Source organism: Paramesorhizobium endophyticum (assembly GCF_014640615.1).
Classification (GTDB): Bacteria; Pseudomonadota; Alphaproteobacteria; order Rhizobiales; family Rhizobiaceae; genus Paramesorhizobium; species Paramesorhizobium endophyticum.
In genome coordinates this window covers 1-56,617 of sequence record NZ_BMHH01000008.1, presented here as the reverse complement: position 1 = coordinate 56,617, position 56,617 = coordinate 1, and the positions used below count along the sequence as shown (strand labels likewise).

The following is a 56,617-nucleotide window of genomic DNA, read 5'->3' as shown; positions in this document are numbered from 1 at the left end:
GAGCCCGACCTCGCGCATTTCCTGCGCCACCACAGGCGGAAGATCTTCCACCCGGCCGATAGGCCCGCCCTCCTGTTCAAGCTGTTCAAGGATATCGGCCTGCCAGGCGGTGCCTGTCTCGGCCTGCTCGACGACGACGCGCTTGGGTGCAAACATCCGGGAACACACGGCTCCGCTGACGACCGAGCCTACAATGCCGGCAAGCATTGCCAACGCCTTGCCGACCGCTGGCGTGGCTGCCAGCGGCGAGATCGTCGCAAGCGTGACGTAGTAGACAACGACGCTCAATATGGCGCCAATAATCATTGCTTTCGCGAGTTGAGGGCGAGACACCACGTCTCCCCAAACCTCGGCAAGCTGACCGTGCGGGCCGGTGGCGCGCACAACATTCTGATCTATCATCTAACCCTCCCAGGTGCCGGCCACTCGACCGGAAAAAATGGCCAGCAAGTGGCCGGGTAGTCGGGCGAAGCTCCTCCTTTGCGCGACTGCCGGTTTCAGTTTACTTTCGCAGTTCGTCGAGGATTTCCTCTGCGCGGGTGGAGCGAACGTCATGATCGGCGGCCAGCCTGCGTGCAACCGCATCGATCTCTTCGCCCACGGCGCCGGCGCCGATCGCGATGTTGCGCGCATGCAGCGCCATATGGCCACGTTGTATGCCTTCGGTGGCGAGTGCGCGAAGGGCTGCCATGTTCTGTGCAAGACCAACCGCGACCGTCACTTCAGCAAGTTCCACGGCCGAACCGACGTTCAGGATCTGCAACGCCGCCTGTGCTGTCGGATGTGTCTTTGTTGCTCCGCCGACCAGGCCCAGCGCCATTGGCATCTCGATAGTGCCGACAAGCGTCCCCTTGGCGCTGATTTCCCAAGTCGTCAGCGAGGTATAGCGACCCAAGCGTGCGGCATATGCATGGGCGCCGGCCTCGATCGCCCGCCAATCGTTTCCGGTCGCGACGACCACCGGGTCGACACCGTTCATGATGCCTTTGTTGTGCGTCGCGGCGCGGTAGGGATCGACGGCCGCGAATTCATACGCGTCTACGATGCCCTCCATCATCCGGCGCCCCGAGAACTCCTTCGTGACGAGGGCTTCCTCTGTCAGTTCTACGCGGGCTCTCACAAGCCGCAGATCCGCGAGGTTCGAGAGAATGCGAAGCCGGACTTCGCCCCCGGTGACCCGCTCGACGATTGGTGCGATGGCTTCGGCCATGGTGTTAACGGTGTTGGCGCCCATCGCGTCGCGGACGTCGACCAGCAGATGCACGACGACCATCGGGCCGCGGGAGGTCGATGGGAACACATGCACTTCGATGTCGCGGCAGCCGCCGCCGAACTTCACAAGCACCGGATCCTTGGAATTTGCGGACGTAACGATTTCATCGCGCGCGGAAAGGATCGCCAGCCGCGCACCGTACGGATCAGACAGGCCGATGATCTGGACCTGGGCGCGCATGATCGGCGCCGTGGACGAGGTCTGGAAACCGCCGCAGCCGCGAACGATACGCGCCATGTAGGAGGCGGCGGCAACGACCGAAGGTTCCTCGACAGCCATCGGCACGAGGTAGTCCCGGCCATTAACGAGAAAGTTCGTCGCCACGCCGAGGGGAAGCTGGAACGTCCCGATCACGTTTTCGATCATGCCGTTGGCACGCTCGACAGACAGGGCGTCAGGGGCGGCAAGAACAGCTTTCGTCCGATCGTCCATCTGCGTTGCCGCGGCAACCTGCTCCAGCCGCTCGGCAGGAGACAGATTTCGCATATTCTCGATACGCGATGTTGCGGTCTTTTTTGTCAATGGCTCACTCCAAAACCAATACATCTAAGCTTGCGTCGGGAGCAAACTGTCCTAGAATGCGACCGCGAGGCAAGGGACAGTTGACCGATTAATTGCGGGCACTGTCCCAGATGAAAGGTGGGACGATCGGTGAAAGTGGTCGATAATATCATCGCCCATGTGAGCGGGCAGATTGCCTCGGGGCTCTACAAGGCGGGTCAAAAACTGCCGTCTGTCCGGGGAGGGGCCGAGCAGTTCGGCGTCTCCAAGAACACGATGGCGGAAGCCTACGACCGGCTCGTTGCGCGCGGACTCGCAATCGCGCGGCAGGGCTCTGGCTATTACGTCTCGGAGAATCGGCCGGCGCCGGCGCCGCGGGTAAGACCTGATGTCACCGAGGCGACCGGCATCATGTCGCTGTTGAGGGAGCAACTCGACCAGAACTACAAGACGCGGCCAGGCGATGGCCGGCCACCGGTCAGCTGGACCGAAGATTCCGACATGCGCCGGATCCTGCGCACGAGCCGCAATGCAACCGCAGAGGTGGATTTCGGATATGGCAGTTCCTGGGGCCTCGGCGCGCTACGGGAATGGCTTCGGGTTTCGCTTGCCGAGCGTTCAATCACGACCGAGCCGGATGGCGTCATGCTGACAAGCGGCGTCAATCACGGCCTGGACCTGATTATCCGGCATTTTCTGGAGCCCGGCGATACGGTGTTCGTCGATAGCCCGGGATATTATCCTCTCTATGCAAAGCTCCGGCTGGCCAAGGCAAATGTCGTTCCGATCCGCCGGCTGCAGGACGGCCCCGATCTCGACGAACTCCGCCAGAAGCTCGTCAGCCACCGGCCAAAACTGTTCTTCACCCAGAGCCAGGCGCACAACCCGACCGGCGGCACCTTGTCGCCCGCCCATGCCTTCGCCCTTCTGCAGATGGCGGAAGTCCACGACTTTCGGCTGGTCGAAGACGATATCTTCGCCGATCTGATCGCTCCGACCCTGCCTCGGCTTGCAGCCTTCGGTCAGCAGCAGCGCGTTCTCTATGTCGGGTCGTTTTCCAAGACGCTGTCGGCGAGCCTGCGCTGCGGCTATGTTGCAGGCGCGCCCGAGACGATCCGCAGTCTCGTCGATCTGAAGATGATCACCATGGTCGCCACGTCCCTGCATGTTGAGCGGGTCGTGCTGGAGATGATCGAGAGCGGTCAGTATCTCAAGAACCTGAGACGCCTGCGCGGGTGGATCGAGGATGGCGCGAAAGCGACCGCGCAGGCTCTCACCGCCGTGGGACTGGAAGTCTCGCTTCCGAAAGTGCAGGGCTTTTACATCTGGGTGCCGCTTCCGGCGACGCTGGACGAAACCGCTTTCTGCCTCAGGGCGGCCAAGGCCAACATCTTCATTGCGCCGGCAAGCGTGTTTTACGCCGATCGCGAGGCCGCGATGCCGCCGGCCATGCGCGTCAACGTCGCCTATGGCGCTGATCCGCGCTTTTGCGCTTTCCTGCGGGACGAAATCAGAAATGGAGGAAACGATGGATAGTGTTCGACTGGTCGAGGTTGGCCCGCGCGACGGACTGCAGAACGAATCGCGGTCGCTTGGCGTCGCGGACCGCGTGCAGATGATTGAAGGCCTGATCGGCGCCGGTCTTAGAACAATTGAAGCCGGCAGTTTCATTTCGCCGAAATGGGTGCCGCAGATGGCACATTCTGCGGAAGTGCTGACGATGCTGGGCCACCGCGACGGCATCAGCCTGCCTGTGCTCGTTCCGAACCTGAGAGGATTCGAGGCCGCCCGTGAGGCGGGCGCTGAGGAAATCGCGATCTTCGCATCCGCATCCGAAAGCTTTTCGCAGAAGAATATCAACTGCTCGATCATCGAAAGCTTTGAACGCTTCATGCCCGTGTTCGAAGGCGCACGCGAAGCCGGCATGCGCGTCCGTGGCTACGTGTCCTGCGTCCTTGGCTGCCCTTATGAAGGTCAGGTGCCGCTTTCTTCCGTCGTCAGCGTTGCACGCCGCCTTCACGCGATGGGGTGCTATGAAATCTCGCTCGGCGACACGATCGGGATCGGGACTCCGAAGGCGGCGGCCGCCATGGTGAGAGCTGTTGCAGGGGAAGTCCCGATGACGGCAATCGCGCTTCACGAGCACAACACGTACGGCCAGGCGCTGGCTAACATCTTCGCCTGCCTGGAAGAGGGGGTGACCGTCTTTGATTCTTCGGTTGGCGGGCTGGGCGGCTGCCCTTATGCGAAGGGCGCAACCGGAAACGTTGCCACCGAAGAACTCGTCTTCATGCTCGAGGGCATGGGTATCCCGACCGGCGTCGATCTGCAAAAACTCGCTCATGTGGCGGTCGAAACCGCCCAAAAGCTTGGTCGCGATCCCGTCTCGCCGATTTCAAAAATCCTTGATGGCGCCTTATGACCGCGAAATTGAGAAGCGACTGGGCAAGGACATCTATTGTTCGGCCGGTGAAACGATGCCATCACAGCCCATCATGGTCATTACCAATACAGGCGGGCTGTCGTTTAGTAACGGCGTCGGATGAACAGTCCGGCGGCCACCGAAATCGTTATCGTGACGCTGAGAAGAATGAAGGCGAGCGCTGCGCCAAGCGGCCAGTTTGCCTTGCTCAGGATTTCGGTCACGATCATCGGCGCCATCATGCGGAAAGAGGGGCCGCCGAGCAGGACCGGCGTCGCGTAGGCATTCATGGCGAGGATGAACGATAGGACGGATGCGGCAAGCAGCCCCGGCATGATTTGCGGCAGGCGAACCAGCATGAATGCCTGTAGCGGTGGTGCGCCAAGGCTGGCCGCTGCGTAGTCGATATTCTCGTCCAGCCCCTCGAAAATGCTTTGCAAGGTAAGGACGACATAGGGAAGATTGACAGCCGTAATGCCAATGAAAACGGCGAGCGGCGTGTGCATGATCGTCAAGGGCGCCGAAACAATGCCCAGTTTGACGAGTGCATAGTTCAGGACGCCCGTCTGGCCGAAAGCCACCATCCAGCCAGCGGCGCGCACGGCATTCGATATGAACAGCGGCAGGATGATCGCCATGAGCAGCAACGTCTTGAGCGTGCCGCTCTGCCGTGCAACCCAATTGGCCAAGGGCAGGGCCAGCACGATGCAGAGCGCAGTAACCGAACCCGCCATCACCAATGTCGTGGCCATTCCCGACAGGTAATAATGGTCTGAAAAGAAAGCAGCGTAGTTTGCGAGCGTGAAGCCCTGCACCATGAATTCGCCCGGCACGAAATCATTGAAGCTGTAGCGCAGGAGATAGAGCAGCGGCAGTGCCATGAAAACGATGACGAGCCCGGTGGCGGGCATGAGAAGGGTTGCGGCGGTGAGGGATCGTTGTTGCATCGGTCGGCCTCGGACGAATTCGGATGGCCGCCCGCCCGGCACTGTCGCGGGCAGGCGTTTTTGCAGGATCAGGCCTTGAAAACCTTGTTCCACCAATCCTGGAGACCGGCATCCGCCTTGGCCAGATAGCCAAGATCAGGCAGCAGGAATTTCTCACGCTGTTCAGGCGTATAATCGACCTTCGATGCGAGATCTGGATCCAGCTTGACTTCGGAATTGGTCGGCGCATATCCCATCTGCGCGGCGAACGCCATCTGGGGCGCCTGTTCGAGCATGGCGTTGAGATAGCGATACGCAGCATCCTTGTTCGGAGCGTTCTTTGGCACGCACATATCGGACAGGTAAAGCGCAATGCCTTCTTTCGGAACCGCGATGTCGATATCGAGGCCCGCCTTCTTCCACATGTAGCCGCGGGCATTCCACATGATGCACATGACGACCTCGCCTGATTTGAGCGCCTGCGCCATGGCTTCGTTGGTCGGATAAATCTTTACGCCCTGTTTTTTCAGTTCCAGAAGCTTGGCCTTACCCGGCTCATAGTTCGAAGGGCCGCCTCCGGCGATCATCGCCGCCGACTCAATGGTGGTCTGGTACTGGATATCGATGACCCCAATCCGCCCGGCATATTCAGGGTTCCACAAATCGGCGTAGGACGTCGGCGCCGGGTTCACCATTTTTGGATTATAGAGAATGACCCGGCCCGTATAGATATGCGGTATCCCATATTCCGTGCGAATGAATGGTAGAACCTTGCCGAGATTGGGAACCTTGATTTCATCCAGCGCTTCGACAAGCCCGTGTGCAAACATTTCATAGCTGCCTTGCCGGGTGAGGCAGGCGATATCCATCGACCCGCGCGGCAGACGGCGCTCGGCCAGCAGCTTGGCCTTGCGTACCGTATCATTTGCCGGATCGTAGATCACCTGAAGCCCGTTTTGCTTCAGGGCGCCATCGGCGATATTGATCTGCTGAAGGTTTTGATAGTCTCCGCCCCATGTTCCGACGACGAGCCGGCCCGCCGCCCGCGCGGCTGCAGGCAGCATGGCCGAAGCCACTAGGCCGCCTGTGAGGATACCAAAGTCCCGTCTGTTAATCCTGTTCATGTCGATTTTCCCATTGTTGGTTGTTGCATTCCCGTTATGGATTGCGTTCCCCTTGCCTCCCGAACTTACGCCGGGTTCGGCAAGTGCCGGTTACAGCAACACGACGTCGGTGGACGCGATGCTGATCATTACCGAGCTGCCGGGGACAAGTTCTATCCCCGCCTCCGTGAGTTCCCGCGGTGAGGTCACCGCGGTCAGATGTTGGCCATCGGCCAAGACAAGCCCGACCTCGACCATTCCGCCAAGGAAGACGGAATTCACTATGCGTACAGCCAGATTATTTGGCGCCGAAGGGACGGTCACGCGGCTGAGGCGGAGAGCCTCGGGCCGGATGAGCGCCTCGGTCGCATCAGGCTGATAATGGGATGTGGTGAGCTCGACACCGCCTGGTGTGGTAAAGAGCCCGCGGCCAGATCCTTTTCCCTGAATGAAATTGGTGCGGCCGATGAAATCGGCGACAAAGCGGTTGACAGGCTGGTTGTAAAGCTCTTTTGCCGTGCCGACCTGTTCGATCTCGCCGGCGCGCATCAAAACGAGGCGATCTCCAACAGACATCGCTTCCTCCTGATCATGGGTCACCATGATCGTCGTAATGCCCAATGATTTTTGCAGGCTGCGCAATTCGTCGCGGACCTGGAGCCGCAACCGCGCATCGAGATTGGACAGCGGTTCGTCGAGCAACAGAATGTCGGGCCGGATAGCGATGGCCCGCGCAATCGCTACACGCTGCTGCTGGCCGCCCGACAATTGTTTAGGCAAGCGGTCCGCCAGATGCGGCAGGTCCACGAGGTCAAGCGCGGCGGCCACGCGGCTTTTCAGTTCCGGCTCGGCAATTTTTCGCCGCCGCAACCCGAATGCGACGTTTTCGAAGATATTGAGATGCGGGAAGAGCGCATAATTCTGGAACACCAGGCCGATGTTGCGGCGGTATGGAGGTTCATGGGTGATATCTTTCGCGCCGAGCCGGAGGCTTCCTGTGTCCGGCGCGATAAAGCCGGCAAGCATTCGCAGCGTCGTGGTCTTGCCGCAGCCCGAGGGGCCGAGGAAGATCATGAACTCGCCTTCGTTTACCTGCAGCGTCAGGTTGGAAACGGCGCGAAACGGCCCATAAGTCTTCGTCAATCCCGTGATTTCGACATCTGCCATCAGACCATCCTCGAAATATTGACAAAGCGGTTGGAGAGAACCAGCATCAACGCCACGAAGACCACCTGCAGCAACGATACGGCTGCAATGGTTGGGTCAATCTTCCATTCCAGATATTGCATCATAGCGACGGGAAGGGTGACCTGGCCCGGACTCGACAGGAAGATCGAAACCTCAAGATTGCCGAAGCTGACGACGAAGGAGAATACGGCGGCCGCGAAGATTCCGGGTCGGATGAGCGGCAGGGTCACAAGCCAGACCACGCTCGCCGGACGCGCGCCAAGCGAGGCCGCGGCCTCCTCGATGGTAAGGTTGACGCCTTCGAGCGAGGCAAGCAGCAATCTTATGCACCAGGGGATGGTTAAAAGGACGTGGCCTGCAACGAAAACCACGGTTGAACCGGTCAATGGCAGTCCCGACGCAATCTCTATCTCGACCACGGTCACGTAAAGCGCTGCCCCGATGACGATGGCAGGGACGGTCAGTGGTGACATGAGAAGCTGGATCAGCGCGCCACGTCCGGTGAATTGCCGGCGAATGATGACGATTGCGGCGGGCACCGATACCAAAAGCCCTGCAAGCATTGCAAAGGCGGCAACCGCGACCGAAAGCAAAAAACCGCTCAGGAATTGCGGCTGACGGAAAGCCTCCGAGAACCAGTGTAACGAATAGCCCTCGACGGGAAGCGAGAGGATCTCGTTCGAGATGATGGACAGCCAGAAAACCAAGACCAGCGGCAGGAGCATCAGCGCCAGGCCAGTCGCGATGACAGCTGCGGTTCCCAATCGTCCAAGGCGCTCGGAAAGAGAATTGCCCCGGATCATGGCGGTTACCCCGTGATGGTGTTTTTGTGGAAAACCCCACCCTTCATGACGGCGGCCAGACACTGATCATGGCGCTCCAACGTAGTGATGTCATCGAGCGGGTTGCCATCAATGATCAGGAGATCGGCATAGGCGCCGGGCGCAATGACCCCGATCTCATTTTCCATTCCGCAAAGCTGCGCCGAAACCCGGGTTGCCGAATGGAGCACATCGCTGTTCGGCAATACCCTGGTGCGCAGCGAGAACTCCATCGACTGATATTTGTGTAGTTGTCCGAGGAGGTCGGAGCCGAAAGCCATTGGCAAGCCGGCATCCCGCATGATGGCGAGCGATTCCAGGCCTCCACGGCGAACCGTATCGATTTTGGCTTGCGAATCCGGGTTGAGGCCGAAGGCGGCGCCTTCGAGCGCCAATCCCTCATAGGCGACCAGGGTTGGACAGGCGATCGCGCCAGCTTCAGCTGCCAGGCGAGCGGTCTCAGCTGTTATGAGATTGCAGTGTTCAAGCGACCTCACGCCGCATTCAACGGCCCGACGAATGGAAGCATCGGAATAGGTGTGCGCGGCGACATAGAGACCATAATTCTCCGCCTCCTCGACGATGGCGCGGATTTCATCGCGCGAATATTGCAGGACGTGGATGGGATCGTTGGGCGAAGCCACGCCGCCATTGGCCATGATCTTGATGAATTGAGCGCCATTCTTGATCTCTTCGCGCGCCGCTCGCCGAACCGCGTCGACGCCGTCTGCAAGGCGGGCAAGACCGCCAAGGCGCGCTTCATGCAGGGGGCGATTATCATAGCGGGCGCGATAGTCGCCATGGCCGACGGTCTGGCTGAGCGCTTTGCCGCAGATCACCAGGCGCGGTGCCTGAATCGTACCTTCTTCGATCGCAAGTTTCAGCCCAAGGTCGGCTCCGGCAAGATCGCGCACGGTGGTGAAACCGCGCATGAGCATGTCGTGCATAATGCCGGCGCTGCGCAAGGCAATAAGCGATGTCGGCAATGCGGCGTTCTGGGAAAGATCCACAAGCGTGGCGACGACATGGACATGGGCATCGACAAGTCCAGGCATCAGCGTGCGTCCGCCCAGATCAATGCGCGTGGCGTCCGGCATCTCAATGGCCTGCTGGCTGACGCGCGTGATGCGCTCACCCTCTACCAGAACTTCCAGTCCATCCTTGAGGACGCCTTCGTCCACATCCAGAATCCGGCCGCCGAAAAACACATAATTGTTCATGCTTGCATTCCCCATTCTGCGCCGTTCGTCGGCGTTTATCTTTCGTTCATTCTGCATGATTTCCCGCCGGTGTCTATAAAAAACAGGATGGTCTGTATCTTTTAGAGAGAGCCAGCAAATGTTTGTTTTATCGATATTTTCCGGCGCATAGGAATGTATCGTTGCCTTGCATGCGCTCGGTTTCTGGATAAAATACGCCTTGCTTTCAACCCGAGCCAATCTGTAGAGACGCCTTCCCATGACCAGATCCGCTTCGCCTGCCAGAAATCGAACCGTATCTGTTGCGCGCCGCAAGACGCAGGCCGAACGGTCAGCCTCCACGAGGAAGCGGATTTGCGAGGCGACGCTCGAAGCGCTGGCGGAAGTCGGGCATGAGCGAATTTCCACAACGATGATTGCGGAAAGGGCCGAAGTTTCGCGCGGGGCGCTCACCCATCAGTTCCCGGCCCGAAACGACTTGCTGGTTGCGGCGTTGCGCCATCTGCACGAAGATTGGCAACTGACCGACCCTTTTGGCGCCGATCCCGACACGGTCCGATACAGCCTGCCCGATCTGATTGACAGGCTGTGGCAGAACATCTTCTCCGACAGGCGATATATCGCTTCGATCGAATTGATGCTGGCTGCCCGCCTGGACAATGAACTCGGACGCAGGCTGCGCGAAGAGATGAAACGCTGGGTCGATATGCGAGACGAACGGGTGGCGCTGCTCGTAGGCTTTGACCCGGCACGACGTGACGACACGCTGCAATTGCATCTTATCTTGTCGGTGTTGCGCGGGATCGCCGTTCACCAGAGCTTCGATCAGGATGCAACAGCCGGCGCGAAGCTGGTCGAACTGTGGAAATCCATTCTTTGCCGCATTGCCGAACCGGGCTAATCGATCGTGTCAGTCTTTGGCAACTGGCGCAGATAATTGAGGACATCCTCCAGTTCGACGACATCGGCATAGCGGCGGCCGACATCACGCAAATTGTAGCGGTGAGGGCCCTCCTCGACGTCGCCGACGCAGGGCTCAGGAACGATGGTGCGATAACCGCGCTGGAAACTGTCGATGACAGTGGCGCGAATGCAGCCACTCGTGTTGACGCCGGTCACGATGACCGTATCGACGCCTGCCTTGATGAGGAAAGGTTCGATTTTGGTCTCATAGAACATTGAGGGGCCGGTCTTGCGGATGATCAGATCATAGGTCGGATCGGCCAGTTCCTCTTCCAGCTCGATGGCCTTGTTGCCAGGCAGGTAATTCTCGCGCACGGGCCGGATTTTCCAGTAGGGCATATCTTTTTCGCTCTGATAGGCCGTAAAGCAAATGGCGACCGGTATGTTGAGCGGGCGCGCCACCGCAAGAAGCTTGCGTGTGTTTTCGAGCGCGCGCATTGCAAGAGGCTTGCCGCCGAATGGAAACTCCTGAGACGTATGTGACTTCTGAAAGTCGACAACAAGAATGGCAGGCTTCCTGCCGAATCCAACACTGATCTCGCCATAGCCTGCGGACTGGTAATCATCAAACATGATTGCACGTCTCCCAAATTCAGCGGACCTGGCCGCACCGTAAGAGCGAATGGCTCATGAAGCCGCGACTGGCCATGACCGGTCGGATAAATGCCGCAGGCGCCGTGTTTTATGAAAATTCTGATCCCGTCCGCCATTGGACATGATCGTGCGCCGACTGTCTATTAAAAACAGAACGAATTGTTTGTAAATTTGGCGAGCGCATCCATCCGACCGCTCAGACCGTTAAAGCCAAATTGGCGCTGGCGCGCGACCTTTGACAAAGAAGTGAGCAACCAGCATGCCTTGACAGGGTTTGGCGTGTCGGTCATCAGAATGGTACGCGAGGGGACTTGGATAATGTAATAATAATATAGATTAGTTCGCAAATTAAGTTTTGTTTAGGGTATTCACGACTCTATTCTGGATTAAAGCCGAAATATGCTTATGGTGTCGCCCGAACCATAAAAACTATACTGATGGAAGCATGCGATGAAATGGAATTCACCTATAGCAGTTCAGGTTTCTGATGTTTATCACAGCATCTCCAGCACAAAAGATGCTGAATATTTTATTCTGGGAAATTGGTTCCTTTTTCAGCCTCGAGTGCTGAACGATGCGATAATTGCGTGCCTTTTGAGTTATGATGGCAACGAGGATCTGGCGGGACGTGCGCGGAAGCATTTTATTGAGGCGGTGCGTTCCGCCGGCATTCTGGTTTGTGACGGAGAAAAGCCACAGGTTGGCGCCCTGCAAAGGGCAGCGTGACATCGGCTGGGATTCGCGCCGACACGGTATAGCAGGGCCAAGTATTTCAGGCCGCCAATGGGAGCTTCTCCGTTAGCTGACTGGCAAGTGTCTCAGACGAGCAACAGACGATACCGGCGATGCAGGATACGTTGCACGACCGGCTAAGGCTGCATCATCTCACTATGACCTATCACCTCATACGGATTCACGGGTATGGAGCCCATTGAGACGCTTGAAGAACGCCTTGCGGACAGTTTTGGAGAAAAACTCCAAGAGAAATAAAATATTGACGCTTATCGCCATGTCGATTAGGCTCACAATAATGAGCTGCGAGCGTCAGGAGATGGACATGCTTTGGCTTTGAGCAGGTCTTGTTCGATATGCAGTTCGGCTCACCCAGTCACGCGGTCGGCACATTCGGGTAAGTATCAATCACATATAAAAAGGGGGACAAACATCATGACGAAAATGCCGCGACTTTTAGCTGCTGGTGCGGTGTTACTTCTCGCAACGGCCGGTGCGTCGAATGTTGCCTGGGCAGAAGTTACCGTGCTTGGCTGGCCTGGTGGTTCTGAGGAAACTGCTCTGCGTGCGGCGGCTGATGCTTATAACACGCTTCCCGGCACCGCCGATGACGACAAGATCGAGCTTCTATTCTTCAATCGCGATGGCTTCTACGACAAATTGCAGGCTGATCTCGCGGCGGGTTCGGACGCATTCGACATCAACTTGATCGCGACCTATTCAATCGGGCGATATGCCCCATTCATGGAGCCGCTTGATCTGGGACTCGATGCCGAGAACGTCTTCGAAAAACCGATCCTCGAGACTATGCAGTTCGACGGCAAGCAGTACGGAGTGCCGACCGACCTTTCGCTGCATTTCATGTATTATCGCAAAGACCTCATCGACAAACTGATGTCCGACAGCGCCGCCAAAGCAAAATACGCGGAGATCGCCCAAAAGTTTCTCGGCAAAAGCCTGCAGCCTAAGGATCCCGATGCCTGGACGTGGGATGATTGGGCCGCTACGGCACTCTATTTCAGCAAATCGGTCAATCCCGAAAGCCCGGTCCGATATGGCACCGTGCTGCAGATGAAAAACCTGGTTTTCAACATGATGGTGTTCCAGTCGCTGCCGCGCTCTTACGGTGGCGACTGGAGGGACGCATCTGGCAAAGTTACCGTAGACTCTTCTGCCTACCGCACCGGACTGGAGCTCTATAAGAAGCTCTATGACGCTGGTGCGACGCCGAAGGACTCACTGAGCTATGAATACCCCGAAACCAATGCTGCGTGGACTTCCGGCCAGGTCGCCACCGCGCTTCAATGGAACGCCGCGGCAAGCGAACTGACAAATGTGGAGACTGCCCCGGCCGTGGCCGAAGTAACGCAGATGGTAGCGCCTCCAAGCGGACCTGACGGTCGAAAAGACCATATTCATGGCTTGGGCCTGGGGCTAAACAAGAACTCCAAGCACAAAAAGGGAGCGATCCGCTTCCTCAAATGGCTTGCTTCGGAAGACGCGGTGCTGATCTATGCCAAGGCAGGCGGGTCCCCAGCGCTTTCGCCATCGGTGGTCGAAAAAATTGCGTCAGAACGGCCGGACCTCGTCAAGCTTGGCACCTTCGCTGGAAGCTACGGCTACGTCATGAACGGCGCCACCTCAGCTAATGCGCTTTCCGTCTACGAGACGCAGGCCAAGGAATTCACGGCCTACTGGGCTGGTCAGAAGAGCTTGGATGAGGCCCTTTCAGCCACCGTAAAAGGCATGACCGACTTGTTGAAATAGTCATGGAGCGATGCCCGGGTCCCTTGGCCCGGGCACCCCTCATGCTGGGAGCAAACATGCGCAACATTTCCAGGAAGGCGGAAGGTCGACTCCTCCTGGCGCCGCTGGTCGCCTTTATGCTTGTTTTCCTGAGCTTTCCGGCCCTGGTCAACATCGTCTATTCGCTTTCCGACGTGACTTTCCAGACGATGCGCGCGCCTCAGATCGCAGGCTTACGTAACTTTTGGCAGGTCACCGCCGATCCGGAATTCTGGGCCGCGTGCTGGTTCTCGCTTCGCTTTGGGCTGCTGACGGCCGTCACCGAATGCGCGCTCGGTCTGGCGCTTGCGGTCTTCCTGTCGCCCATCGTCAGCCGCCATGGCTGGACGATGGCGGTCTTGATGCTGCCGATGATGGTGGCGCCGTCGATGGTGGGTCTGATGTACCGCCTCGTACTGCACGAATTCGTTGGTCCGTTACCCTACTATATGACGCTGTGGTTCGGAACGAGCCCGGCTTTTCTCGACGCCAACAATGCCTTTTGGACGCTCGTCGTGGTCGAAGTCCTGCAGTGGACGCCCTTTGCTTTCCTGCTGTTCCACGTCGCCTATATCTCTATTCCATCGGATATCCGTGAGGCGGCGGCGATGGACCGCGCAAAAGCATGGCAGGTCCTCTTGCGCATCGAGTTGCCGATGATGAAGGCGACGATCGCCATCGCGCTCGGCATCCGCTTCATTGACGGCTTCCGTGTCTTCGACAACGTTTTTGCACTCACCGGCGCGGGGGCTGGGGGCTCCACGACGTCGCTGTCGATCTACATCTACCAGGCTTTCTTCAAGGGCGGCCAAATCGGTCAGGCCGTCGCGGCTTCCGTTCTGCTGTTCATCGCCTCGCTCGCTACCCTGTATGGGGGCGCCCTGTTGAGGTCGCGGTTACAAAGCCGGAGGGTCGCCACATGAGAGTGCTGCGCTGGAGCATCTTCGCCATTGCCGCCTTCGCGATGAACTTTCCGGTGGTCGTCACGCTGATCACCTCGTTCAAGAGCGCCCGGGAGATCGCCATGAACCCAGGCCTTCTCATCCAAGCACCGACGCTCGCGAATTACGCAAAGGTTTTGACCGACACCAGTCGGTTCAACATTTACGCCTATCTCTTCAACAGTACGGTGGTGGCTCTTATCGGCGCCTTATTGGCCTTGATTCTGACGCTGCCGGCCGCCTACGCTATCGTGCGCATGCAGGCGGGGCGCACGATTCTGCTGCCGCTGGTCGCAAATCTTCGCGTCGTGCCGCTCGTCGTCTTTGCGATCCCACTCTATATGATGTTTCAATTCGTCGGCCTGCTCGATACCCGTCTGGGGCTTGGCCTGATCCTGATCATCGTCAATCTGCCTCTCACCTTGATGATGATGGTGAATGCCATCGCCGACATGCCTGCGGAAATCGACGAGGCCGCGCGCATGGATCGCGCCGGAGCCTTGGTCATTCTCAGACGCATCGTCCGGCCGGTCATCCGCCCGGCGATCGTCACGGCCTTCATCTTTGGCTTCATCACTGCCTGGAACGAATACCTCTTCGGCCTAATGCTGACGACGCGGACAGCCGTACCTGTGACTGTCGGCGCATCCTTCTTCTTTTCCGCAAGCGGCGGAGGCGTCCAGTGGGGCATTGCGTCGGCCGTCATGATCCTCGGCGCACTGCCGCCAGCCGCCCTCGGGATGATCATCTACAGACAATTGACCGGATCCATGACCGCCGGCGCGGTCAAGGGCTGAGTCGGACGCACGAACTTATTGGAGTGACCATGGCTCAGATCGAACTCGAAGGCATCAGCAAGGCCTTCGGCCCAATCACCGTCATCCCCCCTCTCGACCTGGAGATCGGCACGGGTGAATTCGTTGTTTTTGTCGGCCCTTCCGGTAGTGGAAAATCGACCCTGCTGAGGCTGATCGCTGGCCTGGAAGAAAGCAGTGGCGGTCGTATCCGCATCGAGGGCAGGGATGTGACGACGATGGCCTGTGGCGACCGCGGCCTTGCCATGGTTTTCCAATCCTATGCACTCTACCCGCACATGACCGTGCGCCAGAATATGGCCTTTCCACTCGAGATGGCTGGCGAAAGCAAGTTATCGATCTCCGGCAAGATCGAGGATGCCGCACGCATCTTGAGTCTGACGCCCTTTCTCGATCGCCGACCGGCCCAGCTTTCAGGTGGTCAGCGGCAGCGAGTGGCCATCGGTCGCGCCATCGTACGCAATCCAACAGCCTTCCTGTTCGATGAGCCGCTCTCCAATCTGGATGCGGCATTGCGCGGCAACATGCGTCTGGAAATCATGAAGCTGCACCAGCAATTGAAAAGCACCATGATCTACGTCACGCATGATCAGGTTGAAGCCATGACTATGGCCGACCGGATCGTCGTGTTGAATCACGGAAAAATCGAGCAGGTCGGGACACCGCAAGCGCTTTACGAGCGACCTGCGAACCTGTTCGTCGCCGAGTTCATCGGCGCGCCGCGCATGAATCGGATCGAGGGCGAACTCGCCGCCAAGCTTGGTGCTGCGACAATTGGCATAAGACCCGAGCATTTTCGGATTGTCGAGAATGGCACCGGCCTGTGGCAGGCAAAGGTCGAAATAGTCGAAAATCTCGGCGCCGAGGCTCATGTGCATGTTGCGTCGGATGCCACAGGCTCGTTGGTTGTGCGAGCCCCGGGATCCGCCGCCACGAGAGTCGGAGACATGATCGGTCTTTCCCCGATGGAGAGTTTCATTCACAGGTTCGACCCAGAAGGAAACGCTCTCGCTTAAAGGACGTCGCAGTCGGCGGGGAAGAAACTGGCGGCATCTACACTGACGCGCCTTATAAACGGGTCCTTGCATTGTTGCGCCTGGGGCAGAACCCGCCGGACAGACAATAATTGATTTATTGCGAGTAGGGGGCGCATATGCAGCAGGCACGATCAGAAGCATTGTAGGGAAAATCACGTGGACGTACATACCCAACCCCCGCTCATTGCGCGTATTCGATCGCACGCGCCCACCATGACTCGTGCTCTTGAACGGGTGGCAGCCTTCGTCCTGGCAGACCCTCAGTCTGTCCTATACAAGAGTATTACGGAACTGGCCGACGAGGCGGAATCGTCAGATGCCAGTGTGATCCGGTTCTGCCGCGAGCTCGGATATTCTGGCTTCCAGAATTTCAAGCTGGCCCTGGCACATGAACTGGCGACACTCGAACACCCCGCGTCCCCTCCATCACCTGGCGATATCGTTCAGGAGCTCGTCGACACGGCGCGCACGGCTCTTGCGGAAACCGAGCGGCTGCTTGATCGTCAAGCGATCGAGCAGGTTTCGTCGCTGCTGCTTTCCGCGCGTCACGTTGAGATCTTTGGCGTGGCTGCGTCGGCCATCACGGCCCAATATCTGGAATACAAACTCGCTCGCCTTGGCATTCCGGCACACATCCCTCGCGATGCGCATCTCGCAACCATGGCATCGGCAACGGCCTCGCCCGAGGATATTTACATCCTCGTCTCCAGTTCGGGTTCGACGATCGATACCCTGCGGGTCGCGGAGAACGCACACGGCCGCGGGGCCCGGGTGGTCGGGATAACCAACCGAACCAAAAGTCCCCTTGCTGCAATATGCAACTTCAAACTCCTAGCATCGTCTCCTGAAACGCCGCTGACAGGTGGAGCCTTTCCATCGAAGATCAGCCAACTCCTGATCGTGGATGCGCTGGCGAACACGATAACCAAGTTGGACCCTTCGCGCCTGAAGATCATCAAGGATACCGCGCAGAGCGTCAGCGATCGGAACCTCTGAAGGATGTTTTTGAAGATAAACTTCAGATAAAAAAAATGTTTGACGATTTTCTACATAGAGATTAATGTCGCATCATTCAGGGAGATGCGGCGTTTATGGACATCATGGAAATTTTGCGGGGAAGGCTCATCGTCTCCTGCCAGGCTGCAGAAACGAGCCCGCTTCATGCGACCGAGCATATTGTGGCGCTGGCCCGCGCGGTCGTTCTGGGCGGCGCGCAAGGTGTTAGAATAGAGGGCGTGCGCAACGTTCAGACGGTGCGGAGTGCCATCAATCTGCCGATCATCGGCATCACCAAAATCGCCCAGTCAGGCTCCGACGTCTATATCACCCCTTCGCTGGAGGATGTGCGCAGCCTCGCGGCGGCAGGCGCCGATATCATCGCCTTCGATGCCACGGATCGGCCGCGCCCGGTACCCGTCGCGGATATCGTATTGGAAATCGCCCGGCTCGGGAAAATTAGCATGGCCGATATCAGTACGCTGGACGAAGCCCGGCAGGCCATCGCCGCGGGCGCGGATTTCGTCGGCACCACGCTGTCGGGTTACACGCCTTATACGGTCGGCGCCCCGGCGCCGGACTTCGCGCTGATGCGCAGTCTTGCAGAGGCGGGCATCCCCTTTGTCGCGGAGGGACGGATCTGGGAGCCATCGCAGGCTCGGCGCGCCTTGGAACTCGGCGCGGCCTTCGTCGTCGTCGGCTCGGCGATCACGCGCCCCGATGAAATTGCCAAACGGTTTGCTGACGCGATTGCCGATGGGCAGCGCTGAGATTTTGGAGGATGGAATGATCAGGACAGCAAAAGTGGCCGTTATCGGCGCCGGCTTCATGGGCTCGATGCACGCCTCGATCTTCGCAAGCGATCCGCGGGCGAAACTGATCGCGGTGGTCGACCGGGATATGGCCAGGGCGCAGGAGTTGGCCGATCGGCTTGGCGGCGACGTGCGCGTCTACGGTTCGCATGAAGATCTGCTGGCGGCCGAGACGCCGGACCTGGTCAGTATCTGCACGCCGGACCATCTCCACCTCGAACCCGCGCTGGCGATCGCTGCCAAGGGCATAAACCTCTTCATCGAAAAGCCCATCGCCTCGACGATCGAGGATGGGCGCAAGATCGTGGCGGCCTGCAAGGCGACCGGGGTGAAACTCGGTGTCGGTTATCTCTTGCGCTTCGATCCGCGCTACTACAAGGCACGCGAACTCATCGAAACCGGCAAGATTGGTACGCCGATCCATGTCTATGCCCGACGCAACAGCGCCCGCACCGAGGGGCCGAAACGTTATGCCGGCACGCTGCCGCTCGCCATGCACGTCACCGTGCACGACGTCGATATGGTGCTTTGGATGTTGAAGGGACAGACGCCGGTCACTGCCTATGCGCAGCAGACCGAGATCCTGCTTGGTGAGATGGGCACGCAGGATACGATCGCGGGCGTCGTCCGCTTCTCGGGAGGCACGGTGGTGACCTTCGAAAGCGCCTGGTCCCTGCCGGCCGGCGCCCGGCACATGATCGATGCGCGCCTCGAAATGATCGGCACGGAAGGCTCCTTTGAGGTGCAGTGCGGCGACAGCGGTCTCTATTTTGCCGACAACCAGGCGTCGCGTGAGATCGACACGCAACATTGGCCCGAAATCGGCGGCAAGGTCGGCGGCGACCTGCGTCTCCAGCTTTCAGGTGTCCTCGAATGGATCGGCGGCGCTGACTGCCAAGTGGCAACCGGCGAAGAGGCGCTGCTTTCGCTTGAATTAACGCAGGCGCTGGTGCGTTCGGCCGATACGGGCGAGGTGCAGCGGTTCTGACGACGAACGCGTGAGAAATTCAAAGGGATACAGCGCGTCTTCGCGCTGCGAAGTGCGACTGACGGCTCGTTGACGAGCGACAACCAGAAAAAGGGGAATGACATGAACAGACGTCACTTTATTGCTCTTACGCTTGCACTGTCCTCGTCCGTGGCGGTGCCGGCCTTCGCACAGGATGCGTCGTCCCAGCCCTACAAGGGAACCCACCTTGCCGTTTTGATGGAAGGTCATCCAACCACCGACGGTATTCAGGCGCTCTTGCCAGAGTTCACCAAGGCAACCGGCATCGAAGTCGAACTTGAAGTGGTGCCGGAATCCGACATCACTGCCAAAATGCTGTTGGAATTTTCCTCGGGCTCCGGCCGCTATGACGTTGTCCAAAACAACATTATCTACATTCCGGGTTTCGTGAAAGCCGGCTATATCGCGCCGCTCGACGAACTGGCGAGCAGGTTCGCGACCAACTACGACAAGACGGACTTTGTACCCGGCTACCTCAACACGAACATCGTTGACGGCAAACTCTATGGCCTGCCAGTCTATGGCGAAAGCACCTTCCTGATGTATCGGAAGGATCTCTTTGAGCAGTTCGGCATCGCTCCTCCAAAGAGCTTCTCCGATGTGACCGCCGCGGCGAAAACCATCAAGGAAAAGTCGAATGGGGAAATCGCCGGCATCACCATGCGTGGCGCGCAGGGGATCCAGAACGTCTATGTCTGGGCGGGATGGCTGTGGGGATACGGCGGAGAATTCATCACCAAGGACGGCAAGTCAGCGCTTGGTTCCGAGGAGGCTGCCGCTTCGCTTGACGCTTTCGCGAATGTATTGCGCAACTATGGTCCGGTCGGCGTCGCGAACTTCGGATGGGAAGAGAACCGCGTTCTTTTCCAGCAGGGGAAGGCGGGCATGACAATGGACGCCACCGTGAACGGCGCGTTCAATGAAGATCCGTCCATATCCTCTGTTGTCGGCAAGGTGGGCTACGTGCCGGTGCCGGTCGAGACCGACAAGTTGAAAGGCGGTTCTTCCTCGCTCGCGGTTCACAGTTTCTATGTTTCGTCTGCGTCCCAGCACAAGGAAGCGGCCTGGCTCTTTGCCTCGTGGGCGACGGCTAAGGAGCAGCAGATCAAGTCTTTCGGCATTGCGCCCAATTCCGGCGTGACTTCGCTTGCGGCGCTGAATTCCGAAGCGTTCAACAAGCGCTACGGCGCCTTTAAGGATGCCATGCTGGCCTCGATAAACATTGGCAACCCACAATATCTGCCAACCGTTGAGGCTGCCAACGAGATCATCAACAATACCGGCATCGCCGTCTCGAAGGTGCTGGCGGGCTCTGCCACGGCAAAGGATGCACTCGCCGAAGCCAGTGCGGCGAACGACGCCGCGTTGAGCCGTTGAGAAAACAGGCCATGTCCGGTCTGCCGGGCATGGCCAGCTTGCGGGGGAGTGGCGCGATGAGGGATACGACAACCTATTTTTATCGACCGGTCATCCTTCTGTTTGGAACGATATCGGTCATCCTGACCACCTATGTACTATGGCTGACGTTGCATAATATCAGCCTGCTGCGTCCGGGGCGGGAGAGCTTCATTGGCCTGGACAACTATATCCGGCTACTCTTCGACGCCCGCGCAATCAACGCGCTCGGCCGCACCGTGCTGTTCACGGTCGCAGCGACCGCCATCGAGGTGGCGCTGGGCCTTGCAATTTCGTTGCTCGTGGACCGGGAGTTTTTCGGCAAGCGTATCGTGCGCGGCATCCTGCTCGTGCCGATCGTCATGACGCCGGTTGTCGTGGGCCTCACCTGGCGCTTCCTGCTCGACCCGTCCAACGGTATGATGAATTACCTGCTCTCCACCATCGGCCTCGGTCCCGTGGACTGGCTCGGAAATCCGAACGTCGCGCTTTTTTCGCTCCTGATGGCCGACATCTGGCAATGGACGCCCTTTGTCGTGCTCTTGACCATGGCCTCCCTCGAATCCTTGCCGGGTGACCCGCAAAACGCCGCCCGTGTCGATGGAGCAAAGGAATGGCAGGTGCTCTGGTACATCACCTTGCCGGCGTTAAAGCGCGCGCTGCTGGTGGTTGCGCTGATCCGCGCGATCGACAGCGTCAAGGCTTTCGACATTTTCTACATCATGACGCGCGGCGGTCCGGCTCTCTCAACCGAGACTCTCAATCTCTATGGCTACATCTCCGCCTTTACCAATTTTGACATCTCGTATTCGCTGACGATCGCCATGGTGCTGACCATTCTGACGAACGTCGCACTGCTATTGCTCTACAATCTCGCCTTCAAGGCGCCAAAGCAAGGAGAGACCTGATGCGACGGATCGTGTTCTGGATTGCGCTCGCCATCCTTCTTCTCTGTGTGCTGTTTCCGCTCTACTGGGTGATCGTGACTTCACTGAAGACCCAGCGCGACGCCTTTTCGATGCCGCCCGTTTGGCTGTTCACGCCGACCTGGGAAAACTATGCGAAGATTCTGGACAACAGCGTCTTCATCCGCGCTTTCTTCAACAGCGTGCTGATATCGCTCTCTGCCAGCGTGATTTCGGTGAGCGTCGGGGCTTTCGTCGCCTACGGGCTGGTGGCGCAGGACGAGGCGACCAAACGCCAGAACGAGAAGTTCATCCTGAGCCTGCGCATCGCGCCGCCGCTGATCTTCATCATTCCGACCTATTTCCTGGCGGCGCAAATGAAGCTTCTTAACAATCACTGGATTGTCATCGGAGTCTATGCCTTCGTCAACATCCCGTTCGCGATCTCGCTGCTTATCACCTTCTTCGAGGATATTCCTCGAGAACTCAGGGATGCGGCAAAGGTCGACGGCGCGAAAGAGTTCACGATCTTCCGTGAGATTTTCCTTCCAGTGGCCCTTGGCGGTATGGTCGCCACCTTCATTCTCTGCGTTCTCTTTACCTGGAACGAATTCTTCATCGCCCTGGTGCTGACAGGGCGCAACACGCAGACCCTGCCGGTCAGCATCACCTCCTTCCTCACCTTCCAGGGCGTGCAATGGGGACCTCTGACGGCGGCGGCGACGCTGGTCATGCTGCCGATGCTGGTTCTGGGAATGCTGGTGCAGGGCAAGGTCGTGCGCGGAATGTCGCTGGGCAGCATCAAGGGATAAGATCATGACGGATACCAAAACAATGAAACGGTCCCTTCTGCTGAAGGGTATCCGGAAATCCTATGGCGACGTGAGCGTGCTGAGGGGCGTCGATATCGAGATTGACGAGGGAGACTTCATCGTCCTGCTCGGACCGTCCGGGTGCGGGAAGTCAACACTGCTCCACGCGATCGCTGGGCTGCATCCGATCGATGGCGGGCTGATTGAGATCGAGGGCAGGGACGTCACGGCGGTGCCGACGCGCGAGCGGGATATCGCCATGGTGTTCCAGTCCTACGCTCTTTATCCGAACATGACGGTCCGGCAGAACATCGCCTTTCCGCTGCGCATGCGCCGCGCCAGTGCCCCGGAAAAGGAAACCAAGGTGGCGCGGGTCGCCAAGCTGCTGCAAATTGAACAGCTTCTCGACCGCAAGCCGCGCGAATTGTCCGGCGGCCAGCGCCAGCGCGTGGCGATCGGTCGGGCGCTCGTGCGTGATCCGAAGGTCTTCCTCTTCGACGAGCCGCTCTCCAACCTCGACGCCACCTTGCGGGTGGAGATGCGGGGGGAGATCAAGCAGCTTCATGAGCGTATCGGCAAGACAATGATTTATGTGACGCATGACCAGATCGAGGCGATGACGCTCGCCACGAAGATCGTCGTGATGAACAAGGGCGAAGTGCAGCAGATCGGCACGCCGTATGAGATCTACCATCGCCCGGCTAATCTCTTCGTTGCAAAGTTCGTCGGCTCGCCCGCCATGCACTTTCTGCCTGGCGAACTGGGGGGCGTCGATGGCCGGGCCACGTTCAATGGCGGGGAAGGCTGGTCACTGCCACTCTCCTTACCGGAAGGCATCGATGCGAACCGCGACGTTCTGCTGGGCATCCGGCCGGAACATATCCGTCTGGCGCGCGATGGGCAGCAGGCCATCGAGGCGCGGGTTGAGATGGTGGAATCCACCGGGCCGGAAGACAATGTGACACTGTCCGTGCACGGCCGCACGTTGATCGCCCGCGTCGAGACGGGAAGCGTTTCTCAAGGGGCAATCGTGCCGATCACGCTCGTAGCCGACAAGGTCTTGCTGTTCGACGCCGCAAGCGGACGGTTGATCGGCTAGGATGGGATCGATGACGAACGACAAGGCAATCCTTGCCATTGATATCGGCGGCACCAAAACGCTGGTCGCGCTCGTCGATGCACCCGGCGTAATTGCAGAGACCACCATCCCCACTGAACGCGAGGATGGGCCGGACTGCTGGATCGAAGCGGCCGTTGCCGCTGCGCGGCCCTGGCGGGGACAGTTCCACGGCGTCGGGCTCGCCGTCAGCGGCTTCGTGCGCAATGGCTGCTGGTCGGCGATGAACCCGGTGACTCTCGGCATTCCGCCAAATTACCCGCTCAAAACCAAGGCCGAGGCGCTGTTTGCCCTGCCGGCCATCGCCGTCAACGACGCGCAGGCCGCTGCCTGGGGCGAGCATGCGCTTGGGGCGGGGCAGGGCGAGGATCTCGTCTTCCTCACCGTTTCTACTGGCATTGGCGGCGGCATCGTTCTCAATGGCCGCGTACTTGAGGGGCTTGCCGGGCACTTCGGGCTCACCACCGACGGCGACAACAATGCTTTCCTGGAAGACAGCGTCTCAGGCCGGTGGATGGCGGCGGAAGCCCGACGTTATGGGCATGAGGCTGATGCAAGACAGGTTTTCGCCAGTGCGTCGGCAGGCGAAACTTGGGCGGCGGATATCGTCGCGGCCTCGGCACAACGCGTTGCCCGGCTTTGCCGCAACATCCAGCTTGCGCTCGACCCGCCGCGCATCGTTCTCGGTGGCGGCATCGGCCTGGCGGATGGTTTTATCGATCGAGTGCGCGCCCTGATGTCTCCTCTCGGTCCCGTCCCGCCGGTGCCAATCTGTCGCGCCCAACTCGATGTTCGTGCAGGTATTCTCGGCGTCGCCGATCTGGCCCGCATCAAATTTTCGGGGTGAGCCGTTAAGTTGCCACTGCCGCCAAAGAAGGAGGAGCCAGCCATGTTGGTTCGCAAAGCTGCGATGGCAGATTTGCCATTCGTCATCGACGCCTACCGTCTCGCCTTCGCCTTCAGCGAAGAGCGAACGCGCCACTATGCCGAAAACACGGGCATCGGCTGCTTCCGCCTCCTCGAGAAAAACGGACAGCCGGCAGCAGTCTGGGCGGTGATCGGCTGCGGCCATTGGTTCGGCGGCCGTGCCGTTCCGGCGGCCAACATCGCCCATGTCGCAATCCAGCCCGAGTTTCGCGGCAGCGGTCTCGCCGCCGATATTCTCGACCTGTCCTGCGAGGATGCCCGCAAGGATGGAGCCTGCGTTGCCAGCCTCTTTGCATCGACGCGTCCAGTCTATCGCCGCGCCGGCTTCAACCTTGCCGGCCACGAGATGGTCTACGAAGCCGAAACCTCCGAGCTATATAAGGTCCAGCAGGAGGTGCGCTGCCGCCGGATACATATCGATGAGGCCCGCGCCGTGCTGGAGCCTATCTACCGGCGTGCGTGTCTGGGGGAAGCCGGGCTTCTCGACCGCCAGGATGCGCACTGGAATTTACACCTCGATGTGACTGCGAATACGCCCTCCGTCTTCGTTTTCGGCGACAAAGAAGGCTACGCGGTGCTCGATACGTCCCGCGCCGGAATTGTTGAGATCCGCGACTGGGCAGCGCTGACCGGTGCTGCGGCGCGTCAGATCCTCAAGTTCATCGGCACCTTTTCCACGGTGTATGGCAAAACACGCTGGCACGGCGCGCCGCATGATGCGCTGGTGTTTGCTTTGCCGGACAAGGGGTGGACTCTCATTCACCAGGAAGAATTCCTGATGCGAGTTCTCAATCCGGTTTCCGCGCTCAATGCTCGTGGTTATGTCTGCCGGGACGCAGAACTCACGCTTGTAATTGAAGACGACGAGCGACTTGTCCTGCAACTCTCCATTCGCGGTGGCCGGGCAACCTGCGCGCGAGGCGGCGATGATGGACCGGGCGTGCTGTCGATTCAGAAAGCTTACTTTCCCAGCCTCTTCTCCGGCTTTCGTTCTGCGACCTTTCTGCAGCGGGCGGGATATGCCGACGGTATCGCCACGACAGTGGCTCTCGCCGATAGCGTCTTTGCCGGTTCGCCGCCCTGGGTGGCGGAGCACTTCTGATGGATATCCACGCAACGGTACGGCAACGCCGGAACTTCAAGGAAAACAGAGGATGACAACCATGGCAGCGACGACCAATATGCGGCGTGAGATCGAGGAGATCCCCAGCGCCGTGGCGCGGTTGCTGGATGCTTCGGCTTCCCAGCTGAAGGCCGCGGGCAAAGCTCTGGCCGACAAAGATCCGGTTTTCGTGGCGACGATCGCGCGAGGCTCATCGGATCATGCTTCTCTTTTCTTAAAATACGCGATCGAGCTCTATGCAGGCAAAGCCGTCGCGTCCCTTGGTCCCTCGCTTGCCTCCATTTACGAACGCCCGATCGATCTTCGTCAGGCAGCGACGTTGACTATTTCCCAGTCAGGCGGTAGCCCGGACATCATCGATATGTGTGCATCAGCAAGACGGCAGGGCGCGTTGACGCTAGGGCTGACCAACACGCCGAACTCGCCAATCTGGCAACAGGCGGAAATACCAATCGATCTCGCCGCCGGGCCGGAGCTTGCGGTGGCCGCGACGAAATCGTTCGTCAACTCCATCGTGGCCGGACTGGCCGTTCTTGCGGAGTGGATTGACGATAATGATCTCAAGTCAGCGGTCAGGTTGCTTCCAGATCAACTCCGCGCAGCGCTTGCGGTCGATTGGAGCGCCATGCTTCCTTCACTCGAGGACGCGACGTCTCTTTATATTCTTGGGCGGGGTCCTGGCCTCGCCATCGCGTCGGAAATCGCGCTGAAATTCAAGGAAACGTCCAATCTCCATGCAGAAGCCTATTCGGTCGCCGAGGTCATGCATGGGCCGCTCGCGCTGGTGGCGCCAGGATTCCCGGTTCTTGTGCTCGCCGGAAGGGACGCTTCGGAAGCCGCCACGCTCTCGCTCGCTGACGATTTTGCGGGTCGCGGCGCAAATGTCTTCGTAACCTCGAAGAAGACCACATCGGCCCAGTCATTGTCATTCGCCGAAACCGGACATGCGCTGACGGACGCTCTCGCCCTGATCGTCCCCTTCTATGTCTTTTGCGAGCAACTGTCGCGTCGCCGCGGCTTGAACCCGGATCAGCCCGTCGCCCTTAAAAAAGTGACCCAGACACGATGACAACCTTGAGGGCAATCACCGCCGCTCGCATTTTCGACGGATCCGACTGGCATGAGAACAGCGCCTTGCTAGTAAAGAATGAGCATGTCGTCGGCATTGTGCCAGTTTCGGCTATCCCCGGCGATGCCGATCGTATCGACTACGACGGACAGCAGATCGTTCCGGGCTTCATCGATCTTCAGGTAAACGGGGGCGGAGGCGTCCGTTTCGGAGAGGAAACGTCGCTTGAAGCTATTCGTCAGATCACGAACGCCCACGCTCGCTTCGGCACCACCAAACTGCTGCCGACCCTGATCACAGACACGCCCGAGGTAACGGCACGTGCCCTTGAGGCGGGGCGACAGGCGCACGCTGCCAAGATTCCGGGTTTCCTCGGCCTTCATTTGGAAGGACCGCATCTGTCTATCGAGCGCAAGGGCGCGCACAATCCCTCATTCATCCGTCCGATGACGGCGGATGATTTGGCGGCAATTTGTCGATATCGCAAGCAGGCCGGTTTCCTCCTGACCACGATTGCGCCGGAAAATGTTTCCGCGGAGCAAGTTGCAAAGCTGGTTGAGGCGGGGGTTGTGGTCAGCCTCGGACACAGCGACGCCACACTGCGGACTGCGCGGGCATATTTCGACGCCGGCGCTTCAATGGTCACGCATTTGTTCAACGCTATGAGCCCGCTCGGCAACCGCGAGCCAGGGATCGTAGGGGCCGCACTGGAAGATGGCCGGATTTATGCCGGCTTGATCGCAGACGGCTTTCATGTCGATCCGGTGACAATGAAGATTGCCCTACGGTCAAAAAAGCTGCCTGGCGATATCTTCCTCGTCACGGACGCAATGCAAACGATCGGAACGGCACTGGCGCGCTTTGAGCTGAACGGACGGCCGATTCATCGCAGTGCAGGAAGCCTAAGACTTGCGGATGGTACGTTGGCTGGCGCAGACATAGACATGTTGGCAAGCGTGAAATTCGTCCACCAATTACTCGGATTGTCCCTTGAGCGCACGTTGGCGATGGCATCCAGCATCCCCGCCAAAGCGGTTGGACTTAATGAGCGATATGGCTTCCTGAAGCCAAACTGCGTGGCCGATTTCATTGTATTGAGTGATCGTCTCGATCATGTCGCAACATGGATAGACGGTGATAGGTCGGTTGCATAGGCTCGGAATCCGAAAATACCATGCACGACCACGCCATTGCGCGCCAAACCGACAATGACGCCGGTGGCAGCCTTGGAAATGTACAAGTGATGCCGGAACGGCTCACGCTTCCAGATATTGCTCATATGCGCTCGATGATCGGGGCCGTCATAGGCGAGCAGAGCACCCAGGATCGGGCCAGAACTGTAGAACAGGCCTGCTGCATTGATGGCCAGCCCCTGAGCCGCCTACCGCGTTACTGGATCCAGTCGGCGATCTGGCCGTCATGGTTGGACTGGCGAAATTCGAGTTGCAGGCTGATCGCTGCAGCATGGGCGTGGCACCGGTTGCCAATCTCAGCCCTTGCACCGTTTCTACTCAAGATTCCACAAGGGCGCTCCTGCACTCCTGCACTGCTTCAGGAATTGCGCAGATGCCGTTCAACATTCTGCAGATGGGCGCGCATCGCGGCGGCAGCGCCGGCGGTGTCCCGGTTGGCGATGGCACCGACGATCTGATCATGTTCGCAGAAGCTGTGATGGTCCGCAGGCGGACGCACCGGCGTGTCGCGCAGCCGGCCCCAGGTCACCTCCCGCCGCACTGCATTTAGCGTATCGAGCAGGCCCAATAGCAGACTGTTCTGCGTTGCCTCGCCGATGGCGCGATGCAGCCTGTTATCCCACAGCTCATACTGGCGCCATGATGGCGCCTGGCGGGTGCGGAGGATGCAGTTGCGCATATCCGCGACTTGCGCAGGCGTGGCGTTCAGCGCCGCACAGCGGGCTATCTCGGGCTCTATCGCGATCCTTGCGCCCATCACTTCGATCGGGTTGCTGCGCCGTGCCATGGCGCTGACATCGGCAACAGTATCGATGGGCCGGCTTCCCGTAAACGTGCCTTTGCCTACATGACGCCAGAGTTGCCCTTCGGCCTGTAATTCCGCCAGCGCCTTGCGCAGAGCCGCGCGGCCAACGCCAAGAATTTCCGCGAGTTCGCGCTCGGGCGGCAGGCGTCCGTCGCTGGGCAACTCCGTTTCCGACAGGAAATCCCGCAGCCTGGCTGCAACGTCCGGTTGGCGATTGGTCTCGATCAAATCTATCATTTTATAAACCAATTTAACGATTGGTTCGATTTATATTCACTTGAATCCCTTCTGTCAATCATTCGGAACTCGGGATTTCGTGCCATTGGCATATCTAATTAATTCATTGTTATTCAACAGTTTTATACAATATTTTGGGGTTTTTCGCATATCGGCAGCGCGCTGAACCTCCAGAGATATCAAGTGTGCTGTTGACTCCATAAGCGATATCAATCTAGTTTATTCATGAATTGGTTTGAATTGCACCTGAGGAGGGGTGTTCGACCAATCACCTTGGGAGGGAAAAAATGTACAGACTTGCTGTCAGATTGAGAGCGGCTGCCGCCGCTTTGACATTCAGTGCGCTTTTCGCCGCCGCACCGGCTGCCGCCGATCCGATCCGCATCGCGTTTGGAGATATTGCGACGGTCGAATCCCTGCATCTGCTGATCGCTTTCGAGCGGGCCAGGGAGAAGGGGCTCGACCTGAAGGTGACCTATCTGAAATCGGAGGATATCGCGGCCCAGGCCGTGGTAGGCGGACAGGCCGATATCGGCATCGGCGCGCCCTATGCTCTCATCCAGAAGGTCAAAGCGCCGATCCGCATGTTCCTGCAACTCAGCCAGTTGCGGTTCTATCCCGTGGTCAATTCCGAATTCTACAAGGGCTGGAAGGATCTCGACGGGCAGGAGATCGCCGTCCATTCGCGCGGCTCTGGTACGGAAGCCATCATGCGGCTGATGGCCGACAAGCACGGCATCGCCTATTCCAACATTTCCTTTGTGCCGGGCGCGGAAGTGCGCACCGGCGCATTGCTGCAAGGCAATGTCAAAGCGACGATCGTCGATTCCTCGGGCAAGCGCATTCTTGAAGACAAGGCGCCGGGCAAGTTTATCTTCCTGCCGGTCAACGATGTCAGCGCGACCGACGAGGCATTGTTCGCCAATACGGCCTTTCTCAAAAAGGATCCGCAAGGCGTAGCAAAGCTGATCGAGGCGATCCTCACCACCTGGCGTGAAGTTCAGGCCGATCCGAAATCGGTGTTGGCGCTGCGCGAGAAATACAAGCTCCTGCCCGATGCCACGCCGGAAATGGTCGCCGATATCGAGCCGTATTTCGTAGAAGCCGCGAAGCTGGGGCTGCCGGTCAATGGCGGCGGCGAAAAGGCGGCCCATGACGATTTCGAATTCTACACGATCTCCGGTGCGCTTACCGGCAAGGCCGATGAACTCAAGGTCGCGGATTTCTGGGAACTCGGGCCTCTCAACACCGCACTTGCCAAAATCGGCACCAAATAGGGACGAGAGAATGTCTTCATCCGTCAAAATGGGTGGCGTGACCGGGATGCACAAAAGTCCTGTCCCCAAAAGTCCTGTTCATATCACGGAGTTCCTCAGTCAGGCGTTTGCCGCCAGGCCGGCGCTGTGGTCGGTCGCGTCTCTCGCCCTCCTGTTCGGTGCCTGGGAGATTGCCGGTCTGATACCGATCAGCATCGCTTTTCCGACCTTCTCCGCGACGCTTGTCGCTTTCGTGGAGATGGTCCTCGACGGAACGATGGTGCATGCCTATTTCCTGACATTGCAGCCGCTGCTGCTCGGTGTCGCCATCTCAGCCATGTTGGGCATTGCCATAGGCATCACGATGGGGCTGTCGCGAAAGGCCGAATGGCTGATGGCGCCGGTTTTCATCGTGCTGCAGGCAGCGCCGATGGCCGCTCTCGTGCCGCTGGTGACCTTCGTCTACGGCATCGGCCTGACGGCGAAGACGCTTGCGGTCATCATGCTGGCGCTGCCGGTGATCGTGCTCAACTCCTACAAGGCGGTTCGCCACGTCAACCCGTCGCTGATCGCCATGTGTCGTTCGTTTCAAGGCACGCGCCTGCAGCAGATCGTCAAGATCATCATTCCCGATGCTTCACCGGTGATGTTTGCCGGCCTGCGGCTCGGCATCGCCGCCGGCTTCATTGGCGTCATGCTGGCCGAACTGCTGATCACGCCAACAGGCGTCGGCGATCTGATCACCTATCACCGCTCCGTCGCCAATTACGCGCATATGTATGCGGCCGTTGCGTCGATCATCGTCGTCTCGACCGTCACGCTCGCCGGACTGCAACGTTTCGAGCTCCGGTTCCTGCGTCCTGAAAAGAGGAAGAGGTAACATGCCGCAAGCTGTCCAATCCCCTGTCCACGCCGACGCTCCGGCGACCGGCGACGATGCCGTCGTCCAGGTTCGCGGCATTTCGAAGACCTATAATGACGTGGAGGCGCTGCGCAATATCGACCTGGAGTTCGCGCGCGGCAAGCTGACCACGCTTCTGGGACCGTCCGGATGCGGCAAGACCACGCTGCTCAAGATCATCGCGGGGCTGATACCGGCAAGTAGCGGCGAAGTCCGCGTCAATGGCCGGGTCGTGACCGGTCCTGGGCCAGAGCGCGCCTTCGTCTTCCAGGATTTCGCCTTGATGCCCTGGGCGACCGTGATGCGCAATGTCGCCTTCGGCCTTGAGCTACGCGGCGTCAACGCCGCCGAGCGCAAGCGGGTGGCGATGCAATATATCGAAAAGGTGGGGCTCACCGGGTTCGAGGATAAATATCCGCACGAACTATCAGGCGGCATGCGTCAGCGCGTCGGTATCGCCCGCGCCTTCGCGGTCAATGCCGACGTGCTGCTTCTCGACGAGCCGTTCTCGGCTGTCGACGAACAGAACCGCCGCAAGTTCCAGGAGGATCTGCTCCGGCTGGTCGATCTAGAGAAGAAGACCTTCATCTTCGTCACCCATTCGATCGAGGAGGCCGTCTATGTCTCGGACCGCATCGTGTTGCTGTCGCCGCGTCCCGGACGGATATCGCAAATAATCGATCCCGATATCGATCGAAGCGCCTCGCCGGATGACATTCGCCGCGCCCCAGCTTATCTCGACACCGTCGAGGAGATCTGGGACGGGCTCAGGCAATATGCGGATTGAGGTGGGGCAATGACACTGTTCGGATACCGCATCCCGATGATGGCTTCGCTCATCGTCTGGGCCCTGCTTTGGGAAATCGTCGGCCGGCTCGACCTGATCTTCCTGATCCCGCCGCTGAGCGGGATATTCGAGGCCGGGGTGCAACTGGTGCAGACCAGTTCATGGCAGGCCGCCTCGATCATCACGCTGCGCAGCTTTGCCCTCGGCATGGCGCTGGCCATCGGCATCGGCGTACCGCTCGGCATTCTCATGGGCCGCTTCAAGGCCGTTGATAATCTGATGGGCCTGTGGGTCAACATGTTCGTCAGCGCACCGCTGTCGGCGCTGGTGCCCGTGCTGATGATCCTCTTCGGCCTTGGCGAGACGACGGTCGTCGTCACCGTCTTCCTGTTCGCGGTGTGGATCATCGTCCTCGACGCACGGGCGGGCGTCATGCAGGTGCCGCAATCGCTCATCGAAATGGGCCGCAGCTACGGCGCGAACGGCTGGACGCTGTTCGTCAAGATCATCCTGCTTTCAGCCCTGCCGGAGATCCTGGCGGGGATCCGTATCGGGTTGATCCGCGGGGTCAAGGGTGTGGTCATCGGCCAGATCCTGGTATCGATCATCGGCTATGGCGAGCTGTTCGAGCTCTTTTCCCGCAGCTTTGAAATGGAAAGCTTCTGGGCCCTGACCATGATCCTTTTCGCGGCGGCAATGCTGCTGTCCGCGCTGATAGAGACCTTCGAAAAACGTCTCGAATATTACGCTGGAGAAAGATAATGAACGTGCATACTTCTGGACAAAAATACCTCTTTACGCCGTTGCCCATTCCAGCCTTGCCGGTCACAGGGAGCGACGCGGTGTTTCCAGTTCACCGCATCTATTGCGTCGGCCGTAATTTCGCCGATCACGCCATCGAAATGGGCCATGACCCCAATCGCGAGCCGCCGTTTTTCTTCCAGAAGAACCCGGATGCGCTGCTGCTTTCGGGCGAGGATTTTCCCTATCCGTCACAGACCAGCGACGTGCATCATGAAATTGAGCTGGTCGTGGCGTTGAACAAGGGCGGCATCGATATCCCCGTCGAAAAGGCGCTGGAGCATGTGTATGGCTATGGCGTCGGCCTGGACATGACCCGGCGCGATCTGCAAGGCGAGGCGAAGAAGATGGGCCGTCCATGGGAAACCGGCAAATCGTTCGAGGCGTCCGCACCTTGCTCGCCGCTGATCCCCGCTTCGAAAATCGGTCACCCGGACGCCGGGGCCATCTGGATCAAGGTGAACGACCAGATGCGCCAAAGCGGCGACCTTAACCAGATGATCTGGAAAGTGCCGGAAATGGTTTCCTATCTCTCGGGCCTCTTCGAGCTTCAGGCCGGCGACCTGATCTTCGCCGGCACGCCAGCCGGTGTAGGCGCGGTGGTGCGCGGCGACAGGATCGAGGGCGGTATCGACGGCGTCGGCGAGATCCACACCCGCGTCGTGTGATTTCCGCCGATTGGCCGGGTGTTGCTCCCCCTACAAGACAGCGATGCCCGGCCCGATCGATATCGGTTCAGCGGCTGCTTTGGCAGCCGTAAGTCATAGTTTGCCGACTTATCTTCATCATCCGCTGCCCCGCATGTTTGCCGGGCAGGGCGGATTCATGGGCCGCGTTTCATGTACAGCATTGCATTCCTGCTTCCCTTCGCTCTCGGCCTGGCGCTCGTCGGCTGCTTTTCAGGGTTTCTGGCCGGGCTTCTGGGCGTCGGCGGCGGCATCGTCGTGGTGCCGGTGCTTTACCATGTGCTGGCAGCTTTCGATGTGGATGTGGCGCTGCGCGCCCATATCGCGGTCGGAACGTCATTGGCGACGATCATTCCGACATCCATCCAGTCGATCAAGGCGCATTACGCCCGCGGCGCGGTGGACACCGCGCTACTGAAATGGTGGGCGTTTTTCGTGGCATCAGGTGTTCTCATCGGCGTCATCCTTGCCGGCATCTCGCCGGGCGCACTGCTCACCGCTGTGTTCGGGGTCGTCGCGGCGCTGGTTGCAATGCATATGCTGCTGACGCCCGAAGGCATGCACCTGATGAAAAGCCTTCCCGCCAAGCCGTTTCAGGGGCTGATGGCAACCATTATCGGGGGGATTTCCACCTTGATGGGTATCGGCGGCGGCACACTGACCGTTCCGACATTGAGCCTGTGCAATTATCCAGTGCGCCGCGCAGTCGGTACCGCTTCCGTCATTGGCCTGATCATCGCTCTGCCCGGCGCCATCGGCTTCGTGATAAACGGCTGGAACGCCAGCGGGCTTCCACCGTTCTCGTGGGGCTATGTCAACGGCGCCGGCTTCATCGCCATCGCTCTTACCAGCATGTTCTTTGCGCCGTTGGGCGCCAGAGCCGCCCATACGATTGATCCCCGATGGCTGCGCCGGCTTTTCGGCATTTTCCTCGCCATTACCTCAGTGAAGATGCTTTCCGATGTTTATCGGCATTGGTTCGCTTAGTTAGAGGGGGCGGAACATCATCCATTTATATGCGCGATTGCCGGTTTTGCTCTTACTCCAGCCCCAGCTTCTTCCTCAGTTCGGCATTCTCTTTGCGCAGACGTTCCGCAAGCAGGCTCTTCAGGCGTTTGTTTTCTTCTTCAAGCGCCAGCAGATCCTTTATTAGATCGTTGTTCTCTGAAACAAGCGCTGCTACAGGGGCTGCAGCAGGAGCCGCAGTCTTCTTCCATTGATAATACGTCTGTTCCGATATGCCAGCCTCTGTGGCCGCGCTCTTGATGCTCTGCCCGCCACCGACTGACTGTTCGATATCGCTGAGAATTTGGGTGCGTTCCTGTGGGGAATGGAGCTTTCGACGGCTTCGAACCGCAGCTATCGAAGATTCAGCCATCCGGGTTGCCTTCTTGCTCGCGGACGGCCTGGATTCCGCCTTTGCTTTAGACGACCGTGGGGCCATCCCCTTCGTCTCGGGCGCTTCTGCTTTGGCAGGCGCTTCAGAAGCGATCTGTTCTGCTTCGGTTTCCTGAGGGTGGGCCATATGGTGCTCCGCGAAAGATTTGTGTTTTGTTGCAGCATTAACGAGCGACATACTGGAGTCAACAAACGGATGACCCGGCAATTGGGCGAAGGGAGTCTCGTTTGCCGTCTCAGCGGCAAACGCAGACAGATCAACATCGGCCCAGATCGAACGAGTTTGCTTTTGAAGGCCGCGCTTTTTTTTGACTTCCACGATAAACGGTCGGGCCGGCTGCCTCATAAATTCTTCCCTGGGACACAAACGTCTGCATAGCAAGCCATTGCGTAATGCGGACTGTCCTCGCATTCAACTCTCGCATCGAGCTTTATCCCATATAATTGCCGCGGGGCAATCGCGTTGGATATTTTTCCCGTCACATCGGGCCGCCGTTTCGTTGCGATCTCGACGAAGCCACCGCTTTGCATGACAACGACGTGATCGCAAAGTCATGCCTTGCACCCAATGCGCGCAAATTCCTGCCGGAGCGCGTCGCTTCTCGCGGGAGAGGTTTATAGTATTGAGGAAATTATCCTTCGCTATGGTCCTTGCCACGAGGCTTTGATTGAGACGCTATTTCCTGGTCACACTGAAGCAAGCGCAACCAAACTTGGCAAACCGCAATATCGCCGGGAGTGAGGAGGCCTTTGCTGGCCGTCAATCCCGAAGTTGGCTTCCATAAAGGGAACGCAGCTCTGAGCCGGCTAGCCGACGAGCCGATGTGATAAACACATGCCAAGATATGACTGGTCCGGTCGGCTCGGTAGCGGACCGGCAAAAAAACGCTTGCACCTTTCGTTTAATTAGGTAACTTTCCTAATCAAACGAAAGGGAACGCATGCTTGTCGGAATAGATATCGGGGGAACAAAGACCCACTTGCTGGCAAACGAGAACCGCAAGCTGGTCGGCGAACGGATTCTTCCGACCGGCCAATGGCGTGGCCGCTTCGATGATGAGGCAGATGCGAGCGCACTCGTTAACCTGGTGACCGCCACGGCCGAAGGAAAACCTCCCACGGTGACGGTGATAGGCGCCCATGGCTGCGACAGCGACGAAGACCGGCTCGCACTGCAAATCAGGCTGGCGCGCCGCTTGCCCGGCAAAGTACTCGTTCTCAACGATTCAGAGCTGCTGCTGCCTGCAGCCGGAAAAACATCAGGCATATCGGTGATCAGCGGCACCGGCTCGATAGCTGTTTCCCGCGACGACCAGCGTCGGATGCTCGCCGCAGGCGGCTGGGGCTGGTATTTGGGCGATGACGGCAGCGCCAGCGGGATGGTGCGGGAAGCGGCTCGCGCCGTGCGCGCTTCAATCGATGAAGGCGACGGCCTCGAAGATCTCGGGGACGCGCTGATGCGAGCGCTGGCTGTGTCCTCGCCGATCGAGCTTGGCCGGGCTCTGGGCGAAATCGGCTCGGCTGCCGGCATAGGCCGGTTTGCGCCCTTGATCTTCTCAGCGGCCGACGCGGGCTCCGAGCTTGCCCGCAAGGTGATAGGCCATGCGGGGGGCGCGCTGGCCAGGCTTGCCGAACAACTCGTCCGGCGCGGCGCGCCAACCACTGATATCGTTACCGGCGGCGGTGTGATTTCCCGCCAGCGCGGGCTTTTCGAGGCGTTTCAGGCCGCCCTCGCTGAGCGCCTGCCGGGCGCATCCCTGACGTTGCTGCATGAGCCGCCGGTCCATGGAGCCATTCAGCTGGCGCGCATGCTGGATGCCGCGCAATTGCCGGAAAACTTGCCGATACCGCATGCCGATGGCCTGCTTATGGCGAACCACGATGGGAGGGCTGCATGACGCCGCAAAAGATCATCCCCGCGCGCAATTGGGGGCAGCGGTTCGCCGCCGCTCTGCTGGCCGCCCTTGTTGTCCTGCTGCTTTATATGGTCGGAACCAGCCGCCACATCACCTGGTCGGCGATCCCGCAATATCTTTTCGACGAGACCATCCTCGATGGCGTGCGTCTAACCATCATCTTCACGTTGCTGTCGATGATCATCAGCATCTTCGCTGGCGCGGTGCTGGCGACGATGCGGTTGTCGCCCAATGGCGTCCTTTCCGGATTAGCCAGCCTCTATATCTGGTTCTTTCGCGGCACGCCGCTTCTGGTGCAGATCATCTTCTGGTTCAACATCCAACTCTTCATTCCCAGCATCAATATCGGTGTGTTCCATATCGAGACCAACACAATTGTCACCGCCTTTGTCGCTGCGCTGCTTGCCTTGAGCCTTAACGAGGCAGCCTATATGGCGGAAATCATTCGCGGCGGTCTGCTGGCGGTCGACAAGGGCCAGCACGAGGCGGCAAAGGCGCTGGGCTACACACCGGTGCAGTCGATGCTGCGGGTCATCTTTCCGCAGGCGCTTCGGGTGATCATCCCGCCCATTGGCAATCAGACCATCTCGATGCTGAAGACGACGTCGCTTGTCTCCGTCGTGGCGGCGCAGGACCTCCTGACCCGGGCGCAGAACATCTATGCCAGGAACTTCCTGATCATCGAACTGCTGATCGTCGCCAGCATCTGGTACCTGGTGATGACCACCATTGCCTCCGCCGTCCAGATGGCAATCGAACAACGGCTTTCCAGGTCGACGCATGAGAGCCCCGGACTATGGCGGAATGCCTTGCGCCTGATGCGCGCCGAAGGGAGGAAAGGATGAACATTCCCGAAACTCCGCACCGCATTCCGCTTCTTCAGGCGATCGGCGTGCACAAATCCTTCGGCTCGCTCGACGTCCTGAAAGGCATCGACCTGACCGTCGACAAGGGCGAGGTGGTTTGCCTGCTTGGTCCTTCCGGCAGCGGAAAATCAACCTTTCTGCGGTGCATCAATCATCTGGAGCGCATGACCAGCGGTCGCATCCTCGTCGATGGCCAGCTCATCGGATATCACGGGCGCGGTGGCGCGCTGTATGAGATGAGCGGCAGGGAGCTTGCCGTGCAGCGCCGCGATATCGGTATGGTCTTCCAGCGCTTCAATCTCTTTGCCCATCACGATGTGATCACCAATATCGCGCAGGCTCCCATGCTCAATCGTGGTCAGCCACGTGAGGAGGCAATCGCACGAGCTCGCGAATTGCTGAAGATGGTGGATCTGGAGGGCCGCGGCGACGCTTATCCCTATCAGCTCTCAGGCGGGCAGCAGCAGCGCGTCGCTATCGCCCGCGCACTGGCCATGAGCCCGAAGCTCATGCTGTTCGACGAGCCGACCTCGGCGCTCGATCCCGAGCTTGTCGGAGAGGTGCTGAACGTCATGCGCAAACTCGCAGCCGGCGGAATGACGATGATTGTGGTGACACACGAGATCGCCTTTGCCCGCGACGTCGCTGACCGGGTTGTGTTCATGGATCAGGGCGTCGTCGTTGAGCAGGGCCCGGCGCGCCAGGTGCTCGACAACCCGGCACAGGAGAGAACCCGTTCGTTTCTGAGGCGGATGCACTGACATCTCCTCGGCATAAGGCCGCACGTCCTTCACGTGCTCAATAAAAGGGGAATGCCATGAAAGGGAAGAACACTTTGAAACTCATGCTCGCCGCCGCCGCGGCGTTGGTTTCGCTATCGGCTTCAGCCGCCGGTCTCGATCAAAAGCTGCATGACATGCTGCCCGAGAAGATCAAATCGGGGGGCGAAATCAAGGTCGGAACCGAGCCGCAGACGCCGCCATATAATTTCTATGGCGAGGACAACAAGACCATTATCGGCCTTGAAAAGGATTTGCGCAGCGAAATGGGCGTCCGCCTGGGCGTCAAGTTCATCGACATGCCGGCGCAGTTCGCCAGCATCATCCCCGGCATCCAGGCCGGGCGCTTCGACATGGGCATGTCGGCCTTCGGCGATTTCATCGAACGGGAGAAGATCGTCGATGTCGTCAATTACATGCTTGAAGGCACCAGCATCATCGTGCTGGACGGCAATCCGAAGGGCGTTCACAAGCTGAAGGATGCCTGCGGTCTGCGTGCCGGCGCGGTGCAGGGATCGATCCCACTGCAACTGCTCGACAAGCAGAAGACGCTGTGCCCGGCGGACAAACCCCTCACGGTCATGCAGTTTCCATCGAACGACCAGATCAAGATCGCGCTGCAGAGTGGACGCGTCGATCTGTCGATGGATACGACCGGTGTCGCCGCCTACTCCCTCCAGCACCAGCCGGAAGGCAGCAAGAAGCTGGAGCTGATCAGCGGCACCCAATATGCCGCCGGCTATCAGGCCATGCTGGTCGCCAAGGATAATCCGCAGCTTCGCGATGCGCTGGCCGCAACCATGCAGGCCATGATTGACGATGGCGCCTACGCCAAAATCTTCGACAAATGGGGCTTGAGCGAGAACAAGCTCGACAAGGTGACCATCAACGATGCCGCCCGCTTCGCCGATTACATGAAGCTCGACTGAGACCATCTGCCGTTAATCGGAATATAGTTCCGGTTAACGGCTTCCACAGCAAACGGAAGTGACCATGACCGACAGAATGCCATACCGCGAAGCTATCGCCATGCAACCCGCCGCCTTGAAAGCCTGCTTTGATGCAGTCTCGACGCGGCTCGAGACGCTGGATATCGAACCGATCAGGAGCGGTCCGGCGGTACTCGTCGGCATCGGCGCGAGCCTCTATGCCGCCGTCGCCGCCGCGGCGCAGATGCGTACGCAAGGGCTTCGTGCTTTCGCATTGCCGGGCACCGATCTCTATGATCCGTCGATCGACGCCGGTGGCGCCTATATTGCCCTCTCCGCTTCGGGGCGAAGCGAAGAACCTGCGCATGCCATGGAGTTGCGCCCGCATGCCCATTCCTATGGTATCGCCAAGGCGGACGGCACACCGCTATCGCGGGTTGTCAAGCATATGATCGCCACGAGCAGCGGCCCGGACAGCGGCCCGAACACCACAAGCTATCTGGGCTCGCTCCTGACTTCAGCCATGATCGCCGACAAGGCCGGCAGGCCGTCCGGCGCGCCGTGGGCGGATCTGCCTGCCCGTGCCGAAACGGTTCTGCACGATACGCGCGCGCAGGCGGACAAGGGGGCGCGCCTGCTGGCCGGCAAGAAATCCATCGACTGTGTCGGGGCTGGCGTCGCGCTCGGCACTGCCGGCTATGCGGCCCTTCTCATCCGGGAGGCGGCGCGGGTGCCGGCGCAGGATTGGGATACGCTCAATTTCCTGCATGGACCGATGGAGCCCAATGACAAGGACAGCGGCGTGCTCCTGTTCGGCAATGGCCGCGAGGTCAAGCTCGCGCAGGATCTCGCAGGCTTCGGCATTCCGTCTGTCCTGGTGACATCGCGCTCCGATGTGCTTGACGCCGATAATCTCGTCGTCATCCACGTCCCGGCTTTCTGCGAAGGCATCGGCGACGCGATCCTTCAGGCGATCCCGGTCCAACTCCTCATCGCCACCCTGTCGGAAGATGCCGGCCTGCCGGTCTGCGAGTTCCGCTATCGCCAGACCGACACCAAGCGGGACCGTTGACGGTTCAGCGGCTGGACAACAGGAAGGCCGGCTTGGCCTCTTCTCCAAGCAGCCTCGCCATCGCATAATCGATGGCGAGGCGTACGGCGCCCAGAACGGTCGCCTCGTTCGACAATTGACCGTTGACCACTTCGACCGGCCAGCACAATTGCTTCACCACCTCGCAGACGTGCGGCAACAGCAGCGGACTTTGTCCCACGCCGCCGCCCAGGACGATCAATTGAGGATCGAGAAAGCTGACGCAGGCGGCGACCAGATTGCCGACATCACGCGCATGCTGTTCGATAATGGCGCGCGCAGTTGCCGATACGTCAGCTCGTGCGAAGAGTTCATTGGCGCTTTGCGGCGGATTGCCCTCAACCGCCGGCCAGATCGCCGCAGCGCGCTTGAGCAGCGCCGCCGAGCCCATATAGGTTTCGACCTCCTGCCATTGCGGCTGTTCGCGTTGCGACCAGGGAAAGGGCAGGTGGCCGATCTCGCCCGCGCCGCCGGTAAAGCCCCGAAACAGCCGCCCATCCAGCACGATGCCGACACCGATCTTGACGCCGATCTGCATGTAGACAGCGAAGGAATGCTCTTTTGCCGCGCCCTCATGATATTCGGCCAGCGCCGCGCAATTGACGTTGTTCTCAAGCAATACCGGCGCACCGTAACGCGCTTGCAGGCGCTCAAGGATTGGCAGCAGCGTGTCACGTTCGTGCATGCGGTCGAGCGCTGGAGAGATGATGTTGGGCATGGCGATGGCGACCGATCGCAGCGGCATAGCCTGCGCATCGAACTCCCCGACAAGCCGCGCGACAACCTCTTCGAGCACTGGAAATCGCTGCCGGGGCTCTGACTCGGCGAGTGGCTGGGAGATTGTAGCAAGAGTCTCCCCATCGAGCCCGCGCGCAATCCCGCTGATATGCGTCGTCCCGCAATCGAGACCGACGACGAAGCCTGCCTTGGGGGCGAGACCATAGGTCACTGAGGTGCGCCCAACCGACCCACGGTTGATGCCGACCGGTGCGAGAAGATCATGCCGCTCCAGCTCGCTCACCGCAGCGGACATGGTGGGCTTAGAGAAATTCAGCGTAGCGCTCAACTGCGGGCGCGTCGCCGGGCCGTTATTCGCAATCAACCGCAGCACCGCACGGGAGCTTTCCGTCAGCGATGGAGCGTCGATAAACGGCGTTGGCCAAGAGGCGGTCAAGGGGCACCCCGGATTCGGTTATTCGTAAACCCTCCTTACCATTGACCGCCGTCTGAGAACAAGCAGCGGGCATTCAGGTCACCGGCTGCTCATGGTCCCGTAATCTGATCGCCACTTCACGGTTCCGCGCGAAACTGCAAAGGCTGCGGCAAAGCCAAGAGCAGCCAGTAGCGGCAAACAAGGCACATCGTCTACATCTTCCTTTTAATCTCCGCATGCACTGGATTTTGTTTGAAATTAATTCAATTTTTCATAAAAAACATTGAATAATACTTGTTTCATCGAGTAGTTTCTCTTTCGATCTCTCATGGAAGCTATAATGAAAATTTCCAATACCAATTCAAACCATCGGCAGGCCCCTGGGGCCAGGGCCATCATCGTGCTTTTCGCCTCCAGGCCGGCGGTGTTGGCCCGTTCCGTCGCAGGGCGGCTGGCCTGGAGTTCCTTCGCGGCCAGTCCGCCTGTTCCGCCACAAGCGGGACCATGGCTGTTCTTCACCGATGAGGAAGCGGCAACGGTTGAGGCCATCGTTGATCGCCTTATCCTCGCTGATGAGTTGGATATTGGCGGCAAGGAAGCGGGATGCGCGGTTTTCATCGATCGCCAGCTTGCCCGCATCGTCCCCAGCACGGAGCGACATGCTATGGAGGAACCCTTCACCGGGCGCTTGCCGCAATTCAATGCACAATCGGTCAATTCCCCGGCGCAGCGCTACCGGTCCGGTCTTGCCCGTCTCAATGAATATTGCCGCAGCACTTTTTGCGGGAAGACGTTTCCCGAGCTTGGATCCCGGCAGCAGGACAAGGTGCTGCAAGGACTTGAGCAAGGAGCCATCCATCTCGGCGCGCTGGATCCCAAGGCCTTCTTCGCACTTGTCCTGCAAGACACGATGGAAGGGTTTCTTGCTGATCCTGTCTATGGCGAAACCAGCAGCCAGCGTTGGAAAAAGGCCAGTTTCGCCCGTACACGCTACGCTCCAGCCAACATCACGGGCCGTAGCGACTGCGCCGGGAAAGCCTAAGCCATGGCGACGAAGCTTCCCCGCAAGGATGTGGTCATCGTCGGACTGGGCTGGACCGGTTCGATCCTCGCCAACGAACTGACGGACGAGGGGCTCGATGTGGTCGCTATCGAGCGCGGCCCCTGGCGCGATACCGCGAGCGACTTTAATCCGGGCTACATTCAGGATGAATTGCGCTACGCGATCAGAAAGGATCTTTTCTTAAGACCCGCACAGAGCACGCTGACGTTTCGCAACAATACCAATCAGGAGGCGCTGCCGATCCGCGAATTTGGATCCTTCCTGCCGGGCAATGGCGTCGGCGGCGCGGGCGTACATTGGAGCGGGCTAACCTGGCGGTTCCTGCCCAGTGATTTTCGCTGCCGCAGTCATCTTGTTGAACGTTATGGTGCAAAATTCATCGGGGAAGAGTTGGCGATTCAGGACTGGGGCGTCACCTATGAGGAGATGGAGCCTTATTACGACAAGTTCGAATACCTTGCCGGTATTTCCGGCACGGCCGGCAATATCAACGGTACGCTTCAGCAGGGCGGCAATCCGTTCGAAGGGTCGCGAACTCGGGGATACCCGCTGCCGTCGCTCGATATGAACTATGGCGCAACTTTATTCGCGGAAGGCGCGCGCGAGGCGGGCTATCATCCTTTTCCCTTACCGGCGGCTACCATCTCGCAAAGCTATACCAATCCGCTCGGCGTGGTTATGGGCGCGTGCACCTATTGCGGCTTTTGCGACCGTCACGGCTGCGCCAATTACAGCAAGGCGAGTGCACAAACGACCATTCTGCCGGTCCTGATGCGCAAATCCAATTTTGAGTGCCGCGTGAATTCCGAAGTGGTTAGAATCAATCTAGACAGGTCGGGAAAGCGCGCTACCGGCGTTACCTATGTCGATGCGCAAGGACAGGAATGGGAGCAGCCGGGTGATATCGTGCTCGTTTGCGCCTTTATCCTCTTCAACGTACATCTGCTGCTCGTGTCCGGAATCGGCAAAGCGTACGACCCGAAAACAGCAACGGGCACGGTCGGGCGCAACTATGCCTATCAGACCTATGCCGGGGTTGAAATGTTCTTTGATAACAAGAACTTCAATCCATTCATCTCGACCGGGGCAATGGGGCAGGGTATCGACAATTTCAATGGCGACAGCTTTGATCATTCCGGCCTCGATTTCGTCGGCGGCGCGGGAATCATGTACAATATGACCAACGGGCGTCCGATCTCGACGCGGCCAACACCGCCGGGAACGCCGCGCTGGGGTTCTACATGGAAAAAAGCCACCACTGATAATTATTTAAGCAATCTCTATCTCAACGCGCAGGGCTCAAGCTATGCCACGCGCGGCAATTATCTCGACCTTGATCCTACCTATAAGGACCGCCTGGGCCGACCGCTCCTGCGCATGACGTTCGATTTTCCCGACAATGACATCCGCATGATCAACTATGTGGCTGATAAAGCGGCGGGGATCGCGAAAGCCATGAACCCGCGTCAGATCGTGCCGCACTATCTCAAAAAGCCATACAGTGTCGTGCCTTATCAGAGCACGCACAATACCGGCGGCGCGATCATGGGCAGCGATCCGGCAACAAGCGTTGTCAACAAATATCTGCAAAGCTGGGACGTGCCGAATGTCTTCGTCGTCGGTGCTTCCGCCTTTCCGCAGAATGCTGGCTATAACCCGACCGGAACCGTCGGCGCGCTGGCATTTAAGGCGGCGGATGCCATCCGCACCCGCTATCTCAAGAACGAAGGGCCGCTGGTGCCGGCATAACGATATTTTACCCGCAGCTAGACAGTACGCTTCGCATTCAGGTCGCGGCACAATATTCGCAAGCTTGCATTGCGAAGCGGCCCCGTGCCAGAAATCCACGATTTCGATATGCGCCACGGAGAGAAGCATCATGACCGCACGGTTCACCGAAACGCTTAGGCAAGCCAGCGAGCCGAATTGGACATGGGCGGTCGAGCATCGCTTCGTCAAACAGCTTTGCACAGGAACCATCCCCGACGAGGTGATGGCCGCATATCTGGTGCAAGACCATCGTTTCCTGGATAGTTTCCTGACGCTGATCGGCGCGGCGATCGCCACCGCCGATACGTTCACGGCGCGCCTTCGCTTCGGTCGCTTCGCCGGCATGGTATCGAATGAGGAGAACACCTATTTCCTGCGCGCATTCAAGGCGCTGGGAGTGACGGATGGGCAGCGTACAGACATTCCGGATACCAAGCCCACCAAAGGCTTCCAGAACATCATGCGCGAAGCTGCGGAAACCCGCTCTTACGTTGCTATACTTTCTGTCCTGAACGTCGCCGAATGGCTTTATCTCGATTGGGCTTCCCGAGCTCCAAAGCCATTGCCGAAGAATTTTGTTCATGCCGAATGGATTACACTGCATGACAATTCCGATTTCCGTGACTTCGTGGCCTTCTTGCGCGAGGAACTTGATCGGATCGGACCCGCTCAGGCTGATCTAAGCCGAGATTTCTTCCTGCGGGCGGTGGCGCTTGAACTTGCCTTTTTCAACGCCGCCTTTGTGACCGAGGGGTGACCGGGTATTGCAGCATTAACCGCGATTGCCACCGCAATATTGGCAAGCAAGGCGAACAGTCCAATATCGACCGTGAAAGAAGCTTCGCCGCTTCCGATCAGTTGAAGCGGCTTCAGGTCGTTAATCCAAGCCTGACGCTATCGCGGGGACTGGCTTCAAACTTCTACAGTCAACAAGCGTCGGTCACCGTCAAAACCTGCCCCTGTCCAGACCCTCAAAAGGAAATCGTCTTCGCCATCGCGCACAAAAAGTTCGATGGCGAAATTGCCAGGACAGATGGTTCTGTGGATCGCCTTAACTGGCAGACCTTTACTTCTGCCGCCGCGATGAGACGCGCTGGAAAATAACGGGCTTAATTGGATACATGGCATATCGCTGAAAACACGCCGAAGGACCCTGGGGGGACCGGCTTCACGACTTTCAGGCGGGATGAGCACTCGAACGGCTGGCCGGACCATAGCATTTCAGTCGCCGCCGGTGACGTTCAGCACATAGCCCTTCGCCGCGCGCTTGGCGGCGTATCCGCTGGGCATTGATTATCCCGTGAGGCCGGTTACAGTTCTCGATGTGGGATGAAAAAGGAGAAAGGGAACATCATGATTTTCAACAGACGATTTATCACGATTGGCGCGGCGGTCGGCACGCTTGCTCTAGGCATCGGCCTGGCAGTTGCGCAGACACCTACTTTCTTTCGGATCGGCACAGGCGGAACGGCCGGCACCTATTATCCGATCGGCGGCCTGATCGCCAACGCAATCTCCGGCAACGCCGACAAAGGTGTGCCCAATCTCGTCGCCACAGCAGTCGCATCCAACGGTTCGGTCGCCAATATCAACGCCATCCAGAGCGGAACGATGGAATCGGGCTTTACACAGTCCGACGTCGCCTATTGGGCCTATAGCGGCACCGGCCTCTATGACGGCAAGGGAAAGGTCGAGGATCTTCGCCTGATCGCCACGCTCTACCCGGAGACCATCCATCTGGTCGCCCGCAAGGATGCTGGTATCAAGTCGGTGGCCGATCTGAAGGGCAAGCGCGTCTCAATCGACGAGCCCGGCTCGGGCACTATCGTCGACGCCCGCATCGTATTGGCCGCCTACGGCCTCAGCGAATCGGACATCCAGGCGGAGCACTTGAAGCCGGGACCTGCAGGGGACCGGCTGCGCGATGGTGGCCTTGATGCCTATTTCTTCGTGGGCGGCTATCCGACCGGGGCGATTTCGGAGCTTGCTACGTCCAGCGGTATCTCGCTGGTGCCGATCGAGGGACCCGAAGTCGACAAGATGATCGGCAAATACAGCTTCTTTTCCAAGGATACCGTTCCCGCCGGCACCTATGCCGGTGTTGACGCGACCCCAACCATTTCCGTTGCCGCGCAGTGGGTGACCAGCGCCAAGCAGTCCGACGACCTTGTTTACAACATTACCAAGGTTCTGTGGAACGATGCCACGCGAACGGCCCTTGATGCTGGCCATGCCAAGGGCAAGATGATCACCTTGCAGAACGCCACCACCAGCCTGGGCATTCCGCTACATCCGGGTGCCGAACGCTTCTACAAGGAAGCCGGTGTGCTGAAATAGCTTCCAGGAACTTCGTCCGCAGGTGCGGCGGCCGGCATCGCTGGCCGCCGCCTTGCGTTTGACAATAATTTTGTGGGGAGTAGACGACGATGACGCCAAATGGCGAGGGAAAAGTGTCCGCTATGGAGTTGGACGAGGTCAAGGCGAGGGCACTGGAAGAACAGTTCGATGCCGAAATCCGCTTTCGTCCGCTGGCACCCGTTGCCGCCAAGCTGGTTGGCGGACTGCTGATCCTGCTGTCCCTGTTCCATTACTATACTGCCGGGTTCGGATTGCTGCCGGAAATGCTGCAACGCGGCATTCACCTTTCCTTTGTCATGGGATTGATCTTCCTGGTCTTTCCGGTCAATCGTGCCGGCTATGCCGAGCCTTCTGCATCCGGATTGCTGCGACCCCTGGGCATTTCCCTTATCGACTGGGCCCTTGCAGTGGGAGCAATCATCGCGGTCATGCATGTGCCGCTTATCCCGCTGGACGATCTCGCTTTCCGGGTCGGCAATCCAACCTCCACGGACGTCGTGCTCGGCGGCCTGCTGGTGGTGGTCCTCTTGGAAGCCACGCGCCGTTCGGTAGGCTGGCCCTTGCCGATCATTGCCGTCCTGTTCATGGTCTACGCGCTTTATGGGCCATCCATGCCGGGAATTCTCGTGCATCCGGGCGCCTCCGTTTCGCAGTTGATCAACCATCTCTATTTGACCAGTCAGGGCATTTATGGCATCGCGCTTGGTGTCGTCGCTACCTATGTTTTCCATTTCGTGCTTTTCGGGGTCTTTGCCACCCGCATCGGCCTCGGGCAGCTGTTTCTTGACTGCGCCGCCTGGGTCGCCGGGCGCTATGCGGGTGGCCCGGCCAAGATCTCGATCTTCGGCTCGGCTCTGTTCGGGATGATTTCCGGTTCGTCGGTAGCCAATACGGTGACCGTCGGCTCGCTGACCATTCCGGCGATGATCCGACTTGGCTACAAGCGCACCTTTGCCGCGGCAGTTGAGTCCGCATCCTCGACCGGCGGCCAGATCACGCCGCCGATCATGGGGGCGGCGGCCTTTTTGATGATCGAGTTCCTCAACCTGCCCTATACCACGATCATTCTGGCGGCGGTTGTGCCGGCCTTCATGCATTTTTTCGGCGTGCTGGTTCAGGTGCATTTCGAAGCCAAGCGGGAAGGTCTGCGCGGGATGACGAAAGAGGAAATGCCGGACCTCAAAGAAGCCTTCAAGCGCGATTGGCCGACCGTCATTCCGCTGGTCGTCTTGATCGGCATTCTGCTTTCCGGCTACACGCCCTACCTTGCCGCATTCTGGGGTATTACGCTGTGCATCGCCGTCGGTCTGCTGAACCCGAAACGCCGGATGTCGGTGGTCGAAGTTCTCGAAGGTCTACGCGACGGCGCCAAATACGCCCTTGCCGTCGGCGCCGCCGCCGCCACTGTCGGCATCATCGTCGGGGTCGTGACGCTTACCGGGGTTGGCTTCAAAATCTCCTATATCGTTACCACGACCGCTGCGGAGATGGCCACATGGGCGGGCACGATCATCCCCGCCACATGGTTCGGTCCATCGACCCTTACGCTGCTGTTCACGCTGATCATGACCGGGATCGTCTGCATTCTGATGGGCTGCGGCATTCCGACCACGGCCAACTACATCATCATGGCCACCATCGCCGCCCCGACGCTGGGCATGCTCGGCGTGGAGCCGATCGTCGCGCACTTCTTCGTATTCTATTATGGCGTCTTGGCCGACATCACCCCACCGGTGGCGCTGGCCGCCTATGCGGCGGCGGGAATGGCCGGGGCGGATCCATTCAAAACCGGCAATACCGCCTTCCGCCTGGGGCTTGGCAAGGTGCTGGTGCCCTTCGTCTTCGTGTTTTCGCCCTCGTTGCTCCTGGTAACCGCCGACTTTACCTGGACCAAATTCGCCGTCGCCTTTACCGGTTGTGTACTCGGAATCTTCTGCCTCGGCTCCTCGCTGTCAGGCTTTCTTCTGGTCAGAACCATGATCTGGGAAAAGCTTCTGCTGATCGCGGCAGCGATCTTGTTCGTCGTGCCAGAGCTCGTTTCGTCGCTGGTGGGGCTTTTAATCACCGTCCCCGTACTGGCCAACCAGTGGATAGCCCGGCAGCGCGAGTTGGGCGCAGTTGCAGTAGAGCAATGAACCAACGATTGGCGAATACCACTTACGATAAGCGATGAGAGATGCGGTCGTGCAACAATGCTAAGGGTACGACCGATCTCGATCAGCCGCGTAGAGTTTGCCAAGCAAGATGGGCGTCAGGTACATCGGCACCTGATAGCAGGCGATGAACAGCAATAGCGGTTCCATTGCTGCGACCGGAAGGGCGGCTAGGAACAGCATGGCGTTGCGGTTGCCGGCAACGATCGCATAAGCGACGGCCTTCGCTGGCTCACGCACGCGCACGACGCTGAAGGCCAGCACCTGCAGGCCGAAATTCACCGCGAAGGCGGCAAGCAGGTTCATGACGAGCGCCCCCGGGCGGCTGGTGAAAGCCGGGCCTATTGCTGACGTCAGGCCGATCACCGCGATTGCCATCATCAGCGCGGAAAAGCCGTCAATGGCAGTAATCGTGCGCGCATCCGGCCGCGGTAAAAGGAAATGCCGGATAGCGAATGCCAGGGCCGCTGCAACGCCAATCAGGCAAACGAGCTTGACGGAGGCAAAGATGACGGCGCCGGCCGTGCCGAATGCCGGCCACAACGCGAATGCCGGCAGGACGGTCAGTGGCAGAAGCGCGGTGCCGGTAATCAGCAAACGCAGGGCGGGTGCCGGATCGTTTCCCGTCAGCAGCGTGAGATTGGGGCTGCCGGAAATCGGCGAGGCCGCGGTTACCAGCACCGCGCCGGTTGCCAATGGCCCGCTAAGGCCGAGGAAAAGGAAGGCCAGGGCCAGGCCGCAAGGCAGCAGCAGCTGGTAAAGCGCCACCATGCCGAGAGAGACACGGATGTCGCCAAGGCGACCGAAGGCCTGGGCAGGACCGATCCGCAGCGCTGCCGCGAACAGCATGATTGCCACGATTTCAGGAATCATTGGCTGTAGCAGGGCGGCAAGTGCGGGAAATGCAATCCCCACGACCAGCCCGCCCACCAGCACGTAACGGCCATGGCGGGCGAGAAAATGCAGAAAATGATGAAGCAGGCTCACAGCGTGCCTCGCAAGATCAGCGTCAGCGCGGCAGCCGCTGAAACGGCCAACAGCGCAACACGGAACCGCTTGTCGAAATGGGCACCGAGATAGCGAGCCACGACCGTTCCCAGCAACATCGGCGGCACCATCACGGCAGCCAGCGCTGCGTCCTTCAGACCGGCCCAGCCGCTGACATAGAGTCCGCCCAGCGACAGGATGCAGCCGATTGCAAAGAAGGCAGCCAGCGTCGGGCGTGCCTGACGGGCGGAGCGTCCCTGATAGATGAGCGCCAGCGGCGGGGCGCCGACCGACGTTATGGTGCCCATCAATCCAGAAACGCCCGACATTGCCAGCAGCGTGGCAGGGTTGAAAGCGAACTGCCAACCGATCAACGACAGAAGCACCGCCGCGGCAATCATCAGTCCAAACAGCAGCATGAACGTATGGCGGTCGGGCAGCGCCGTGAGCACTAGGGTCGCGGCGATTACCCCACAGAGCCGCCCGACAACTCCGAGGCTGACTTCGTTCCAGGCAATGGCATCGCGCTCGCGCCATGCCCCCCAAATTGCGGTGAGCATGCCGAGAAACAACGCCGGTGCCGGCACCAGCGCCGGGTCGATCAGCGCCAGCAGCGGCGCGGCCGTCAGCCCGAAACCCATGCCGAGTCCGGCCTGAACGATGGCGGCAACCATGACGATGGCAAATACAGCCACCATCAGCATCGGCGAGGAAAAGAGATCGGGGATCAACGGCCAGCTCCTAGCCCGCCGGCCCCTGCCGCATGTGTTCCGGCAGCCAGGTGGCGAGATCAGGAAACGCGATCAGGATGAAGACCATCAACACCATGATGAGGAACATTGGAAAAGCTGCCCGGGCAATGAAGTTCATTTCATGCCCGGTCATACCCTGTAACACGAACAGGTTGAAGCCGATTGGCGGGGTGATCTGCGCCATTTCAACGACGACGACGATGAAGATGCCGAACCAGATGAGATCGATACCGGCCTGGCGGATCATCGGCTCGACCACAGCGATGGTGAGAACGACTGCGGAAATGCCATCGAGAATGCAGCCGATAACGATGTAAAACACCAGAAGGGCCATCAGGAGTTCGAAGCGGCTCAGTTCCATCGAGGCGATCCATTCGGCCAGCGCCCGCGGCAAGCCGGTAAAACCCATCGACAAAGACAAGAAAGAGGCGCCGGCGAGAATCAGCGCGATCATCGCTGAGGTCCGCGTGGCGCCCATCAGGCTTTCCATCAGCGTTTTTCGGTTCAATGAGCCTTGCGCCGCGGCCAGCAGCAGCGAGCCGATGACACCGAAGGCGGCAGCCTCGGTCGCTGTGGCAACGCCTAGATACATCGAGCCGATGACCACCAGGATCAGGGACATCACCGGCAGAAGGAAGCGCGAATTGACCAGTTTTTGCCTGAGGCTCATCGCCGGTTCGGGATCAGGATGATAGCCCTTCGAGAGTTTCGCCATGATCGCGACGTAGCCCATGAACAGGGCAGCTAGCACCAGGCCGGGCACGATACCTGCGATGAAGAGCTTCGTAATCGATTCATTGATCGTGACGCCGTAGACGATCAGCGTCAGTGACGGCGGGATCATCAGCCCGAGGGTCGCGGCCCCCGCCAGGGTGCCGATCACCATCTTTTCGGGATAATTGCGGCGCCGGAGCTCAGGGATCGACATCTTGCCGACGGTTGTCAATGTCGCCGCTGAGGAACCGGAGACGGCGGCAAAGACGGTGCAACCGACGACATTGGTGTGCAGGAGGCCGCCCGGCAGCTTCGCCATCCACGGCGAAAGCCCCTTGAACATGTCTTCTGACAGGCGGGTGCGAAAAAGGATTTCGCCCATCCAGATGAACAGCGGCAACGCAGTCAGCGACCAGGAAGAGGAAGAACGCCAGATGATCGTCATCATCGCGTCGCCGACCGGACGATTGGTGAATAGCTCCATCCCGAACCAGGCAACGCCCAGCAGCGCCAGGCCTACCCAGACGCCAGTGCCGAGCAGAAGGAAGAGAACGAAGAGGAAAATGGCGACTGGGGCGAGTTCTGCAATCATGATGGTGCCCCTATTCGCCGTGGCTTTGTTCAGCCAGGTCGGTTGCGATATTATCCCTGCCGGTCATGATGAGCGTAAGAAGATTGTCGGCAAAGCAGATGGCCAGCAGGATGGCACCGGCCGCCATTGGCGATTGCACGATCCACATCATGCTTTCATCCTGGCCCTGGCTGATATCACCGAGCTTGCGCGACCAGTAGACCAGCTTGACTGCATACCAGGCGACATAGGTCGAGGCGGCGGTGGCTACCGTCAGGCACCAGAGCTCACCCCAGAACTTGTACCGGCCCAAGGCAGTCAGGAGCAGGTTGACGCGGATATGAGCGCCGTGATTAAGGGCGTGGGCAAAGGCGAGGAACGATGCCGAGGCCATCAGATAGCCGGCATATTCGGCACTGCCTGGAAAGGTCAGGCTCGACCAGCGTGCCACCATCTGCGCGACGATGACCAGCAGAATGGCGACCAGGCACAAGGCAGAAACGACGCCAGCTGCATTATAAAGGCGATCGAGAACCAGGCGCACCGGGTTCTTGCGAGTTGATCCGTACATGGTGGCCCCTTGAGCAGAGAAAGGTAAGCCCGGCAGAGGACCCGCCGGGCATTGTCTTGCCCAAGGGTTACTTCGCCTTGTAGGCGTCGATGATCGCCTTGCCGTCGGCCCCGGCCTTGGCCAGCCACTCGTCCGTCATCGTCGCGCCATAACCGTGGAGGTCGTTCTTCAACTGTGCGGTGGGATCGCTAACCGTCATGCCGTTTTCGGCGAACGTCTTGAGGTATTGGGCCGTAAGTTTCCTGGACGTGGCTTCCCCGGCCTCCGCCGCCTTGGCGCCGCAATCCATCAACGCCTTCTTGGAGGCGTCGTCGAGTCCGTCATATGCCCCTTTATTGACGAAGACGACATTGCGCGGCAACCAGGCCTGGACGTCGTAGAAATATTTCAGGCTATCCCAGACCTTGGAATCCACGCCTGTCGAGCCTGAGGAGACGAAACTGTCGGCAATTCCGGTCGCCAGCGCCTGGCTGAGTTCGGCTGCCTCGATCTGCACCGGCACCATACCGGCAAGCTCGGCGATACGGGCGGTCGCCGCATTATAGGCGCGGAATTTCACACCCTTGAGGTCGGCGGCCGAAGCGACTGGCTTTTTTGTAAAGAGCCCCTGTGGCGCCCACGGAACGGCATAGACATAGATCAGGTTCTGGGCTTCGAGCGCGGCGCTGACCTTCTCGCGTGCCGCCGACCAGAGCTTGTTGGAAGCGTCGAAGGAACTGGCAAGGAAAGGAATGGAATCGACGGCAAACAGCGGGTTTTCATTGGCATGCGCCGAAAGCAGGCGTTCGCCGATCGGTGCCTGCCCGGTCTGTACCGCCCGCTTGATGTCGTTGCCGGCAAATAGCGAGCCGTTGGCATGGGTGACGATCTCGAGACCGCCCTTGGTGCTGTCGGCTACGCATTTGGTGAAGGCTACGGCCGTTTCGGTGTGAAAATTGGTGGCCGGGTAGGCAACCGGCATATCCCACTTTTCGGCGAAGGCCGATGTAGCCAATGTCAGGCTGCATGCGGTGCCGGCAAGAACCGAAGTCATTTTTTTCATTTGTAAAATTCCCCTTTTTTGTTCGTGGCATTATTGAAATCGGATTGGCGCATATGGTGCAAGGTCGAGTTTTGTTTTCTGTCCGCAGATCATCTGCGCGAGTAGCCGACCGGTCTTGGGTCCGCCGGTCAAGCCGATATGATGATGGCCGAAGCCGAGCCAGGCGCCGGAAATCGTCGGTACCGCACCAATTACGGGAATTGAATCCGCTGGTGCCGGCCTATGCCCCATCCATTCCCGGGTGCCTTTCCAGGTAAGAGTTGGCATCGCAGCCTTGATATTGCGCATCAGAAGGTCGAACGGGGGGCGCGAAGCGGGCGCATTGAGTCCGCCGAATTCAACAATGCCAGCCAGACGTATGCGGCTCTCCATCGGCGTCACCACAAATTTTCCGGCTGCCATCATCACCGGCGAACGGGGCATGATATTGGGTTCCAGCAATTCGATGTGATAACCGCGTTCGCTTTCGAGAGGCACGTCAAGTCCGAGCATTCGCGCAAGCGGTTTCGACCAGGCACCGGTGGCGATCACTACATCGTCGCAGATCAGCGTCTCGCCACCGAGGCGAACGCCGCTGACCTTGCCTTGCGCGTGGACAACATCGCTGACGTCGCCCTTTCGGAAGGTGGCGCCGCCTGCCTGCGCATGGGCGGCGAGCGCTTTCACATAGGCACCTGGATCCGAGATCAACCCATGCCCACCAAGCCGCGCGCCGAAGCCGAGCATCGGCGAAAAGCTCGGATCATAGTCCTGGAGCGCGCTCCCTTCCAGTTCCTCCCAGGCAATGCCATGGGCCTTGCGGATGCCCCAGCCGAAGGCATCTTGCGCGAAATGGGCGCGGTCGCTGTAGACGAAGACGTAATCCGAGGGGATCAGGTATCGTTGCGCGCCCGTTCCGACCGAAAGCGCCTGATGGTCGGAAAGGCTGTCTCCAACAATGCCGTGAATAGCCATGGCAATGCGTTCGACATCCTTCGCATTGCAATGACTGAGATAACGAACCAGCCAAGGCGCCAGCTTCGGCAGATAGGGCCAGCGCAGGAACAATGGCTGGCTACGGTCGAACAACATGCGCGGCGCCTTGCGCATAAGACCCGGAACCGTTACCGGCACGATCGAGCAGGAGGCCAGAACGCCCCCATTGCCGTAGCTTGTGCGTTCGGCGACTCCCAGCCGATCGATAAGCGTCACCCGATGGCCGGCGCGTTGCAGCCAGACGGCGGTCGAGACACCGACTATTCCTGCTCCAACGATCACGACATGTCTGGGTTCGGCTATTGCCATCAGGCAACCCACTCGCTGACCGGTGCGGCAGCTTCGTGCAGCGGCTGGGCAATGATATCGACGAGCGTCGGGCCGTCATACGCAATGGCCTCTCTGAGCACCGGGATCAACATCTCGGGGTCCTCCACCCGAAACGACTTGACGCCGAAGGCACTAGCGACTGCGGCATGGTCCGTGCGGTTGAAGTCGACATTGTAGAACCGCTTTCCGAAGCCAGTATTCTGGCCGGCCTTGATCCAGCCATAGGTGGCGTTGGAAAAGACGATCGCGGTGATAGGCATCTTTTCACGAACGATGGTTTCGAATTCGCCGCAGCAAAAGCCGAAAGAGCCGTCGCCCATGACGGCAACCGTCTTTACGTCTGGACGACCGACATGGGCGCCCATCGAGGCGGCAAGCGCATAGCCGAGCGCCCCATGGGCGCGGTTGGTGATAAAGTTGCGCCCGGATTTGCGCCAACGATAATGGGCGGAGAAATATGGACAAGGCGTACCGGGGTCGGCGACGATGATCGCATCGTCGCCGAGCAGAGAACTGAGTGCCGCGATCACCCTTTCCGGCCTGATCGGGCGATCAGTGGATGAGGCCAACGGCGAGAAGGCGGCAAGTTTCAGGTCCCAGGCGCGTTTGGCGCGCGCAGCGCCGCTCTGGGAAATGGCGACGTCACGGCTTTCCAGCTCCTCGCAGAGGGCAGCCAGCGCCAGCCTGGCGTCGGCGCAGATGGCCACTTCCGTCTGATAATTGGCGCTGATGACCAGCGGGTCGCTGTCGATATGGACGATCCGGGTGTGCTTCTTGGGCGATTGCCACCGTTCGGTGGTGACCGAGCCTGCCCGGCAGCCGATGAAAAGCACGAGATCGGCCTCATCGACGACGGCACGCGTGGAGGGCACTCCGCCATTGGAGCCGACGACGCCGACTGCGAGGGGATCGATCTCGGCTATCGACCCTTGGCCGGAGACGGTGGTGGCCACCGGAAGGTCCAGAAGGCGTGCCAGACGCAGCAGTTCGGCCTCGGCGCCCGCGATCACCGGACCGCCGCCGCAGATCGCAACCGCCGATTTCGCCGACAGCAGGGCGTCGGCGGCATCGCGGATGGCTTTCGGATCGGGTGCGGAGCGCTCCGTCGGATAGACGCAATGGTGGTGGTCGGCCCAGATTTCGGTGGGGTCGGACGGGCCCTTCTGCGTATCGAACGGAAAGGCGATATGGGCCGAACCGGGCCTGCCGGTGGTCATCGCCCGAAAGGCTGCGCGCACCATGGCCGGCAGTCTTGCGGGATCATCGATCGAGGCGTTCCATTTGGTCAGCGGTCGCATCAGCCCCACCTGGTTCAGTTCGGTCAGCGGATAGCGTCCGCGCGAATTCGTGGAGATATCGCTTGTAATGGCCAGGATCGGGATCGAGCTCTCGTTGGCCTCGACCAGGCCAGGCAGGATATAGGTAGCGCCACCTCCGGAAGGCCCTTCGCAGACGCCCGGTTTTCCGGTGACCCGGGCATAGCCATCGGCCATGTAGCCGGCATGGCGCTCGTCGCGGGTCAAAATGTGGGTAATGCCGTGGTCGACGGTCGCCAGGGCATCGTAGAAGGGCAAGGTCGTATCGCCACATAGGCCGAACATGTGGGTGACCCCATGAGCTTCAAGCATGCGCACCATCGCTTCGGCGGCTGTCAGCGTGTTGGGGCGGCTTTGGTCTGTCATTGAAGGAGCAGTCCTTTGCAAATTGGTTACTGGAAATTCTGAATGCGGCGCTGTATACAGAACTGCATGTTGAATATCACCGCTGCCTATGTCAAGAAGCCAGACCAATTTATCCGAGGAGCAGGAATGAGCGAGGGACGGGTCGAGGCTCTATACGCGCAACTGAAGGAAATGACGGTGAACTTCCGCCTTCGTCCGGGCGAGCGTCTTAACGAAGTGATGCTGGCGCGTGAGCTGGATGCCAGCCGCACACCGCTGCGCGAAGCGCTGAATCGGCTGGTTGCCGAACAACTGATCGACTTTCAGCCGGGCAAGGGATTTTTCTGGTGCGCCAGGCGAAGCTGGCGCGTTCCAGCCGGTGAAAGTCCGGCCCGGGTAAGGGGTAGC

Annotated in this window: 57 protein-coding genes (1 of these 57 cut by a window edge); 37 read left to right on the top strand and 20 right to left on the bottom strand. The window is 59.4% G+C overall.

The genetic code is table 11. From position 1 onward, the window contains the following. A protein-coding gene (locus IEX53_RS11490) for a hypothetical protein (RefSeq protein ID WP_188824309.1) crosses the window boundary here: on the bottom strand, nt 1–402 show its 5' portion. Its footprint begins 57 nt before the window's first position; the window shows 402 of its 459 coding nt (coding positions 1–402); the start codon lies at nt 400–402; its stop codon lies off the left edge, out of view. A 100-nt stretch (nt 403–502) separates the two neighbouring features. Further along, nucleotides 503–1,795, bottom strand: coding sequence for a hydroxymethylglutaryl-CoA reductase, degradative (locus IEX53_RS11485; RefSeq protein ID WP_268902583.1), 1,293 nt, complete (start codon nt 1,793–1,795; stop codon nt 503–505). Nucleotides 1,796–1,924: 129 nt separating this feature from the next. On the opposite strand from IEX53_RS11485, the gene IEX53_RS11480 reads away from it, so the two are divergent. Together IEX53_RS11480 and IEX53_RS11475 are read left to right on the top strand one after the other, a co-directional pair. After that, on the top strand, nt 1,925–3,310 hold the full coding sequence (locus IEX53_RS11480) for an aminotransferase-like domain-containing protein (RefSeq protein ID WP_236016152.1): 1,386 nt from the start codon (nt 1,925–1,927) through the stop codon (nt 3,308–3,310). Next, nucleotides 3,291–4,196 carry a hydroxymethylglutaryl-CoA lyase gene (locus IEX53_RS11475; protein WP_188824306.1) on the top strand — a complete coding sequence of 302 codons (906 nt, stop codon included), beginning with the start codon at nt 3,291–3,293 and terminating at the stop codon, nt 4,194–4,196. Before IEX53_RS11480 ends, IEX53_RS11475 begins: the two co-directional genes overlap by 20 nt. Before the next feature lie 104 nt (nt 4,197–4,300). Here IEX53_RS11475 and IEX53_RS11470 read toward each other — a convergent pair whose 3' ends face one another. The 5 genes from IEX53_RS11470 to IEX53_RS11450 form a co-directional block, all read right to left on the bottom strand. Then, nucleotides 4,301–5,143, bottom strand: a complete 843-nt coding sequence (locus tag IEX53_RS11470; RefSeq protein ID WP_236016151.1) for an ABC transporter permease — start codon at nt 5,141–5,143, stop codon at nt 4,301–4,303. A 68-nt stretch (nt 5,144–5,211) separates the two neighbouring features. Beyond that, nucleotides 5,212–6,246 carry an ABC transporter substrate-binding protein gene (locus IEX53_RS11465; protein ID WP_188824305.1) on the bottom strand — a complete coding sequence of 345 codons (1,035 nt, stop codon included), beginning with the start codon at nt 6,244–6,246 and terminating at the stop codon, nt 5,212–5,214. Between the two features lie 90 nt (nt 6,247–6,336). Continuing rightward, on the bottom strand, nt 6,337–7,392 hold the full coding sequence (locus tag IEX53_RS11460; RefSeq protein WP_188824304.1) for an ABC transporter ATP-binding protein: 1,056 nt from the start codon (nt 7,390–7,392) through the stop codon (nt 6,337–6,339). Next, nucleotides 7,392–8,216 carry an ABC transporter permease gene (locus IEX53_RS11455; protein ID WP_210311641.1) on the bottom strand — a complete coding sequence of 275 codons (825 nt, stop codon included), beginning with the start codon at nt 8,214–8,216 and terminating at the stop codon, nt 7,392–7,394. Before IEX53_RS11455 ends, IEX53_RS11460 begins: the two co-directional genes overlap by 1 nt. 5 nt (nt 8,217–8,221) lie before the next feature. Further along, nucleotides 8,222–9,454: a metal-dependent hydrolase family protein gene (locus tag IEX53_RS11450; RefSeq protein WP_188824303.1), complete on the bottom strand. Its 1,233-nt coding sequence runs from the start codon at nt 9,452–9,454 to the stop codon at nt 8,222–8,224. 238 nt (nt 9,455–9,692) lie between these two features. Here IEX53_RS11450 and IEX53_RS11445 point away from each other — a divergent pair, with 238 nt between their 5' ends. Next, nucleotides 9,693–10,334 carry a TetR/AcrR family transcriptional regulator gene (locus IEX53_RS11445; RefSeq protein WP_188824302.1) on the top strand — a complete coding sequence of 214 codons (642 nt, stop codon included), beginning with the start codon at nt 9,693–9,695 and terminating at the stop codon, nt 10,332–10,334. Here the strand turns inward: IEX53_RS11445 and IEX53_RS11440 are convergent. Beyond that, nucleotides 10,331–10,969 carry an isochorismatase family protein gene (locus IEX53_RS11440; RefSeq protein WP_188824301.1) on the bottom strand — a complete coding sequence of 213 codons (639 nt, stop codon included), beginning with the start codon at nt 10,967–10,969 and terminating at the stop codon, nt 10,331–10,333. The genes IEX53_RS11445 and IEX53_RS11440 overlap by 4 nt on opposite strands. Nucleotides 10,970–11,440: 471 nt before the next feature. On the opposite strand from IEX53_RS11440, the gene IEX53_RS11435 reads away from it, so the two are divergent. From IEX53_RS11435 to nagA, 16 genes are all read left to right on the top strand, one after another. Next, nucleotides 11,441–11,716 carry a DUF982 domain-containing protein gene (locus IEX53_RS11435; RefSeq protein WP_188824300.1) on the top strand — a complete coding sequence of 92 codons (276 nt, stop codon included), beginning with the start codon at nt 11,441–11,443 and terminating at the stop codon, nt 11,714–11,716. A gap of 441 nt (nt 11,717–12,157) precedes the next feature. Beyond that, nucleotides 12,158–13,489 (top strand): extracellular solute-binding protein, encoded by a 1,332-nt coding sequence (locus tag IEX53_RS11430; protein ID WP_188824299.1) that lies wholly within the window; start codon nt 12,158–12,160, stop codon nt 13,487–13,489. 56 nt (nt 13,490–13,545) lie between these two features. Beyond that, entirely contained in the window at nt 13,546–14,430 is an 885-nt protein-coding gene (locus IEX53_RS11425) for a carbohydrate ABC transporter permease (RefSeq protein ID WP_188824298.1), read from the top strand. Beyond that, a complete protein-coding gene (locus tag IEX53_RS11420) occupies nt 14,427–15,245 on the top strand; it encodes a carbohydrate ABC transporter permease (protein WP_188824297.1) in 819 nt (272 codons plus the stop codon). The genes IEX53_RS11425 and IEX53_RS11420 overlap by 4 nt, the downstream gene beginning before the upstream one ends. Before the next feature lie 29 nt (nt 15,246–15,274). Then, the gene (locus IEX53_RS11415; protein ID WP_188824296.1) at nt 15,275–16,279 is read left to right on the top strand and encodes an ABC transporter ATP-binding protein; all 1,005 of its coding nucleotides are present in this window, start codon (nt 15,275–15,277) and stop codon (nt 16,277–16,279) included. Between the two features lie 177 nt (nt 16,280–16,456). Next, nucleotides 16,457–17,296, top strand: a complete 840-nt coding sequence (locus tag IEX53_RS11410; RefSeq protein WP_268902582.1) for a MurR/RpiR family transcriptional regulator — start codon at nt 16,457–16,459, stop codon at nt 17,294–17,296. Between the two features lie 95 nt (nt 17,297–17,391). Beyond that, entirely contained in the window at nt 17,392–18,066 is a 675-nt protein-coding gene (locus IEX53_RS11405) for an N-acetylmannosamine-6-phosphate 2-epimerase (protein WP_188824295.1), read from the top strand. Between the two features lie 16 nt (nt 18,067–18,082). Further along, entirely contained in the window at nt 18,083–19,096 is a 1,014-nt protein-coding gene (locus IEX53_RS11400) for a Gfo/Idh/MocA family protein (RefSeq protein ID WP_188824294.1), read from the top strand. A gap of 102 nt (nt 19,097–19,198) precedes the next feature. Beyond that, nucleotides 19,199–20,494 (top strand): ABC transporter substrate-binding protein, encoded by a 1,296-nt coding sequence (locus tag IEX53_RS11395; RefSeq protein ID WP_188824293.1) that lies wholly within the window; start codon nt 19,199–19,201, stop codon nt 20,492–20,494. Nucleotides 20,495–20,550: 56 nt separating this feature from the next. Next, nucleotides 20,551–21,420, top strand: coding sequence for a carbohydrate ABC transporter permease (locus tag IEX53_RS11390; protein ID WP_188824292.1), 870 nt, complete (start codon nt 20,551–20,553; stop codon nt 21,418–21,420). Continuing rightward, entirely contained in the window at nt 21,420–22,229 is an 810-nt protein-coding gene (locus IEX53_RS11385; RefSeq protein ID WP_188824291.1) for a carbohydrate ABC transporter permease, read from the top strand. The genes IEX53_RS11390 and IEX53_RS11385 overlap by 1 nt, the downstream gene beginning before the upstream one ends. 22 nt (nt 22,230–22,251) lie before the next feature. Further along, nucleotides 22,252–23,328, top strand: coding sequence for an ABC transporter ATP-binding protein (locus IEX53_RS11380; protein ID WP_236016150.1), 1,077 nt, complete (start codon nt 22,252–22,254; stop codon nt 23,326–23,328). 10 nt (nt 23,329–23,338) lie between these two features. Further along, nucleotides 23,339–24,193: an ROK family protein gene (locus tag IEX53_RS11375; RefSeq protein ID WP_188824289.1), complete on the top strand. Its 855-nt coding sequence runs from the start codon at nt 23,339–23,341 to the stop codon at nt 24,191–24,193. 42 nt (nt 24,194–24,235) lie between these two features. Beyond that, complete coding sequence (locus IEX53_RS11370) at nt 24,236–25,375, top strand: GNAT family N-acetyltransferase (protein WP_188824288.1); 1,140 nt, start codon at nt 24,236–24,238, stop codon at nt 25,373–25,375. Nucleotides 25,376–25,436: 61 nt separating this feature from the next. After that, nucleotides 25,437–26,465: an SIS domain-containing protein gene (locus IEX53_RS11365; protein WP_188824439.1), complete on the top strand. Its 1,029-nt coding sequence runs from the start codon at nt 25,437–25,439 to the stop codon at nt 26,463–26,465. Next, nucleotides 26,462–27,619 (top strand): N-acetylglucosamine-6-phosphate deacetylase, encoded by a 1,158-nt coding sequence (gene nagA, locus IEX53_RS11360; RefSeq protein ID WP_188824287.1) that lies wholly within the window; start codon nt 26,462–26,464, stop codon nt 27,617–27,619. The genes IEX53_RS11365 and nagA overlap by 4 nt, the downstream gene beginning before the upstream one ends. Here nagA and IEX53_RS23890 read toward each other — a convergent pair. From IEX53_RS23890 to IEX53_RS11350, 3 genes are all read right to left on the bottom strand, one after another. After that, on the bottom strand, nt 27,577–27,789 hold the full coding sequence (locus IEX53_RS23890; protein ID WP_505815330.1) for a type II 3-dehydroquinate dehydratase: 213 nt from the start codon (nt 27,787–27,789) through the stop codon (nt 27,577–27,579). The two genes, nagA and IEX53_RS23890, sit on opposite strands and share 43 nt — an antisense overlap. 65 nt (nt 27,790–27,854) lie before the next feature. Beyond that, nucleotides 27,855–27,980 carry a type II 3-dehydroquinate dehydratase gene (locus IEX53_RS24170; protein WP_268902581.1) on the bottom strand — a complete coding sequence of 42 codons (126 nt, stop codon included), beginning with the start codon at nt 27,978–27,980 and terminating at the stop codon, nt 27,855–27,857. Nucleotides 27,981–28,016: 36 nt separating this feature from the next. Beyond that, a complete protein-coding gene (locus IEX53_RS11350; protein ID WP_188824286.1) occupies nt 28,017–28,700 on the bottom strand; it encodes a FadR/GntR family transcriptional regulator in 684 nt (227 codons plus the stop codon). Between the two features lie 287 nt (nt 28,701–28,987). On the opposite strand from IEX53_RS11350, the gene IEX53_RS11345 reads away from it, so the two are divergent. The 6 genes from IEX53_RS11345 to IEX53_RS11320 all read left to right on the top strand — a co-directional run bounded on the left by IEX53_RS11345 (nt 28,988) and on the right by IEX53_RS11320 (nt 34,118). Beyond that, nucleotides 28,988–29,977: an ABC transporter substrate-binding protein gene (locus IEX53_RS11345; RefSeq protein WP_188824285.1), complete on the top strand. Its 990-nt coding sequence runs from the start codon at nt 28,988–28,990 to the stop codon at nt 29,975–29,977. A 10-nt stretch (nt 29,978–29,987) separates the two neighbouring features. Next, nucleotides 29,988–30,836: an ABC transporter permease gene (locus IEX53_RS11340; protein ID WP_236016149.1), complete on the top strand. Its 849-nt coding sequence runs from the start codon at nt 29,988–29,990 to the stop codon at nt 30,834–30,836. A 1-nt stretch (nt 30,837) separates the two neighbouring features. Then, the gene (locus IEX53_RS11335) at nt 30,838–31,644 is read left to right on the top strand and encodes an ABC transporter ATP-binding protein (RefSeq protein ID WP_188824284.1); all 807 of its coding nucleotides are present in this window, start codon (nt 30,838–30,840) and stop codon (nt 31,642–31,644) included. Nucleotides 31,645–31,653: 9 nt separating this feature from the next. After that, complete coding sequence (locus IEX53_RS11330; RefSeq protein ID WP_188824283.1) at nt 31,654–32,406, top strand: ABC transporter permease; 753 nt, start codon at nt 31,654–31,656, stop codon at nt 32,404–32,406. Then, entirely contained in the window at nt 32,406–33,113 is a 708-nt protein-coding gene (locus IEX53_RS11325; RefSeq protein ID WP_188824282.1) for a fumarylacetoacetate hydrolase family protein, read from the top strand. The genes IEX53_RS11330 and IEX53_RS11325 overlap by 1 nt, the downstream gene beginning before the upstream one ends. Nucleotides 33,114–33,284: 171 nt before the next feature. Then, on the top strand, nt 33,285–34,118 hold the full coding sequence (locus IEX53_RS11320; RefSeq protein WP_188824281.1) for a sulfite exporter TauE/SafE family protein: 834 nt from the start codon (nt 33,285–33,287) through the stop codon (nt 34,116–34,118). Nucleotides 34,119–34,170: 52 nt separating this feature from the next. Here IEX53_RS11320 and IEX53_RS11315 read toward each other — a convergent pair whose 3' ends face one another. After that, nucleotides 34,171–34,875 carry a transposase gene (locus IEX53_RS11315; RefSeq protein WP_236016148.1) on the bottom strand — a complete coding sequence of 235 codons (705 nt, stop codon included), beginning with the start codon at nt 34,873–34,875 and terminating at the stop codon, nt 34,171–34,173. A 595-nt stretch (nt 34,876–35,470) separates the two neighbouring features. On the opposite strand from IEX53_RS11315, the gene IEX53_RS11310 reads away from it, so the two are divergent. From IEX53_RS11310 to IEX53_RS11290, 5 genes are all read left to right on the top strand, one after another. Continuing rightward, on the top strand, nt 35,471–36,427 hold the full coding sequence (locus tag IEX53_RS11310) for a BadF/BadG/BcrA/BcrD ATPase family protein (protein WP_188824280.1): 957 nt from the start codon (nt 35,471–35,473) through the stop codon (nt 36,425–36,427). Further along, on the top strand, nt 36,424–37,290 hold the full coding sequence (locus IEX53_RS11305) for an amino acid ABC transporter permease (RefSeq protein ID WP_188824279.1): 867 nt from the start codon (nt 36,424–36,426) through the stop codon (nt 37,288–37,290). Before IEX53_RS11310 ends, IEX53_RS11305 begins: the two co-directional genes overlap by 4 nt. Beyond that, on the top strand, nt 37,287–38,072 hold the full coding sequence (locus IEX53_RS11300; protein ID WP_188824278.1) for an amino acid ABC transporter ATP-binding protein: 786 nt from the start codon (nt 37,287–37,289) through the stop codon (nt 38,070–38,072). The genes IEX53_RS11305 and IEX53_RS11300 overlap by 4 nt, the downstream gene beginning before the upstream one ends. Nucleotides 38,073–38,128: 56 nt before the next feature. Beyond that, on the top strand, nt 38,129–39,019 hold the full coding sequence (locus IEX53_RS11295) for an ABC transporter substrate-binding protein (RefSeq protein ID WP_236016147.1): 891 nt from the start codon (nt 38,129–38,131) through the stop codon (nt 39,017–39,019). 64 nt (nt 39,020–39,083) lie between these two features. After that, complete coding sequence (locus IEX53_RS11290) at nt 39,084–40,091, top strand: SIS domain-containing protein (RefSeq protein WP_188824277.1); 1,008 nt, start codon at nt 39,084–39,086, stop codon at nt 40,089–40,091. A gap of 4 nt (nt 40,092–40,095) precedes the next feature. On the opposite strand, the gene IEX53_RS11285 is transcribed toward IEX53_RS11290, so the two are convergent. After that, on the bottom strand, nt 40,096–41,283 hold the full coding sequence (locus tag IEX53_RS11285) for an ROK family transcriptional regulator (protein ID WP_188824276.1): 1,188 nt from the start codon (nt 41,281–41,283) through the stop codon (nt 40,096–40,098). Between the two features lie 319 nt (nt 41,284–41,602). On the opposite strand from IEX53_RS11285, the gene IEX53_RS11280 reads away from it, so the two are divergent. The 6 genes from IEX53_RS11280 to IEX53_RS11255 all read left to right on the top strand — a co-directional run bounded on the left by IEX53_RS11280 (nt 41,603) and on the right by IEX53_RS11255 (nt 48,588). Next, nucleotides 41,603–42,304: a gluconate 2-dehydrogenase subunit 3 family protein gene (locus tag IEX53_RS11280; RefSeq protein WP_188824275.1), complete on the top strand. Its 702-nt coding sequence runs from the start codon at nt 41,603–41,605 to the stop codon at nt 42,302–42,304. A 3-nt stretch (nt 42,305–42,307) separates the two neighbouring features. Further along, nucleotides 42,308–44,074 carry a GMC family oxidoreductase gene (locus IEX53_RS11275; protein ID WP_188824274.1) on the top strand — a complete coding sequence of 589 codons (1,767 nt, stop codon included), beginning with the start codon at nt 42,308–42,310 and terminating at the stop codon, nt 44,072–44,074. 130 nt (nt 44,075–44,204) lie between these two features. Further along, nucleotides 44,205–44,852, top strand: a complete 648-nt coding sequence (locus IEX53_RS11270; RefSeq protein WP_188824273.1) for a TenA family protein — start codon at nt 44,205–44,207, stop codon at nt 44,850–44,852. Next, nucleotides 44,849–45,199, top strand: a complete 351-nt coding sequence (locus tag IEX53_RS11265; RefSeq protein ID WP_188824460.1) for a hypothetical protein — start codon at nt 44,849–44,851, stop codon at nt 45,197–45,199. Before IEX53_RS11270 ends, IEX53_RS11265 begins: the two co-directional genes overlap by 4 nt. Before the next feature lie 249 nt (nt 45,200–45,448). Continuing rightward, nucleotides 45,449–46,432, top strand: a complete 984-nt coding sequence (locus tag IEX53_RS11260; protein ID WP_188824272.1) for a TAXI family TRAP transporter solute-binding subunit — start codon at nt 45,449–45,451, stop codon at nt 46,430–46,432. An 89-nt stretch (nt 46,433–46,521) separates the two neighbouring features. Continuing rightward, nucleotides 46,522–48,588, top strand: coding sequence for a TRAP transporter permease (locus IEX53_RS11255; RefSeq protein ID WP_188824271.1), 2,067 nt, complete (start codon nt 46,522–46,524; stop codon nt 48,586–48,588). A 60-nt stretch (nt 48,589–48,648) separates the two neighbouring features. Here the strand turns inward: IEX53_RS11255 and IEX53_RS11250 are convergent, their stop codons facing one another. From IEX53_RS11250 to IEX53_RS11220, 7 genes are all read right to left on the bottom strand, one after another. After that, the gene (locus IEX53_RS11250; protein WP_236016146.1) at nt 48,649–49,593 is read right to left on the bottom strand and encodes a hypothetical protein; all 945 of its coding nucleotides are present in this window, start codon (nt 49,591–49,593) and stop codon (nt 48,649–48,651) included. Continuing rightward, entirely contained in the window at nt 49,590–50,324 is a 735-nt protein-coding gene (locus tag IEX53_RS11245) for a sulfite exporter TauE/SafE family protein (RefSeq protein ID WP_188824270.1), read from the bottom strand. Before IEX53_RS11245 ends, IEX53_RS11250 begins: the two co-directional genes overlap by 4 nt. 10 nt (nt 50,325–50,334) lie before the next feature. After that, entirely contained in the window at nt 50,335–51,651 is a 1,317-nt protein-coding gene (locus tag IEX53_RS11240; RefSeq protein ID WP_210311640.1) for a TRAP transporter large permease, read from the bottom strand. 10 nt (nt 51,652–51,661) lie between these two features. Then, nucleotides 51,662–52,201: a TRAP transporter small permease gene (locus IEX53_RS11235; protein ID WP_188824269.1), complete on the bottom strand. Its 540-nt coding sequence runs from the start codon at nt 52,199–52,201 to the stop codon at nt 51,662–51,664. Nucleotides 52,202–52,268: 67 nt separating this feature from the next. Next, nucleotides 52,269–53,243, bottom strand: a complete 975-nt coding sequence (locus tag IEX53_RS11230; RefSeq protein ID WP_188824268.1) for a TRAP transporter substrate-binding protein — start codon at nt 53,241–53,243, stop codon at nt 52,269–52,271. A gap of 30 nt (nt 53,244–53,273) precedes the next feature. After that, nucleotides 53,274–54,527, bottom strand: coding sequence for an NAD(P)/FAD-dependent oxidoreductase (locus tag IEX53_RS11225; RefSeq protein ID WP_188824267.1), 1,254 nt, complete (start codon nt 54,525–54,527; stop codon nt 53,274–53,276). Further along, on the bottom strand, nt 54,527–56,230 hold the full coding sequence (locus IEX53_RS11220; protein ID WP_188824266.1) for a thiamine pyrophosphate-binding protein: 1,704 nt from the start codon (nt 56,228–56,230) through the stop codon (nt 54,527–54,529). The genes IEX53_RS11225 and IEX53_RS11220 overlap by 1 nt, the downstream gene beginning before the upstream one ends. 66 nt (nt 56,231–56,296) lie before the next feature. Between IEX53_RS11220 and IEX53_RS11215 the strand changes: the two genes are divergently transcribed. Further along, a partial coding sequence (locus IEX53_RS11215) for a GntR family transcriptional regulator (RefSeq protein ID WP_210311639.1) occupies nt 56,297–56,617 on the top strand: 321 nt, incomplete at its 3' end.

What these genes read in the sequence shown, in the direction of transcription:
- IEX53_RS11450 (WP_188824303.1), bottom strand. Translation starts at nt 9,454, where the DNA reads ATGAACAATTATGTGTTTTTCGGCGGCCGGATTCTGGATGTGGACGAA.
- IEX53_RS11435 (WP_188824300.1), top strand. Translation starts at nt 11,441, where the DNA reads ATGAAATGGAATTCACCTATAGCAGTTCAGGTTTCTGATGTTTATCAC.
- IEX53_RS11460 (WP_188824304.1), bottom strand. Translation starts at nt 7,392, where the DNA reads ATGGCAGATGTCGAAATCACGGGATTGACGAAGACTTATGGGCCGTTT.
- IEX53_RS11475 (WP_188824306.1), top strand. Translation starts at nt 3,291, where the DNA reads ATGGAGGAAACGATGGATAGTGTTCGACTGGTCGAGGTTGGCCCGCGC.
- IEX53_RS11445 (WP_188824302.1), top strand. Translation starts at nt 9,693, where the DNA reads ATGACCAGATCCGCTTCGCCTGCCAGAAATCGAACCGTATCTGTTGCG.
- IEX53_RS11335 (WP_188824284.1), top strand. Translation starts at nt 30,838, where the DNA reads ATGCCGCAAGCTGTCCAATCCCCTGTCCACGCCGACGCTCCGGCGACC.
- IEX53_RS11295 (WP_236016147.1), top strand. Translation starts at nt 38,129, where the DNA reads ATGAAAGGGAAGAACACTTTGAAACTCATGCTCGCCGCCGCCGCGGCG.
- IEX53_RS11240 (WP_210311640.1), bottom strand. Translation starts at nt 51,651, where the DNA reads ATGATTGCAGAACTCGCCCCAGTCGCCATTTTCCTCTTCGTTCTCTTC.
- IEX53_RS11375 (WP_188824289.1), top strand. Translation starts at nt 23,339, where the DNA reads ATGACGAACGACAAGGCAATCCTTGCCATTGATATCGGCGGCACCAAA.
- IEX53_RS11220 (WP_188824266.1), bottom strand. Translation starts at nt 56,230, where the DNA reads ATGACAGACCAAAGCCGCCCCAACACGCTGACAGCCGCCGAAGCGATG.
- IEX53_RS11230 (WP_188824268.1), bottom strand. Translation starts at nt 53,243, where the DNA reads ATGAAAAAAATGACTTCGGTTCTTGCCGGCACCGCATGCAGCCTGACA.
- IEX53_RS11325 (WP_188824282.1), top strand. Translation starts at nt 32,406, where the DNA reads ATGAACGTGCATACTTCTGGACAAAAATACCTCTTTACGCCGTTGCCC.
- IEX53_RS11415 (WP_188824296.1), top strand. Translation starts at nt 15,275, where the DNA reads ATGGCTCAGATCGAACTCGAAGGCATCAGCAAGGCCTTCGGCCCAATC.
- IEX53_RS11400 (WP_188824294.1), top strand. Translation starts at nt 18,083, where the DNA reads ATGATCAGGACAGCAAAAGTGGCCGTTATCGGCGCCGGCTTCATGGGC.
- IEX53_RS11235 (WP_188824269.1), bottom strand. Translation starts at nt 52,201, where the DNA reads ATGTACGGATCAACTCGCAAGAACCCGGTGCGCCTGGTTCTCGATCGC.
- IEX53_RS11430 (WP_188824299.1), top strand. Translation starts at nt 12,158, where the DNA reads ATGACGAAAATGCCGCGACTTTTAGCTGCTGGTGCGGTGTTACTTCTC.
- IEX53_RS11225 (WP_188824267.1), bottom strand. Translation starts at nt 54,527, where the DNA reads ATGGCAATAGCCGAACCCAGACATGTCGTGATCGTTGGAGCAGGAATA.
- IEX53_RS11330 (WP_188824283.1), top strand. Translation starts at nt 31,654, where the DNA reads ATGACACTGTTCGGATACCGCATCCCGATGATGGCTTCGCTCATCGTC.
- IEX53_RS11315 (WP_236016148.1), bottom strand. Translation starts at nt 34,875, where the DNA reads ATGAGGCAGCCGGCCCGACCGTTTATCGTGGAAGTCAAAAAAAAGCGC.
- IEX53_RS11390 (WP_188824292.1), top strand. Translation starts at nt 20,551, where the DNA reads ATGAGGGATACGACAACCTATTTTTATCGACCGGTCATCCTTCTGTTT.
- IEX53_RS11310 (WP_188824280.1), top strand. Translation starts at nt 35,471, where the DNA reads ATGCTTGTCGGAATAGATATCGGGGGAACAAAGACCCACTTGCTGGCA.
- IEX53_RS11370 (WP_188824288.1), top strand. Translation starts at nt 24,236, where the DNA reads ATGTTGGTTCGCAAAGCTGCGATGGCAGATTTGCCATTCGTCATCGAC.
- IEX53_RS11365 (WP_188824439.1), top strand. Translation starts at nt 25,437, where the DNA reads ATGGCAGCGACGACCAATATGCGGCGTGAGATCGAGGAGATCCCCAGC.
- IEX53_RS11440 (WP_188824301.1), bottom strand. Translation starts at nt 10,969, where the DNA reads ATGTTTGATGATTACCAGTCCGCAGGCTATGGCGAGATCAGTGTTGGA.
- IEX53_RS11385 (WP_188824291.1), top strand. Translation starts at nt 21,420, where the DNA reads ATGCGACGGATCGTGTTCTGGATTGCGCTCGCCATCCTTCTTCTCTGT.
- IEX53_RS11420 (WP_188824297.1), top strand. Translation starts at nt 14,427, where the DNA reads ATGAGAGTGCTGCGCTGGAGCATCTTCGCCATTGCCGCCTTCGCGATG.
- nagA (WP_188824287.1), top strand. Translation starts at nt 26,462, where the DNA reads ATGACAACCTTGAGGGCAATCACCGCCGCTCGCATTTTCGACGGATCC.
- IEX53_RS11350 (WP_188824286.1), bottom strand. Translation starts at nt 28,700, where the DNA reads ATGATAGATTTGATCGAGACCAATCGCCAACCGGACGTTGCAGCCAGG.
- IEX53_RS11305 (WP_188824279.1), top strand. Translation starts at nt 36,424, where the DNA reads ATGACGCCGCAAAAGATCATCCCCGCGCGCAATTGGGGGCAGCGGTTC.
- IEX53_RS11470 (WP_236016151.1), bottom strand. Translation starts at nt 5,143, where the DNA reads ATGCAACAACGATCCCTCACCGCCGCAACCCTTCTCATGCCCGCCACC.
- IEX53_RS11405 (WP_188824295.1), top strand. Translation starts at nt 17,392, where the DNA reads ATGGACATCATGGAAATTTTGCGGGGAAGGCTCATCGTCTCCTGCCAG.
- IEX53_RS11395 (WP_188824293.1), top strand. Translation starts at nt 19,199, where the DNA reads ATGAACAGACGTCACTTTATTGCTCTTACGCTTGCACTGTCCTCGTCC.
- IEX53_RS11465 (WP_188824305.1), bottom strand. Translation starts at nt 6,246, where the DNA reads ATGAACAGGATTAACAGACGGGACTTTGGTATCCTCACAGGCGGCCTA.
- IEX53_RS11345 (WP_188824285.1), top strand. Translation starts at nt 28,988, where the DNA reads ATGTACAGACTTGCTGTCAGATTGAGAGCGGCTGCCGCCGCTTTGACA.
- IEX53_RS11260 (WP_188824272.1), top strand. Translation starts at nt 45,449, where the DNA reads ATGATTTTCAACAGACGATTTATCACGATTGGCGCGGCGGTCGGCACG.
- IEX53_RS11425 (WP_188824298.1), top strand. Translation starts at nt 13,546, where the DNA reads ATGCGCAACATTTCCAGGAAGGCGGAAGGTCGACTCCTCCTGGCGCCG.
- IEX53_RS11270 (WP_188824273.1), top strand. Translation starts at nt 44,205, where the DNA reads ATGACCGCACGGTTCACCGAAACGCTTAGGCAAGCCAGCGAGCCGAAT.
- IEX53_RS11340 (WP_236016149.1), top strand. Translation starts at nt 29,988, where the DNA reads ATGTCTTCATCCGTCAAAATGGGTGGCGTGACCGGGATGCACAAAAGT.
- IEX53_RS11380 (WP_236016150.1), top strand. Translation starts at nt 22,252, where the DNA reads ATGAAACGGTCCCTTCTGCTGAAGGGTATCCGGAAATCCTATGGCGAC.
- IEX53_RS11275 (WP_188824274.1), top strand. Translation starts at nt 42,308, where the DNA reads ATGGCGACGAAGCTTCCCCGCAAGGATGTGGTCATCGTCGGACTGGGC.
- IEX53_RS11320 (WP_188824281.1), top strand. Translation starts at nt 33,285, where the DNA reads ATGTACAGCATTGCATTCCTGCTTCCCTTCGCTCTCGGCCTGGCGCTC.
- IEX53_RS11290 (WP_188824277.1), top strand. Translation starts at nt 39,084, where the DNA reads ATGACCGACAGAATGCCATACCGCGAAGCTATCGCCATGCAACCCGCC.
- IEX53_RS11255 (WP_188824271.1), top strand. Translation starts at nt 46,522, where the DNA reads ATGACGCCAAATGGCGAGGGAAAAGTGTCCGCTATGGAGTTGGACGAG.
- IEX53_RS11280 (WP_188824275.1), top strand. Translation starts at nt 41,603, where the DNA reads ATGAAAATTTCCAATACCAATTCAAACCATCGGCAGGCCCCTGGGGCC.
- IEX53_RS11300 (WP_188824278.1), top strand. Translation starts at nt 37,287, where the DNA reads ATGAACATTCCCGAAACTCCGCACCGCATTCCGCTTCTTCAGGCGATC.
- IEX53_RS11455 (WP_210311641.1), bottom strand. Translation starts at nt 8,216, where the DNA reads ATGATCCGGGGCAATTCTCTTTCCGAGCGCCTTGGACGATTGGGAACC.